Source organism: Cupriavidus sp. YAF13, from assembly GCF_052113425.1.
In the GTDB taxonomy this organism is placed as follows: Bacteria; Pseudomonadota; Gammaproteobacteria; order Burkholderiales; family Burkholderiaceae; genus Cupriavidus.
Genome location: NZ_JBFRDD010000001.1, coordinates 1 through 53,588 on the forward strand (window position 1 = coordinate 1; position 53,588 = coordinate 53,588).

Annotated in this window: 69 protein-coding genes, 1 rRNA gene and 1 pseudogene (1 of these 71 running past the window's edge); 49 read left to right on the forward strand and 22 right to left on the reverse strand. The window is 63.3% G+C overall.

From position 1 onward, the window contains the following. The 3 genes from rrf to AB4061_RS00015 all read left to right on the forward strand — a co-directional run. A 5S ribosomal RNA gene (gene rrf / locus AB4061_RS00005) occupies nt 1-87 on the forward strand; the annotation flags it as partial. Nucleotides 88-549: 462 nt separating this feature from the next. Further along, on the forward strand, nt 550-1,155 hold the full coding sequence (locus AB4061_RS00010; protein WP_441630432.1) for a class I SAM-dependent methyltransferase: 606 nt from the start codon (nt 550-552) through the stop codon (nt 1,153-1,155). A gap of 68 nt (nt 1,156-1,223) precedes the next feature. Beyond that, the gene (locus tag AB4061_RS00015; RefSeq protein ID WP_441629768.1) at nt 1,224-1,502 is read left to right on the forward strand and encodes a hypothetical protein; all 279 of its coding nucleotides are present in this window, start codon (nt 1,224-1,226) and stop codon (nt 1,500-1,502) included. Between the two features lie 618 nt (nt 1,503-2,120). Here the strand turns inward: AB4061_RS00015 and AB4061_RS00020 are convergent. The 3 genes from AB4061_RS00020 to AB4061_RS00030 all read right to left on the reverse strand — a co-directional run bounded on the left by AB4061_RS00020 (nt 2,121) and on the right by AB4061_RS00030 (nt 4,009). Then, nucleotides 2,121-3,167 (reverse strand): tyrosine-type recombinase/integrase, encoded by a 1,047-nt coding sequence (locus tag AB4061_RS00020; RefSeq protein ID WP_441629770.1) that lies wholly within the window; start codon nt 3,165-3,167, stop codon nt 2,121-2,123. After that, nucleotides 3,164-3,409, reverse strand: coding sequence for a DUF4224 domain-containing protein (locus tag AB4061_RS00025; RefSeq protein WP_441629772.1), 246 nt, complete (start codon nt 3,407-3,409; stop codon nt 3,164-3,166). The genes AB4061_RS00020 and AB4061_RS00025 overlap by 4 nt, the downstream gene beginning before the upstream one ends. A 75-nt stretch (nt 3,410-3,484) precedes the next feature. Then, complete coding sequence (locus AB4061_RS00030) at nt 3,485-4,009, reverse strand: DUF1643 domain-containing protein (RefSeq protein ID WP_441629774.1); 525 nt, start codon at nt 4,007-4,009, stop codon at nt 3,485-3,487. A gap of 176 nt (nt 4,010-4,185) precedes the next feature. On the opposite strand from AB4061_RS00030, the gene AB4061_RS00035 reads away from it, so the two are divergent. The 5 genes from AB4061_RS00035 to AB4061_RS00055 all read left to right on the forward strand — a co-directional run bounded on the left by AB4061_RS00035 (nt 4,186) and on the right by AB4061_RS00055 (nt 5,699). Continuing rightward, nucleotides 4,186-4,455 (forward strand): hypothetical protein, encoded by a 270-nt coding sequence (locus AB4061_RS00035; RefSeq protein WP_441629776.1) that lies wholly within the window; start codon nt 4,186-4,188, stop codon nt 4,453-4,455. A gap of 45 nt (nt 4,456-4,500) precedes the next feature. After that, a complete protein-coding gene (locus tag AB4061_RS00040; protein ID WP_441629778.1) occupies nt 4,501-4,725 on the forward strand; it encodes a hypothetical protein in 225 nt (74 codons plus the stop codon). Nucleotides 4,726-4,752: 27 nt separating this feature from the next. Beyond that, nucleotides 4,753-5,001, forward strand: coding sequence for a hypothetical protein (locus tag AB4061_RS00045; RefSeq protein WP_441629780.1), 249 nt, complete (start codon nt 4,753-4,755; stop codon nt 4,999-5,001). Nucleotides 5,002-5,022: 21 nt separating this feature from the next. After that, nucleotides 5,023-5,271 carry a hypothetical protein gene (locus tag AB4061_RS00050; RefSeq protein WP_441629782.1) on the forward strand — a complete coding sequence of 83 codons (249 nt, stop codon included), beginning with the start codon at nt 5,023-5,025 and terminating at the stop codon, nt 5,269-5,271. Between the two features lie 215 nt (nt 5,272-5,486). Continuing rightward, the gene (locus AB4061_RS00055; protein ID WP_441629784.1) at nt 5,487-5,699 is read left to right on the forward strand and encodes a hypothetical protein; all 213 of its coding nucleotides are present in this window, start codon (nt 5,487-5,489) and stop codon (nt 5,697-5,699) included. Between the two features lie 56 nt (nt 5,700-5,755). Here the strand turns inward: AB4061_RS00055 and AB4061_RS00060 are convergent, their stop codons facing one another. The 14 genes and pseudogenes from AB4061_RS00060 to AB4061_RS00125 form a co-directional block, all read right to left on the reverse strand. Further along, nucleotides 5,756-6,004 (reverse strand): hypothetical protein, encoded by a 249-nt coding sequence (locus AB4061_RS00060; protein ID WP_441629786.1) that lies wholly within the window; start codon nt 6,002-6,004, stop codon nt 5,756-5,758. Nucleotides 6,005-6,007: 3 nt separating this feature from the next. After that, nucleotides 6,008-7,348, reverse strand: a complete 1,341-nt coding sequence (locus tag AB4061_RS00065) for a hypothetical protein (RefSeq protein WP_441629788.1) — start codon at nt 7,346-7,348, stop codon at nt 6,008-6,010. After that, nucleotides 7,345-7,470, reverse strand: a complete 126-nt coding sequence (locus AB4061_RS00070; protein ID WP_441629789.1) for a hypothetical protein — start codon at nt 7,468-7,470, stop codon at nt 7,345-7,347. The genes AB4061_RS00065 and AB4061_RS00070 overlap by 4 nt, the downstream gene beginning before the upstream one ends. Continuing rightward, nucleotides 7,467-8,045, reverse strand: coding sequence for a hypothetical protein (locus AB4061_RS00075; protein WP_441629791.1), 579 nt, complete (start codon nt 8,043-8,045; stop codon nt 7,467-7,469). The genes AB4061_RS00070 and AB4061_RS00075 overlap by 4 nt, the downstream gene beginning before the upstream one ends. Beyond that, nucleotides 8,042-8,317, reverse strand: coding sequence for a DNA translocase FtsK (locus AB4061_RS00080; protein WP_441630434.1), 276 nt, complete (start codon nt 8,315-8,317; stop codon nt 8,042-8,044). The genes AB4061_RS00075 and AB4061_RS00080 overlap by 4 nt, the downstream gene beginning before the upstream one ends. Continuing rightward, nucleotides 8,303-9,187 (reverse strand): annotated as a pseudogene (locus tag AB4061_RS00085) (recombination-associated protein RdgC); the annotation flags it as partial. The pseudogene AB4061_RS00085 and the gene AB4061_RS00080, both read right to left, overlap by 15 nt. 12 nt (nt 9,188-9,199) lie before the next feature. After that, entirely contained in the window at nt 9,200-9,832 is a 633-nt protein-coding gene (locus AB4061_RS00090) for a lambda exonuclease family protein (protein ID WP_441629793.1), read from the reverse strand. Next, nucleotides 9,829-10,437, reverse strand: coding sequence for an ERF family protein (locus AB4061_RS00095; RefSeq protein WP_441629795.1), 609 nt, complete (start codon nt 10,435-10,437; stop codon nt 9,829-9,831). The genes AB4061_RS00090 and AB4061_RS00095 overlap by 4 nt, the downstream gene beginning before the upstream one ends. After that, on the reverse strand, nt 10,434-11,717 hold the full coding sequence (locus AB4061_RS00100) for a hypothetical protein (protein ID WP_441629796.1): 1,284 nt from the start codon (nt 11,715-11,717) through the stop codon (nt 10,434-10,436). Before AB4061_RS00100 ends, AB4061_RS00095 begins: the two co-directional genes overlap by 4 nt. 25 nt (nt 11,718-11,742) lie before the next feature. Then, nucleotides 11,743-11,970, reverse strand: coding sequence for a hypothetical protein (locus AB4061_RS00105; protein WP_441629798.1), 228 nt, complete (start codon nt 11,968-11,970; stop codon nt 11,743-11,745). Between the two features lie 118 nt (nt 11,971-12,088). Then, nucleotides 12,089-12,325, reverse strand: coding sequence for a hypothetical protein (locus tag AB4061_RS00110; RefSeq protein ID WP_441629800.1), 237 nt, complete (start codon nt 12,323-12,325; stop codon nt 12,089-12,091). Further along, complete coding sequence (locus AB4061_RS00115) at nt 12,322-12,678, reverse strand: hypothetical protein (RefSeq protein ID WP_441629802.1); 357 nt, start codon at nt 12,676-12,678, stop codon at nt 12,322-12,324. Before AB4061_RS00115 ends, AB4061_RS00110 begins: the two co-directional genes overlap by 4 nt. Then, entirely contained in the window at nt 12,675-12,953 is a 279-nt protein-coding gene (locus tag AB4061_RS00120) for a hypothetical protein (protein ID WP_441629803.1), read from the reverse strand. Before AB4061_RS00120 ends, AB4061_RS00115 begins: the two co-directional genes overlap by 4 nt. A gap of 10 nt (nt 12,954-12,963) precedes the next feature. Further along, a complete protein-coding gene (locus AB4061_RS00125; RefSeq protein WP_441629805.1) occupies nt 12,964-13,650 on the reverse strand; it encodes a hypothetical protein in 687 nt (228 codons plus the stop codon). Between the two features lie 143 nt (nt 13,651-13,793). Here AB4061_RS00125 and AB4061_RS00130 point away from each other — a divergent pair, with 143 nt between their 5' ends. Continuing rightward, a complete protein-coding gene (locus tag AB4061_RS00130) occupies nt 13,794-13,997 on the forward strand; it encodes a hypothetical protein (protein WP_441629807.1) in 204 nt (67 codons plus the stop codon). A 55-nt stretch (nt 13,998-14,052) separates the two neighbouring features. Here the strand turns inward: AB4061_RS00130 and AB4061_RS00135 are convergent, their stop codons facing one another. From AB4061_RS00135 to AB4061_RS00145, 3 genes are all read right to left on the reverse strand, one after another. Further along, entirely contained in the window at nt 14,053-14,637 is a 585-nt protein-coding gene (locus tag AB4061_RS00135; protein ID WP_441629809.1) for a hypothetical protein, read from the reverse strand. Between the two features lie 251 nt (nt 14,638-14,888). After that, complete coding sequence (locus AB4061_RS00140; RefSeq protein ID WP_441629811.1) at nt 14,889-15,617, reverse strand: hypothetical protein; 729 nt, start codon at nt 15,615-15,617, stop codon at nt 14,889-14,891. A 9-nt stretch (nt 15,618-15,626) separates the two neighbouring features. Next, complete coding sequence (locus tag AB4061_RS00145; RefSeq protein WP_441630436.1) at nt 15,627-16,526, reverse strand: LexA family transcriptional regulator; 900 nt, start codon at nt 16,524-16,526, stop codon at nt 15,627-15,629. Here AB4061_RS00145 and AB4061_RS00150 point away from each other — a divergent pair. From AB4061_RS00150 to AB4061_RS00235, 18 genes are all read left to right on the forward strand, one after another. Further along, a complete protein-coding gene (locus AB4061_RS00150) occupies nt 16,525-16,785 on the forward strand; it encodes a hypothetical protein (protein WP_441629812.1) in 261 nt (86 codons plus the stop codon). The genes AB4061_RS00145 and AB4061_RS00150 overlap by 2 nt on opposite strands. 109 nt (nt 16,786-16,894) lie before the next feature. Further along, on the forward strand, nt 16,895-17,263 hold the full coding sequence (locus tag AB4061_RS00155; RefSeq protein ID WP_441629814.1) for a hypothetical protein: 369 nt from the start codon (nt 16,895-16,897) through the stop codon (nt 17,261-17,263). 244 nt (nt 17,264-17,507) lie between these two features. Then, nucleotides 17,508-17,894 (forward strand): hypothetical protein, encoded by a 387-nt coding sequence (locus tag AB4061_RS00160; protein WP_441629816.1) that lies wholly within the window; start codon nt 17,508-17,510, stop codon nt 17,892-17,894. A gap of 2 nt (nt 17,895-17,896) precedes the next feature. Then, nucleotides 17,897-18,658: a hypothetical protein gene (locus AB4061_RS00165; RefSeq protein ID WP_441629818.1), complete on the forward strand. Its 762-nt coding sequence runs from the start codon at nt 17,897-17,899 to the stop codon at nt 18,656-18,658. A gap of 103 nt (nt 18,659-18,761) precedes the next feature. Beyond that, complete coding sequence (locus AB4061_RS00170; protein WP_441629820.1) at nt 18,762-20,411, forward strand: DNA cytosine methyltransferase; 1,650 nt, start codon at nt 18,762-18,764, stop codon at nt 20,409-20,411. Next, nucleotides 20,405-20,857, forward strand: coding sequence for a Ref family recombination enhancement nuclease (locus tag AB4061_RS00175; RefSeq protein ID WP_441629822.1), 453 nt, complete (start codon nt 20,405-20,407; stop codon nt 20,855-20,857). The genes AB4061_RS00170 and AB4061_RS00175 overlap by 7 nt, the downstream gene beginning before the upstream one ends. Next, a complete protein-coding gene (locus AB4061_RS00180; protein ID WP_441629824.1) occupies nt 20,854-21,717 on the forward strand; it encodes a hypothetical protein in 864 nt (287 codons plus the stop codon). The genes AB4061_RS00175 and AB4061_RS00180 overlap by 4 nt, the downstream gene beginning before the upstream one ends. Continuing rightward, nucleotides 21,714-22,376 carry a DUF6475 domain-containing protein gene (locus AB4061_RS00185; RefSeq protein ID WP_441629826.1) on the forward strand — a complete coding sequence of 221 codons (663 nt, stop codon included), beginning with the start codon at nt 21,714-21,716 and terminating at the stop codon, nt 22,374-22,376. Before AB4061_RS00180 ends, AB4061_RS00185 begins: the two co-directional genes overlap by 4 nt. A 232-nt stretch (nt 22,377-22,608) precedes the next feature. Next, nucleotides 22,609-23,508: a hypothetical protein gene (locus AB4061_RS00190; protein ID WP_441629827.1), complete on the forward strand. Its 900-nt coding sequence runs from the start codon at nt 22,609-22,611 to the stop codon at nt 23,506-23,508. Beyond that, nucleotides 23,505-23,951: a hypothetical protein gene (locus AB4061_RS00195; protein ID WP_441629829.1), complete on the forward strand. Its 447-nt coding sequence runs from the start codon at nt 23,505-23,507 to the stop codon at nt 23,949-23,951. The genes AB4061_RS00190 and AB4061_RS00195 overlap by 4 nt, the downstream gene beginning before the upstream one ends. Further along, nucleotides 23,951-24,466: a hypothetical protein gene (locus AB4061_RS00200; protein WP_441629831.1), complete on the forward strand. Its 516-nt coding sequence runs from the start codon at nt 23,951-23,953 to the stop codon at nt 24,464-24,466. The genes AB4061_RS00195 and AB4061_RS00200 overlap by 1 nt, the downstream gene beginning before the upstream one ends. A 126-nt stretch (nt 24,467-24,592) precedes the next feature. Further along, the gene (locus AB4061_RS00205) at nt 24,593-24,937 is read left to right on the forward strand and encodes a hypothetical protein (RefSeq protein WP_441629833.1); all 345 of its coding nucleotides are present in this window, start codon (nt 24,593-24,595) and stop codon (nt 24,935-24,937) included. Beyond that, nucleotides 24,934-25,302 (forward strand): phage protein NinX family protein, encoded by a 369-nt coding sequence (locus tag AB4061_RS00210; RefSeq protein WP_441629835.1) that lies wholly within the window; start codon nt 24,934-24,936, stop codon nt 25,300-25,302. The genes AB4061_RS00205 and AB4061_RS00210 overlap by 4 nt, the downstream gene beginning before the upstream one ends. Beyond that, nucleotides 25,299-25,715, forward strand: a complete 417-nt coding sequence (locus tag AB4061_RS00215; RefSeq protein ID WP_441629836.1) for a recombination protein NinB — start codon at nt 25,299-25,301, stop codon at nt 25,713-25,715. The genes AB4061_RS00210 and AB4061_RS00215 overlap by 4 nt, the downstream gene beginning before the upstream one ends. A 27-nt stretch (nt 25,716-25,742) precedes the next feature. Further along, complete coding sequence (locus AB4061_RS00220) at nt 25,743-26,072, forward strand: hypothetical protein (RefSeq protein WP_441629838.1); 330 nt, start codon at nt 25,743-25,745, stop codon at nt 26,070-26,072. 85 nt (nt 26,073-26,157) lie between these two features. Next, the gene (locus tag AB4061_RS00225; RefSeq protein ID WP_441629840.1) at nt 26,158-26,394 is read left to right on the forward strand and encodes a hypothetical protein; all 237 of its coding nucleotides are present in this window, start codon (nt 26,158-26,160) and stop codon (nt 26,392-26,394) included. Nucleotides 26,395-26,634: 240 nt separating this feature from the next. Further along, entirely contained in the window at nt 26,635-27,105 is a 471-nt protein-coding gene (locus AB4061_RS00230) for a hypothetical protein (protein WP_441629842.1), read from the forward strand. A gap of 19 nt (nt 27,106-27,124) precedes the next feature. Beyond that, on the forward strand, nt 27,125-27,403 hold the full coding sequence (locus AB4061_RS00235; protein WP_441629844.1) for a hypothetical protein: 279 nt from the start codon (nt 27,125-27,127) through the stop codon (nt 27,401-27,403). Nucleotides 27,404-27,425: 22 nt separating this feature from the next. On the opposite strand, the gene AB4061_RS00240 is transcribed toward AB4061_RS00235, so the two are convergent. Then, on the reverse strand, nt 27,426-27,716 hold the full coding sequence (locus tag AB4061_RS00240; RefSeq protein ID WP_441629846.1) for a BrnA antitoxin family protein: 291 nt from the start codon (nt 27,714-27,716) through the stop codon (nt 27,426-27,428). Next, nucleotides 27,700-27,969 (reverse strand): BrnT family toxin, encoded by a 270-nt coding sequence (locus tag AB4061_RS00245; RefSeq protein ID WP_441629848.1) that lies wholly within the window; start codon nt 27,967-27,969, stop codon nt 27,700-27,702. Before AB4061_RS00245 ends, AB4061_RS00240 begins: the two co-directional genes overlap by 17 nt. A gap of 449 nt (nt 27,970-28,418) precedes the next feature. On the opposite strand from AB4061_RS00245, the gene AB4061_RS00250 reads away from it, so the two are divergent. The 22 genes from AB4061_RS00250 to AB4061_RS00355 all read left to right on the forward strand — a co-directional run. Continuing rightward, on the forward strand, nt 28,419-28,682 hold the full coding sequence (locus AB4061_RS00250) for a helix-turn-helix transcriptional regulator (RefSeq protein ID WP_441629850.1): 264 nt from the start codon (nt 28,419-28,421) through the stop codon (nt 28,680-28,682). After that, nucleotides 28,679-29,065, forward strand: a complete 387-nt coding sequence (locus tag AB4061_RS00255; protein ID WP_441629852.1) for a DUF1441 family protein — start codon at nt 28,679-28,681, stop codon at nt 29,063-29,065. Before AB4061_RS00250 ends, AB4061_RS00255 begins: the two co-directional genes overlap by 4 nt. Beyond that, the gene (locus tag AB4061_RS00260; RefSeq protein ID WP_441629854.1) at nt 29,058-31,199 is read left to right on the forward strand and encodes a phage terminase large subunit family protein; all 2,142 of its coding nucleotides are present in this window, start codon (nt 29,058-29,060) and stop codon (nt 31,197-31,199) included. Before AB4061_RS00255 ends, AB4061_RS00260 begins: the two co-directional genes overlap by 8 nt. 77 nt (nt 31,200-31,276) lie before the next feature. Next, nucleotides 31,277-31,498, forward strand: coding sequence for a phage head-tail joining protein (locus AB4061_RS00265; RefSeq protein ID WP_441629856.1), 222 nt, complete (start codon nt 31,277-31,279; stop codon nt 31,496-31,498). Further along, a complete protein-coding gene (locus AB4061_RS00270; protein ID WP_441629858.1) occupies nt 31,498-33,006 on the forward strand; it encodes a phage portal protein in 1,509 nt (502 codons plus the stop codon). Before AB4061_RS00265 ends, AB4061_RS00270 begins: the two co-directional genes overlap by 1 nt. 5 nt (nt 33,007-33,011) lie before the next feature. Further along, nucleotides 33,012-33,191 (forward strand): hypothetical protein, encoded by a 180-nt coding sequence (locus AB4061_RS00275; RefSeq protein WP_441629860.1) that lies wholly within the window; start codon nt 33,012-33,014, stop codon nt 33,189-33,191. 67 nt (nt 33,192-33,258) lie between these two features. Next, nucleotides 33,259-34,326, forward strand: a complete 1,068-nt coding sequence (locus AB4061_RS00280; protein ID WP_441629862.1) for a head maturation protease, ClpP-related — start codon at nt 33,259-33,261, stop codon at nt 34,324-34,326. Nucleotides 34,327-34,337: 11 nt separating this feature from the next. Then, the gene (locus tag AB4061_RS00285) at nt 34,338-34,685 is read left to right on the forward strand and encodes a head decoration protein (RefSeq protein ID WP_441629864.1); all 348 of its coding nucleotides are present in this window, start codon (nt 34,338-34,340) and stop codon (nt 34,683-34,685) included. A gap of 39 nt (nt 34,686-34,724) precedes the next feature. Beyond that, complete coding sequence (locus tag AB4061_RS00290; RefSeq protein ID WP_441629866.1) at nt 34,725-35,720, forward strand: major capsid protein; 996 nt, start codon at nt 34,725-34,727, stop codon at nt 35,718-35,720. A gap of 4 nt (nt 35,721-35,724) precedes the next feature. Continuing rightward, entirely contained in the window at nt 35,725-36,036 is a 312-nt protein-coding gene (locus tag AB4061_RS00295; RefSeq protein ID WP_441629868.1) for a hypothetical protein, read from the forward strand. Next, the gene (locus AB4061_RS00300; protein ID WP_441629870.1) at nt 36,036-36,737 is read left to right on the forward strand and encodes a phage tail protein; all 702 of its coding nucleotides are present in this window, start codon (nt 36,036-36,038) and stop codon (nt 36,735-36,737) included. The genes AB4061_RS00295 and AB4061_RS00300 overlap by 1 nt, the downstream gene beginning before the upstream one ends. Beyond that, nucleotides 36,734-37,192, forward strand: coding sequence for a hypothetical protein (locus AB4061_RS00305; RefSeq protein WP_441629872.1), 459 nt, complete (start codon nt 36,734-36,736; stop codon nt 37,190-37,192). The genes AB4061_RS00300 and AB4061_RS00305 overlap by 4 nt, the downstream gene beginning before the upstream one ends. 81 nt (nt 37,193-37,273) lie before the next feature. After that, on the forward strand, nt 37,274-38,038 hold the full coding sequence (locus AB4061_RS00310) for a hypothetical protein (RefSeq protein ID WP_441629874.1): 765 nt from the start codon (nt 37,274-37,276) through the stop codon (nt 38,036-38,038). An 89-nt stretch (nt 38,039-38,127) separates the two neighbouring features. Next, nucleotides 38,128-41,937 (forward strand): tape measure protein, encoded by a 3,810-nt coding sequence (locus AB4061_RS00315; protein ID WP_441629876.1) that lies wholly within the window; start codon nt 38,128-38,130, stop codon nt 41,935-41,937. Further along, complete coding sequence (locus AB4061_RS00320) at nt 41,934-42,332, forward strand: hypothetical protein (RefSeq protein WP_441629878.1); 399 nt, start codon at nt 41,934-41,936, stop codon at nt 42,330-42,332. The genes AB4061_RS00315 and AB4061_RS00320 overlap by 4 nt, the downstream gene beginning before the upstream one ends. Before the next feature lie 3 nt (nt 42,333-42,335). Then, nucleotides 42,336-46,016: a hypothetical protein gene (locus AB4061_RS00325; RefSeq protein WP_441629880.1), complete on the forward strand. Its 3,681-nt coding sequence runs from the start codon at nt 42,336-42,338 to the stop codon at nt 46,014-46,016. An 8-nt stretch (nt 46,017-46,024) separates the two neighbouring features. Then, entirely contained in the window at nt 46,025-47,230 is a 1,206-nt protein-coding gene (locus AB4061_RS00330) for a hypothetical protein (protein ID WP_441629882.1), read from the forward strand. An 11-nt stretch (nt 47,231-47,241) separates the two neighbouring features. Continuing rightward, nucleotides 47,242-48,414: a hypothetical protein gene (locus tag AB4061_RS00335; protein ID WP_441629884.1), complete on the forward strand. Its 1,173-nt coding sequence runs from the start codon at nt 47,242-47,244 to the stop codon at nt 48,412-48,414. 9 nt (nt 48,415-48,423) lie between these two features. Beyond that, the gene (locus tag AB4061_RS00340; RefSeq protein ID WP_441629886.1) at nt 48,424-51,147 is read left to right on the forward strand and encodes a DUF2341 domain-containing protein; all 2,724 of its coding nucleotides are present in this window, start codon (nt 48,424-48,426) and stop codon (nt 51,145-51,147) included. After that, a complete protein-coding gene (locus AB4061_RS00345) occupies nt 51,144-51,563 on the forward strand; it encodes a hypothetical protein (protein ID WP_441629888.1) in 420 nt (139 codons plus the stop codon). Before AB4061_RS00340 ends, AB4061_RS00345 begins: the two co-directional genes overlap by 4 nt. A gap of 8 nt (nt 51,564-51,571) precedes the next feature. Further along, nucleotides 51,572-53,479: a hypothetical protein gene (locus AB4061_RS00350; RefSeq protein ID WP_441629890.1), complete on the forward strand. Its 1,908-nt coding sequence runs from the start codon at nt 51,572-51,574 to the stop codon at nt 53,477-53,479. Further along, nucleotides 53,469-53,588 carry the 5' portion of a hypothetical protein gene (locus AB4061_RS00355; protein ID WP_441629892.1) on the forward strand. 105 nt of this gene lie beyond the right edge of the window, so only the first 120 of its 225 coding nucleotides appear in the window; the start codon lies at nt 53,469-53,471; its stop codon lies beyond the right edge, outside the window. The genes AB4061_RS00350 and AB4061_RS00355 overlap by 11 nt, the downstream gene beginning before the upstream one ends.

Sequence of the window (53,588 nt, forward strand, 5' to 3'; positions counted from 1 at the left end):
ACCCCTTCCCATCCCGAACAGGACCGTGAAACGACTCCACGCCGATGATAGTGCGGATACCCGTGTGAAAGTAGGTAATCGCCAGGCTCTCCCTTGAAACCCCCCAGTACGAAAGTACTGGGGGGTTTTGCTTTTGTGGCTGCGGTTTTAGAACGGCTTCAGAAGACAAGCGTGGATCTATTCCGTCGACGGCCGCAGGGCCCGCGTTCCAAGTTTTGCAACGGCGACCACAGCCGTGACATCAGCAGAAGCAGGYTGGTGCGGGCCATATCCACAACTCCGCAGGTTAAAACGCGTGTCTCTTCACGTCGAGGGGGCACGCACAATACTGTGCCACATGCGTCGCCTTCGATGCAGGCCATCATCAATCCGGCTGTTCCGGATGAAAATCAAGGCAACTGCGGCGTCCGGCAAAAAAGAAGACCGCCGGCGCGATGCCAAGGGGGTCTACGGGAAGTCTCGTCGGGGTCAGTCAACGAGCAATTGCAATATGCCAAAGGGCGCGGAAGCTTCCTATACGCCGTTGGTAGGGTGAAAACAGGGATCCACATGCGTAGAACAGTGGCGGGTACCGCAGGCTATAGCGCCAACGCAATCGCGTTGGCGCAACAATACGAGCACATTCTATTCGAGGATGTCCATCGCGACGTTCTGCACCTGTTTCCACATACGCCCAGCGGCATTCTGGACATCGGCGCTGGGTCGGGCCGCGATGCAGCCGCGCTTGCTCGGTTGGGACATCGCATTGTGGCTCTAGAACCCACCCTTGAATTGCGTCAAGAGGGGCAGCGTATTCACGCGGCTTTGCCCATTGAATGGGTGGATGACGCGCTGCCATGCCTATCGGCGATGCGAGCCAGGCGTGAGCAATTTGATCTCATATTGCTAACTGCCGTATGGATGCATCTTGACGCTGCTGAGCGAGCGATTGCAATGCGTGCCATCGCGGAACTGCTGGCGCCGGGCGCTAGTGTCATCATGTCGCTCAGACATGGGCCTGTTCCCCATGGTCGAAGGATGTTTGACGTGTCTGCCGATGAGACGCTGGAACTTGGCCGAGCGATTGGCTTGGCTGAACGCTATATCGGGCAGCGCAAGGATACGCAGGGCCGCGACTCGGTCTCCTGGAGCGTGATTGCATTGCAGATGGGGTAGCCGACAAACTGCTCAGGGATGCGCGGATTGGCCATGTTAGGATCTCAGCGAGGCTCTGGGAGATGGCCATGGTTCAAAAGTTATTCTACGAACTACCCGCGGACGAGCGTGAGAATTTCGAGTCCGCTTGCGCGCGGCACGGATTTGTACCAGAGGATTTCGATGTCGCAGCAGAGGAGGGCACTCCGCTGGCCGACAGCCCGAATCACACGCTGCGGGAAATCACCGTCACCCGAGTAATCGGAAGCGAAGTTCGGCGCTATCCAGACAGGGCGGGGTCTTCGTGGATAGCGGCGTTCGAGCAAGATCTGCTGCGGGATGTCTTTGGCTTCCCTCTTGCCGATTAGTTGGTTTTTCCCTTTGAGACAATGAAGGCCTTATAGGCAGAATTAAAATATCTTTATCCAAATTCGATGCCAATATTCGTTGCTGGACACGCCGGTGCACCCAAGAGTCAGTGCATCACTCACGTCTCTAGGCAACGAGTATCGGGCGGAGGCATTGCAGTGCACAGCTACTGTGCGGATTCGTAGTGAATCCGAATGCGTGCGTCCCGAAAGCAGAGCGCCGAATTGTCAACGGATGGTTTCGCCGGGCAAGAACGTGTGACGGGATTGCGGGGGGGGGGGATAGGAGTGCGCGGCGCACATGGGCGGCCCGGCATAGCGATACCTCTACGTGCGTTGCGAGCTTGAGTCGCAAGGCCCTTGATCCGAATTACCGCTGTGGGCGCTTTCAGCGTGCGCTGAGTCCACAAACAAAAACAGCGACTTGGCTAAGTCGCTGTTTTGTAAAGCAAATTCTGGGGTGGCTGATGGGACTCGAACCCACGACGACAGGAATCACAATCTGAGGCATCAAGCCAATATCTATAAGGCTTTGCGGGTAGTTGGTGGGAATACTATCTGCTAAAACTGCACGGCAGCATAAGGCTTTGCGGCGGGATGTTCCCATCACAATTCACCTCAAAGCGCTTTACGCTTCACCACCTTATTGCGGTCGTAGACGCGCGCCGTGATCGCCGGATTGGCATGCAGGTCGGGGAGGGTGCCGTGTTCTGCTTTGTGCGTTGTGGCGTAATAGGCGCGTAGATCATGGAATGTAAAGCGCTCTGCGATCACCTTTTCCTTGAGCGCTTGGTTCATCAGCTTGCCCCACATTGCCTTGAATCCGGCCGCGGTGTAAGCGTTGCCGTGCTTGTTCGGGAACAGATATAGGCACTCGCGTTCTTGCTCGCGGTGCGCCGCGTCAATCCGGTCCAGCAGGTCAAGCAGCTTGGGCGTGATCTCGACTTCCTCGATGATCTCGCCGCGCTTGATGCCGCGCTGCTTAGCGCGCTTGGTGCGGATGACTAGCGAGGCGCGGTCGACCTGGGGGCGCACGATGTCGAGGAATTCCACCTTCCGGCTGCCGGCCACGGCGGCATATTCGGCTGCCAGGCCTATGATCTTGCGCTGTGCCGTCTGCCTCGCAAGCCATTTCAGGAAGGCAAGTAGGGCATCAGCTTTGGGGGCCTCCGTGCGCGGCTGCTCGGTATTGCGGCGCACCTGGCGGCACGGGTTGACCTCTGCCTCGCCGCGCTCGATTGCCAGATTGAACAGGTTTGACAGCAGCGCCGCCTCCCGGTTGGCACGTACCGGGGCTTCCTTGCGCTCGATGCGCAGATACCGGGCGACGTCGGTCGCGCGAATCTCATTCGCCTTGACGTTCGCGAATACCTTCAGCAGAGGTTCGCTGCACTGCGTGTAATCGGTGCGCGTGCCTTCGGCCAAATTCCTCCAGTCCGCCGTTTCCTGGTACTGCTCCCACAGTCGCCCGATCATGCCGATGTTGTCGCCAGCGCCGAGCAGATCCAATACCTTCTTGATTGCCTTGAGGCGGTCGGTGCCGAGATTGATCGGTTTACCACCGACCGGCCGGTAGCGGTAGGTCACCAAGCCATCCTTGCGCGGTCGTGCCTCCATCCGCTCCAGCAGTCCGTTGGCGGCCCGCACAGTACGAGGCCGGTTCATGCTGCGACGCTCCAGCGCGGCCCGCCGCTGCGCTTCTCGGTGGCCGTCGGCCCACGGTTGACCTGCTCCCACGTGATCATGGGGTGGCCGTCGATTTTCACCGGCGGCGCAAAGCCCAACTGCTTGGCGATCCATCGGCGCTGTGCCGCACCCTGGACCAATCCGCCAGTGAGCTTTACCAATTCATCGTTACTGAGGATCCCCATTGCCTTCTCCCAATGCTTCCGGGTTGTTTCAATCATATGTTGTGCTGCTGAGTCCACTGCTTTCCTATCTCTACTCACCACATTGGTAAATGCTGTTTACGCATGTGGTTGCTAATCAAGGGTGAATGGCTGTGGCCGGACCTTGGCCGCGATGTACAGTGGGTGCTTCGGACTGCCGTCTTGGTTCAGCCCGAGGTGATGGAGCAGGGCGCCGCGACCGCACATCCGGACGATGCGCAGCACCTCCGCCGCGCGCGCCGGCGCCGCCTTGTGCGCGCCCCAGGCGCAAATCACCAGCGAGCAGCGATCGAGCGCGTCCATGATTGAGCCGTTGGCAGTGTCCTCGCGCCCGAGCGGCGCCGGGTGAGCCAGCAGCCCGTCAGGATCGGTTGATCGCAGCGGGAACAGGTTCACCACCTCCAGGCGTCCATAGCGACCGGTCAGCGCGCGCTGCAGGCAGCGGGTGATCGTCGGGTCGTTGACCTGGTAGTCAGCGGTCGACGGGTTGAGCATGATGAAGCCGAGGCCCGGCTGGCTGCGGTCCCACTCGCGCCAGAGGCGGTAGCGGTACTGCTCGCAGTCGGAAAGGATCGCGCCGGCCTCGCCGTCGATCGTGTTGCTGGTCAGGTGCCTCACTTCGTGATCCTCCATGCCTTGCGGGTCAGTTCAATGATTCGTTGTGCTGCTACGTGCACTTATGTCCTGTTCTAAGCATCACATTGGTAAATGGCATTGACGCATGTGGTTGGTGGATATTCGAATTGGGTATTTCGGGGCCATGCTACGATCTCGGCCAAAAACCGATGCCCCACATGCCTGCCAGATTTTTCGACTATCGCGACTTCGAAGTGACTGCCTTCGCGGAGCAAAGCTTCACGGGCCTTTGGGTCGCCACGTATCACGCGTTTCCCTTCGCTGAGAGCGCGTCGGAGAGCCCCGAGGAGGTCCTCTCCTTCCGATTCCTCTGCGACGGCCGAAAACACAGGCTGGTCTGGAATGCTGAGGAAGCCGCTGCCGAAGCGGCGGCGTTGGCACGGGCCGCCATCGACACCAAGCTGTTGATGGCTTCGCTGCGCAACTAGGAGCTTGGTCCAAGCGTTGCTATCCGCCGCCCCGAAATGACGCAAATGGACAAGTTTTTCAGCAAGGAAGTCGCCGACGCCATCGGGATTGGCGCAGCTCTCCAGGTCGCTGATCTGGCCAGGCTGATGCGCGAGACTATGGACCGGGCCAACCTCAAACTGATCACTGCCGGGCGGCCCCCTCTTCAAGAGCAATGGGTCAAAGTTGAACAGAGGATCGCGTCCAGCAGAGCGGAGCGCGAGAGACTGCTGCACGGGCCACCATGCTAGGATTCCCGAAGCGCTGGGAGGGCACCGATGGAAGAACAACGGAAAGGTGAATATCGTGGCTTTGAAATATATGCGACCGCCGGTTGGGATCCGACTGCCGGCTTTCACGTCATTGCCCAGCGGGTCCAGCTCACAGTCCAAGGTGCGCTCGTCTACGTACCGCTCAACGCGGTGACGTCCAGGCGATTCGTGGACCTCGACAGCGCATTCATAGCTTCCTTCACCTGCATTCAAGAGGCGATTGATAAACATATCGAGGGGATGGGTGCTCGCTAAACGGTAGCCTAGAATCTCCTCATGAATGCGCACTACGAGATCTGCCGGGGTTTTGATCTGAAGGCCCATGCCCGGCATGGCTTGACCGGCTGCTGGGTGGGGGTGTATGAGGCGTACAACACCGCCCCGGACGGCGCTAAGCCTCATATCGCGGGAAGGGTCGTGTGCGACGGAAATGTCCATCCGCTCGCGCGCTTCGCCACTGAGGCTGCCGACGAGGCCGCCGCGGTCGGGCGTCTGGAAATCGACAAAATGCTGACTTCCGATTGAGGGTCGACCGCCTTGGATGGCGCGCACCATGGCGCCACTGAAGAGGATAGGGCGTTCTTTCATGCTGCGGTCCTCCCAATTGCTGTCCCACTTACGAGGGGAATGCAGAGTCGGTGTCCAGGCCGCACGGCGTGGCGTTGCATGCTAGGCTTTATTAGGTATCCATTGAAATTGCGACGTGGCGTCCTAAAGCGCCGACAGGAGAAACGGTCCCCATGTCCATCGAAAAATACCGAGGTTACGTAGTTGAGGGTTTTGCAAAGCCATCGGGAAGCGGAAAGTTTGCAGCCCTGGGGCGCGTGAGTATGGATCGCCGCGCGATTGAAGAGTCCGATGCGCTTGGGCTCTACACGACGCGCGAGGAAGCCCAGCGCCACGGGATCCTGTGGGCTCAGAAGTACGTTGATCGCCTGGATGGCTCGCATTGAGCGTATATCGGCGCTGGTGCGCACCATGGCGTCGCCGAAAAAAATCGGTCTTTCCTTCATGCTGAAGGCTCCAAGAGTTCGACAGCTGCAGCCATGATCTGGCCGATCTCCATCCCGGTCATGCCAGGGTCGGAGCAGATTTCCTTTGCGGTCATGAGAACGTCCTTGCCCTTGCGCGCCGCGATCTTCTGGAGCGCGCCGCCGAGTTCGGTCATGCGCTCTTTGTAGTGCTCGCCGAGCAGGTGCCTTACGGTGTCGCGCGTCTCGTAGAGCTTCGCGGCGGTCTGGATGGCTTGCTGGGTCATGTTTCAGCCCTCCTGATTGGGAGATGCGGGAGCGGCCTTCCAGTTGCCACAGCCCTGACGCACTCGTGGTGTATCGCCGCCACACACGCAACCGTTGCCCGCAGTGCAATACCCAGATGCGGGGGCGGCGGCGAGCAGGGCGCGGATAGCGTCACGCGACTTCTTCAACCGCTCGCGCAGGCCCATATCAGCCAGTTCATCGCCGTAGTCGCCGCCAGCGATCAGCACCGCATGCATTGCTTCTGCGGCATCCGTCAGCGCCTTGGCGCTCGGTTGCGGGGCGGCGCAACGGCTGCGGGCATAGTTGACCAGCCGACGCAAAACCGTACTTGCGACAACCGGGTGGTCGTCTTCTGCTTCGCATTTTTCGGCCAGCTTCACCAAAGCGTCCAGTTCGCTGGCTTCGAACGCCACTCCCTCGCCCTTGCCACCCTCATTGATCGCCACCGGCTGCGGGGCGCTCGCTTGCTCGGGAGCGGATAGGTTGTACGCCTCAAAGTGCGGTAGGTCTTTCCATCCCGCAGGACGCTCGGTGCGGTAGGTCCAGTCCCCCCACGATGTTTTCCAGCGAAACAGTGTCGGCGCTACCGGCTGCATGGCGGCGTTCTTCGGGTTTCCCGCAAATAGCTGGGCCTTTTCGTCCTTGCAGCGCTCGCACAAGCCGCAGCCAGAACCAAGAGCCACGGACCCTTTGCACAGCGATCCTGGCGCACGGAACGGCCAAGCCACCGACTCGCTGCCACCCTCATTGGGAGCAGATTGGGCGATCGGACTATCCGCACTGCCCTTCGTCTTGACGGCAGCCACGCCATTCGTCGGCACGTCAGCTGGACGCCAGATGTGGGCACAGTTGTGGCACAGGTGGGAGCGGTGCGGAGGGTTGTCCCATTCCTTCGACGTGCCTGGCATGTAGTGCAAGTGGTCCGGCGCGTCGATGTGCTGCATTCCGCAAGCCGGACAATGCAGCACCATGTCAATCGGCACCACCGGCTCGCTGCCGCCCTCATTGAGGGAAGCGGACTGGGAGAGTCGCACATGCACCTTGCGACCGTCATCAAGCCGAACCTCTACGCCATCGTTGTCGATCAGGGTCACGCCCTTGGCGCACACGTATTGACGCTCGCTGTGCATTGCGTGGGCCACGTAGACCAGTGCCCGCCGCAGCCCGTCTACTTCCTTCGCCCGGCTGACAGGTGCCGGGGGAGCGGCGTGAACCGCATCAGCGAAGCGGCCAAGCGCCGCATCCCAAGCGTTCGTGCGAGGTGTCGCGCTCTGCAGCCCGCAGTCGCGCGCCAGATTCCAGTCTTCATCCCGGCACCGCGCCGGCTTGGTCGTTTCGCTCACGATTTTTCCTCTTCCAGTTCATCGGCCATCTTCTTCATGAGCCGATAATTCACGTAGGAGCCGACCGCCACGCACGCCATTAGGCTGGCGGCGGTCACCATCAATGCAATGTGGTAGGTCACGCTGTGGCTCCCGGCAGCGGCGTGCCGATCCACGAGGCGGCTGGATCGCGGCGGATCAACTTGCCAGTCTTCTCCGCATAGCGCAGCCGGGCGCGCAGGTTCTGCCGGGCGCAGTACTCGGGATCCTTTCGCATCCGCCGCGAGAACGCGCGGTTGATCTCCTTCCGGCTCTTGCGCTTCGGAGCGGGCGCATCCGGCCCAGTGCCGAGCGTCCAGCGGATGACGTGCGGAGCGTGGGCGCGCACATCGAAGCCACCGATGCGCACCTCGGTACCATGGCGCAGCCGCATCTGCTTCTGGACCGCATGCGGTGTCACCTTCAGCAGCGCGGCCAGCTCGTTGGACGTCATCTTCTTGCCGCCGGCCAGCGCATGCTTGGCGCCTTCCCATACTGGCGAGAAGCACGGGCGGCCACACTCGCGCGGACCAAGGCCCATGTCGTACCCATGCTTCAGGACTGCGGCGGCGGAGCGGGCCGGGAAGAGGGTGGCGATCGTCTTGGTCGGCTCACCGTTTCCCCAGTGCTTGCTCAGCAGCGCTTCCTCTTCGGGGCTCCAGGGCTTCCAGGTCGTCATGCTGGCGCCCCCGCAAGAACCCGCCGGCTGCCGTCCGACATCATGGGCGACACGACGCTGGCGCCCTCCATCTGCTCGAGCAAGCTCGCGGCGCGGTTGTACCCGATGCGCAAGTGCCGCTGCACCAGCGAGATGCTGGCCCGCTTGTTCTTCTGCACGATCTCCACCGCCTGAGGGTAGAGCGGGTCAGCTTCGCCTTGATTTGGCGATTCGGCATCCTCGGCCGCAGATACCAGGTCATCCGGTGCTTCGGGCACTTGCTCGCCACCCATGGCATGCACGAGATCCGACAGCATGCCCGCCAGTTCGCCGGCCATCATCAGGAAGTCGCCATCGAAGGCCTCGTCGGCGCCTTTCTCGCCGGATGCCGCGGTTTCCTTGATCACATCCAGCGGCATTACGCGTTTGATGGTGAGGGCGTCAGTCAGCACGAACGAGATGCGATCGTTCCACGTCATGGCCAGGTGGCTGCAGCGCTTGCCGGCGGCGATGTGGCGATTTACGTCCGCCGGTTCCAGCACGTGGTGCGCAAAGCGGACGCTGGCCTTGCCCTCGCCGGTGGCGCGCAGTTCGGTGTCCTGGTCGATGGTGAATCCGGCGGGCGCGCTGTCGGTGGCCAGCCACTCTGTCATGGCTGCCGTGGGCGACGTCACGACACGCAGCGAGACGAGTTCCAGACCGTCGACGGACTTGAACAGGGCGCCAAGCAGGGCTTCGGCCTTGGCGGCACTGGCGGTGTCGATCGCCAGCCAGCCGTTCACTGGGTCGATCCATGCGGCGGTGCGCGCGCGAATGCTGAATGCCTTGGGCAGCAGTTCGTCCGTGACGGCCTCCTTGATCTCGCGCAGTTGCTTGCGGCCGGGCTTGAAGCCTTGCTGCTCTTCGAGTTCGGCGGCGCGCTCGGCGGCGGCTTCCTTCACCACGGCGGCCGGCAACAGCTTTTTCTCGGTGCAGAGGGTAAGCAGGAATTGCCCGCTGACGGCATGCACCAGCGCGTCGCCGCGCGGCGGGGCCCAGCCCTGCGTGGACATTTCCAGTTCGGTGCACTGCGCGAAGGCATGCTGCGCCAGCGCGTCGTTCAGTTCTGCCGCGGTCAGCCCAAACGAGGGCAGGCGGTATAGGGTCAGGTTACGGAACCACATGGTCTTCCTCGGTTAGGCGGCCAGCTTGCGCAGTTCAGCCAGGTTGCGTTGGATCAGCTTCTCGAACTCCCACAGGTCTTCCACCATCGCGTTGATGTAGTCGTCGTCGCGCTCAATGCGCCAGCGGAAGAATTCCTTGACTGACTTGAGGGCGGGGCAGTAGACGCAGAAGTCCCACCACTTCCGGCCCGAGAGCCAGAGATTTCCTTGCACCTGGTCCGTGTACTTGGCCAGGTCGTGTTCGATCAGGGTCGTGCGCAGTTCGTCGGGCGAGATCAGGCACTTGTATTCCGCGCCGCCGTCCCCGCCGATCCAACCGTCGGCACTCGCGCCGAAGAGGCGGTCGTCGGTGAGTACCATGCCAACCGGCTGCACGTAGACGCCGATATCGGCCTGGTGGGCGATGCGCGCGTCTGGCTCCAGCTCGTGGCCGCGGCGCATCTGCCACGTCTCGTGGCCCTCGTTTAGGGGTTCGCCGCTGATCCGCTCGATGGCCGTGCCGAATGCCAGATTGAGAGCGGTATCGGACCAGTCACCGCCGGCGCGCTTGCGCGAGCGCGCTATGCGGAAGTTGCTGGCGGTCGTCACGCCTACGCGGGCCGCCAGCCAGGTATCGCTACCCTGGGCACAGTTGACGACTATCACGCTGCCTCCCGCAGTTCTTGGGTGCGCTGGTTGTAGTAGTCGGAGTACTTCGCCCGCGACTCGCGATCCAGGCCGGTCATGATCTTGCTGAGCTCGCCAATTGTCTTGGCGTCGCGCATGCCGGTGTGCACCTCGGCCGGTACCGGCGATTGGCCTTCGCCGCGGTCATCACCGTTTTCATCCAGATCATCGTCAGCAGCCACGCCCAGCATGGCGCTCACGATGTAGCGGCGCAGGTAGGTGATCGCGGCGCCGAAGTCCTTGATGTCGCCATCGCCGCGCGGCACGCGCATTAGGCCTTCAATCTGCGCGCCGCTGGTGTGGCCCAGCACCGTGCGGATTATGGTTGCGTTATCCGCCTCGGTAACCAGTTGGAACAGGCAAATCCCGTTCTCGGACAGGGCCGGCGTGGTCTTCTCGCGGATCTCCTGCAGGTCGGCATAGTTGAAGGAGTAGGCAGCCTCCTTCTTCGGGCGAATCGTGACGGCGCGATTCTTCACGATTGGCTTGAACGCGCCTTGCGCCTTGGCCAGGGCGGCGTACATCGGGCCCATGCCGCCCTCGGCGGCCGGGATGAGGTTCGTTTCCAGGTCGGGGCGGCTCACGCTGCTTCTCCGGTGGTGGCGGCAATCGCGGCGTCGATGCGCGCGGCCAGATCGGTATCGCCGACGTGCTGGCGGGCTTCAATCAGGAGGGCCAGCAGGGTGCCAGCCTGCTCACGCACGCGCTGCGCGGCGGCTTCTGCGGCTTGCTGTTCGCGCTGGCGGGCGGCGGCGGCTTCGCGCTCGCGCTGCTCTTCGGCGGCGCGGGCAACCGCCTGGCGCTTCGCTTCCGCGGCGCGCTCGTCGGCCTGGCGCTTTTCCTCGGCCGCGCGCTCGTCGTCGATGCGGCGCTGCTCGGCTTCGGCCGCTTCGCGCTTGCGCTTGGCCTCCGCGTCGCGCAGGGCCTGCAGTTCGGCCTGGTCGGCGGCGCGCTGGCGCACCTGTTCTTCCTTCTCGCGGGCGGCGTCCAGCATGGTGTTCAGGTTGCCAAGCGCTGATTGGATCGCGGCGCCGGCCTCGGCCTGGAACTCGGCAAAGTCGTCGGCGGCTTCGGCGGCCAGCCCATCGATGCGCTGCTGGATCTGCTTCACACCCAGACCGATGCAGGTAGAGGCGGCCATCTCGATCGCGTGGACGCGGTCCTTGATGCGGGCCACGCGCTTGCGCTCGGCCTCGGCCTTGGCTTCCTCGGCGCGGCGAGCGGCGGCTTCGGCTTCCTGCTGTGCCTTCATGGCGGCCAGTTCCTCGCGAGCCTTGGCGTTCTCCAGGTGCACGCGCAGCGTGGCGAGGGCGGTGGCGACTGCTTCCTTGGCTTGGTCGGCGTATTCCTCCCACTCGCGCTGGCCCAGGTACTCCGGAGATTCCAGGTCGCTGATCGCCGCAGTCACGTCCGCGACAGAGGCAGAGAGATAGTCGCGGGGTAGCATGGCGATCGCGTTCAGACAGGCCTGGTGCGCACTGATGCGCGCACTCTCGACGCGAGCCTTTTCGATCCGCTCTTCGTCCTTGCGTTTCTGCTCAGCGTCGACCAGTTCCTTCACCGGCTGCTCGATCGCTTTGACTGCCGCCACGATCTCGTCGCGCTTGTCGCGGTTGCGCTTCTGCCAGGCCAGGAGCGGGCGATTCCAGTTGGTGTACGCCTCTTCAGTGGCGGTGCGCGTGCCAACACAGCGCTGAACGAACTCGCGTGCCGCCTTGTTGCCAGCCGTCGTCTTCACATCGAAGGCCTCGGCGCCGGCTTCGCGCAACTCGGCAAGGCCCGCCTCGATGGGGTCATACAAGGCGAGGGCGGTCGCCGGCTCTGCCTGGACCGGGTCCAGGACTTCGATTTCAGGTGCTGCCATGGATTCCTCTTTGAATGGCGGGCCGTCAGGCCACCTTGATGTAGGCGAAGGCGCGGGCCACTGCGGCAGGCACGTGCGCGCTTCCGATTGCGACGCGCAGGCCGATGCCGCGGCGATTGTTGTCGGCACGCTTCTGTGCCAGTTGAGAGTCATTCATCGCGGCCAGGTGGCGCATCGCGGCTGCCATGCGCTCGGCGCGCGACAACTTCACGCCGGTATGGATCTTGGTCAGATCAAAGTTCTTGGGGATCACGCTCAGCCTCCGAGGTGCAGGGCGATCTCATGCACTGCCGCGATTACCGCGAACAGGCCGAGGACGTAGTAGGTGATGGCGCGGTTGCGAGCCTGTATCTCGCGCAGATTGTGTTGGCTCACGTTGCGTTCCCGATTGCCTTGGCGATGACCGCCTCGCGCTCATGGAAGCGGGTAATGCCGTCACTGTCATTGCCGCTCAGGATGTTCCTGGAGGCCCACTCCGATTTCTGCTCGGGGGTCATGATTGCGAGCGCATTGAGGATGAACCAGTGCGCCAGTTGGAGCTCGCGCAACAGTTCGCGCTGCAGGTTTTCATGCGCGGCCTGGCGCATTGCCGCTTGTTCGGCGGTCATTGCTGCTCTCCGGTGGCTTTTGCGATAGCTGCGCGCGCAGCAGCGAGCAGCTGGCTCTCAGGGTCCGGCCCGTCGACAAGCCACTTCTGTTTGGTCAGCAGGCTATCTACTTCAACGGCGACAGTCAGCAGGTCAGGAGCTGCAGCCATAGCGCGAGCGTTTGCCGTTGCCTGCGCCTCGCTCTCGACGTAGCAGATCAGGTGCGCAGGCTTGCTCGCGTAGGAGACGTGAGCAAGCAGAAGGCCCTTGCTGTTGTCCGGCGTCGCCGGGCAGCGCACTTCCATGTGGCAGCAGACCCCGTCATAGACGAAGGGCGTGGCTCGCCACGGCCCCTTTGTGAATGCTGGCTTCATACCGTTGCTCCGCAGAAGAAACGGCGTTCGTCGCGCTGGCGATCAGCTGCCTCGCTCGCTTCGTAGGCCTCGTTGTCCAGATGGGCTTCCAGCGCCAGCCCGGCGATTTCCTCGAGGTCGTGGAGATGAGTGACATCCACACCCGAGTCGGTGATGGTGTCCACGTAGAAGGCCTCCGGCTCGCCGGGCTGCTCGAGCGTGGCGTCATAGCCGCTGCAGTAGCTGCCGGCCACCCGCAAGGTGGTGCCGTTGTGGTTGATGGATAGGGTGGTCATGGTGAGCGCCTCAGTCCAGGCCGTAGAAGCGAACGCTGACGATGTGCTCGCCTGTGGCTTCATCCCGACGAGGGAGGCTCATAGACGGACTGCAGTAGGAGCTGATTGCCTGGAGGGATGCACGAGCACGTTCCACCACGGCCGCCTGATCGCGGCCGCGGAAGGTGTGCATGCCGCCGCTGCCGATTGAGCGATATGAAATCTTCACGGCCGCGGCGCGCGCGGCTGAGTTCACCGCCTCTTGCGCTTGATCGCGCTCGACGCTCCCGCGCGCCGCATCCATCAATTGGTAATGCAGAGCGGAGTACGCGGCGAGCTGCACGCTGTCGCGGTCAAGGCGGGCCATGCCGGCGTAGTCCTGCAATTCAATAGCGAGGAAGCCGAGGATTGCTTGGTTGCGCTCGGCGGGTGACATGTGGGCGAGGACCTGATGCGGAGTCATGGGGCAGACAACGTGGACGCCAGGCGCCATCACGTGCGCCGGCCCGCCGCCTTTCCCAGCTGTACCCGTCAGCACGTCAAAAATGCTGGCTGGGCTAGCGGCCCGTGCCTTGGCGCCCTCGGCGATCCAACCCCAGAAGCCGGATTCCTCGGCCACGGACTCAATCTGCGCATCGCACGCTGCAGCGGTATCGGCTTGAGCGATGAATGTCGTTCTGCTGCCATCCGTCTTCGTGACGCGGTACGTGACTTGCATCTCGCCCTCCATCTGTTGTGCACCGGGGGTCGGTGCCGATGGATTGCATTAAACAACATGTTTATGTTTTAGTCAAACACTACGTTTAGTTTTTTGCGGTGCAACTCGCCTAGACTGAACCGATACAACGGCAGGAGTTCGCTATGGACCCAAAAGACGTGATCGCCGCCTTCGAGCGCATGGCGCTGGGCGATGAGGATTTATCGGTGGATGGAGCGGTGGCCGGCTTGGCGGGCTTGATGGCGGACGAGCGGATGCCGGAAGAGCTGTGGCTGGCACTGCTGACTGTGGGTGCTACGCTCTACCGGGTAGGGCTAGAGCGGCGGATGAGGGCGGTAGGGGCGTAAAAAAGCCCACCTCAAGGGGTGGGCTAGCTGTTCCGCCTCTAATCGGGTCAGGACTTCAGGCGAACTCTATTACCCTTGTCGCCCCTGCCTGAGCGGTAGCAACCGGGAAAAAGCGCATGTCATAGCTATCGGCCTCTTGCTCGATCTCCCTGAGATTCCGGCGCATTGCATCAATCTGGCGCGTGGATAGGGTGGGATCATCCTCGCTCGGCGCGCCAAAGATCAGGCCGGCGAGATTGATCCCCGAGATTTCCTTGGCTCGATGAAGTTCCCAGAGACGAGCCCGGGCATCGCGAAGCCCGGACGGTTGGCGTACGGGAGACAGGACACCAAAGTGCAGAATGGCCTTGGGGTTCACGAACCCAAATCGCGTATGCTCGCCGCCTTCGATCAGAACAGCCGTGCGTCCAAAGTACTGGGCAAGGTCTGGGCGTTGGCTGATTACGCGATCGCGCACATCCGTTGTAAAGCGCCGATTTCCTTCCTCCTGGGTAGGGGCATCGACTTCCTCCATGTCGTCCAGCTTGTCCAGATTGCTAAGACTGGAATAAAGGAGGGCAGCTGTTTTCAACGCGTCTGCCAGATTTTTCGCGGGGGTATGCCGAAGAGGGCCAGCTTCGAGTCCGTAGAGAGCGGGCATGGACTCTTGCTTGAGCGCCCCGTGTGTTCCAATAGAGCGAAGAGCCTCCAAGCCCGATTCAATCAGCGTCCTGACGCCCTTGGACGCCTTCCCATAGAGGCAGTCCAGGACATCGTCCCGAATGAGTCTATGCCAGCTGACCCGCCCATCCCATTCGACCAAGGCTCCGACCATCAATCGCTCTCCCGTGCCTGAAACCGGCTCCCAGAAAACTGGGCGCCAGTATGTGTTCGGAAGGAGAGTATTTGCGGTCATGACGAAGGCTCGAGTCCAGTCAGCAGATCCTTTGATTTGGGAAACCGTGCCAAAACGCGGTTTGCCAGCCCTTGAAGTTGTTGTTCAACATACTCAACCAAGGGGGCGAAATCAATGTTATCAAGGGCTTGTACCCGTGAGGGAGCGCCCGTGTCAAGCACTAGCGCAGCGGCAACGCTGGAGCGCTCAATCTCTTCCGCTTTGCCGGCGATCTGGGCCAGCAGTGCGATGATATTGCGCTCATGCGTGACAAGTCCGAGTGTCCGCTCGTGATCAATGTACGCATGGTCGATGCCATCCCAGAGGAAGTTGCCAAGATTGCGGTCAGCATTTGCAATTGCTTCATCGGCTGCCAGAGCCTTGGGCGTATCCTCCCAACTACAAACAATGCTCGCAGCTAGAACCTGCAACTGCATCTTCTGCGCATCAGGAAGTGTGTCTGCAAAACCCAAATGCTTCTTCAAGTTGGGATAGTGCGCGTCCAGACTGGCAAACAGTAGATCGACTCCGTCGTGAATCAGGATGGGCTCTGGTGTGGGAAGGTCCCATGCTCGGAACAGCATTCCGCAGAAGCACTCCGCCAAGACCGCTTGTAGCGGAATGCGCTTCACAATAGCCGCATGCAAGACGTCATCTACTTTGATGACGGCCCTGACCGCGCCATTAATCCCATCCCCGACGGGCGTCTCGGTGTTTGCTACCAAAATCCCTGTTCGTAGCTTCATGTGACCTGCTCAGAAATCGCCCATCCCGGAACGGTACTTGACGCGGCCGATCACCGAAATGTGCTCGATCTGATCAGGCTGAAGGAGGATTGGCTCATACCGTTCGTGGTTGTCGCTAACAATCTTCAGGATGCCACCCGGGAGCTGGAAAAGGCGCTTCACTAACATCTCGCCAGCATAGACAAGGGCAAATACGCCGCCATTGGCGGGCACGCGTGTGTCCGCGCGATCCACTATCACGGAGTCATCGTCGAACAGCCGCGGCTCCATGCTATCCCCAGTAACTTTGACCGCGACCAGATTCTTCGGCTTGGCATCGAGGCGTCGGATGTAGTCCGCCTGAAACGGCAGCGGCTCCTTCTCCTCGATGTGCCAAGTCTCCCTCCCATTTCCCGCCGACAATTCCACATCAATCCTCGTTACGAGAACCGTCGACTCCTTTGGGAGTTCTTCCAGGCTCTCGTAGGTAACAATCGGCCGCACGTAGACGCCGTGAAGCGTTGCCGTTGGCGGTGGATTGTAAGCGCCTGTTTCAGACTTCTCGTTAAGTCTTGCTTCTATCTGATCTGCACCAGATTTGGGATTGACGGGACTCCCAAGCTCTGCAGCCGATGCCGCCATCGGAAGCTGCCCCGTCAGCAACCAGGTAGCGCTGCAGCCAATTGCTGCCTGGGCCTTAAGCATCCCGCCTTGCGACATGCCCCTCCGCTCCCAGTTGTTGACGGTTTGTTGGGATTGATTCAGAGCCTTCGCCACATCCGTTGGCGAGTCTAGCCCTTTGAGTGCTTTTGCGGCCTCGTAGAGGCGAACCATGGTTTCGTGCATGGCGCCAATTTTCTCACGTGTAAAYGCTTTGTTGATAAACGTGGTGTTTGACTGTTTAATAAACATGGTGTTTAATACGGCCATGACCACGAAAAAACCCGCCGCTCACGACGATTGGCAACTCATCGAAAGCCTTGGTGGCCCCACCCAGGTGGCGAAGCTCCTCGGCTACGACTTGCATCGGGGCGGTGTTCAGCGAGTCCACAACTGGAAGGAAAGGGGCATCCCTCCATCCGTAAAGATCGCACATCCCGGCTTGTTCCTGAAAGAAATCATGCACAGCCAGGACGCCAGCGACGACGTGCAGCCACCTGTAGGTGCGTCGGTGCGGAAGAAGCGATAAGCAGCGATCCGTTTTCAAAGGGCGCCCTGTGTTGGCGCCCTTATTTGGCGCCAGTGGCTACGTGGAACGCTACTGAGAACACCTAGAACAAGTGTTGGGGAGCGAACAGATGCAACGCGAGATGCCGTTTTTCGACGTAGTAGGAGAGCCGCAAATGGTTTCGGAACAGTTGATTGCTCGCCTGCGCCACGAGGCCGACGCCACGGTGCTGTGCTGGGCCAAACGCCGCGTGCGCTACAGCCTGAGCGATGCCGCTGCGATCCTGGGCATGCCCAAGTCGCACCTCTCCAACATCTTGAGCGGCAAGAAATACCTGCCGTTCGACTTCCGTATCAAGTTCCAGGCGCTCTGTGGCAACTGGGCAATTCGCCAGTACGAGGACGCTGTGTGTGGCTTTCGCTCGGTGGCCGAGACGCAAGAGCAGCGCCGTATCCGCGAACTCGAATCTCAAATTGAAGCAATGAGGGCAGCGGCCTGACTGCAGAGCGCCAATTCTGGCGCCTTAGAAGCAAGTTTTTAGTCGGAAATACCGGGGGAATCATGGAGCAGATCAGGTCGCGTCAAGCGATTCGAGAAGAGGGCGCGCAGGCTGCGCGCGACGGTAAGCAAGGCAGTAGTAATCCGCATGCAGAAGGCACTGAGGCGCGCGAGGAATGGGGTCGCGGCTTCATTCTTGCCCACCGCGCGGTCCATTCTCGTGCGGTGATGGCGAGGGCGGCAGCATGAACATCTACCGCCACCAGTTCATCTGCGTTTGCCCAGCCAACGGCAAGTCCATCGTCTTCGACCTGGAAATCAAGTCGACGAAGATGATCCACGTTGAGCACATCACGACGGCTGCTGCGGTCCATGGCGCCGCGTATCACGAAGAGCTCGCCGATTTCCTGCAAGAGAGCCTGGGTGGGCACCAAGAACTGAAGGCCCACCACCACGGCGTCGACATCGTGACCTACCGCGGTTCGGTCGAACCCTCCAGCCGTTCTGCGGCTAAGCCGGCGGTAGCGCATATCAGCGCGGCCCATCTGCGCATTCTGCAGTCCGGCGTCGCCGTGGTTACGCATGTCAGTCCCACGCCGAGAGATGGCGACGTTGCCCTGACGGTGGTTTAGCCATGATCCACTATCACGGCACACCCATCACGCCGACCACGGCCGCCACGAAGGCGGTCTTCGCTGGTCACGCGTTCGTCTCGTTTCGCTACCCTGAGCAATTGGGCATCGTGCTGGACGTCGCGCAGTCGTTCGCCGTGGACAACGGCGCATTCTCGGCCTGGCGCTCGGGCGCACCGATCACTGACTGGGAGCCGTATTACGAGTGGGTGGCAGAACTACACCGCTATCCATCGTTCGACTTCGCTGTGATCCCGGACGTCATCGACGGCGACGAGGCCGCAAACGATGAGCTGCTGGCCGAGTGGCCGTGGCGCGAGCGCGCGCCCGGCGTCGGAGCGCCGGTCTGGCACCTGCATGAAAGCCTCGATCGCCTGGAGCGCATGGCGTTGGCCTGGCCGCGTGTCTGCCTTGGCAGCTCGGGTGAGTTCGCGCGGGTTGGTGCGCCGGCATGGTGGACCCGCATGGCCGAAGCCATGGACGTGGTCTGCGACAAGAGCGGCCGGCCAGTGTGCAAGTTGCACGGGCTGCGCATGCTCGATCCCGAAGTCTTCAGCCGCTTCCCGTTTGCCAGCGCCGATAGCACGAACATCGCTCAGAACGTGGGCATCGACAGCGCCTGGCGCGGCACCTACACGCCGGCCAGCAAGGAATCGCGCGCGCAGGTGATGCGCGAGCGCATTGAGTCGCGGCAGTCGCTGGTTTTCTGGGATCGCCGCGCGCACCCAATCCAGGCGGGCCTGTTCATGGGGGCTGCGGCATGAATCCCCTGCAAATCTGGCTCTTCGCCTCCTACTGCTTCTGGCGTGAATGTATGGCTGGCGGCTGGCTCGCCGCGCCGCGTGCCAAGAAGGGGAAGAACGCAACATGACCGCGATCCGCTTTGGCTCCGTCTGCAGTGGGATTGAGGCAGCCAGCGTTGCTTGGCGCCCGCTGGGCTGGCGCGCCGCATGGCTAGCCGAGATTGAGCCGTTCCCGTCCGCCGTGTTGGCGCACCACTATCCAAACGTGCGCAACTTGGGCGACATGACCAAGCTGGCGCGCATGGTGCTGGCCGGCGAAATCGAGGCTCCGGATGTCCTTGTGGGCGGCACGCCGTGCCAGGCCTACAGCGTGGCCGGTATGCGTGCCGGCCTGAACGACGCGCGTGGCCAACTGACCCTTCGTTACATGGAACTTGCTGATGCAATCGACTTTGTTCGGACTCGAGACGGAAAGCCCCCCTGTGTCATCGTCTGGGAGAACGTCCCCGGCGTCCTCAGTGACAAAACGAACGCCTTCGGGTGCTTTCTGGCTGGCCTTGCCGGGGAAGATGTCGAACTCCGACCGGCAGGGAAGCGATGGACGAACGCTGGTTGTGTGTTTGGACCCCAGCGAGCAATCGCCTGGCGGACCCTGGACGCCCAATATTTCGGACTGGCCCAACGCCGCCGCCGTGTGTTCGTTATCGCAAGTGCTCGAAACGGATTCGATCCCTCCCAGGTACTTTTTGAGTGGGACGGCCTGCGCCGGGATTCTGCGCCGAGCCGAGTCGCGGGGGAAGACACTGCCGCCGGCACTCTTCGCAGCACTGACGGCGGTAGCGACGTTGACCACGCCAGCGCCAGCCACCTGATCGCGGGCACGCTGCAGGCAGCGGGGAAGGCCGCCTGCAGCGCCACGCAGCCGGACGCCGAGGCGCGGCTGCTAGTCGCGGCATATGGCGGCAACAACACCTCCGGCCCAATTGACGTAGCAACCGCCCGCAACGCATGCGCGAGCGCGAGCGGTAGGCTGGACTTCGAGACGGAAACGTTCATTACCCAGTGCGTGACCAGCGACATCACACACGCCTTGAAGGCCGAGGGCGCGGACGCCAGCGAAGACGGCATGGGGAGCGGAAATCCGATCATCCCGGTGGCGATCCAGGCGGGCGCGCTCCGCGTGAATCCTGCCAGTGGTCCCGACGGTGTCGGCGTACAAGAGCATATCGCCTACACGTTGGAAGCGCGCGCAGAGGTCCAGGCCGTAGCGTTCGATACCACGCAGATCACCAGCCGGGTAAATCGAAGCAACCCGAAACCGGGCGACGCGTGCCATCCGCTGGCCGCCGGCGCGCACGCTCCCGCCATTGCGTTCGACTGCAAGGCATCCGGGCAGAGCGGTTTTGGCGTCGGGGAGATTGCCGCCACCCTTCGCAGCATGGGCCATGCCGACAGCCATCAGAACGGCGGCGGCCACGCCTCCGTGCTTCACGCCATGAGGGTGCGCCGCTTGACGCCGCGCGAGTGCGAGCGGCTCCAGGGTTTCCCGGACGATTACACGCTGATCCCATTCGGTCGCGCGGTGAGGCCTGAAAAGCTGGATGAGGACTGGATTAAGTATCTCCTCCGTGGCGGCGTCATGACGCGAGAGCAGGTCGCCCAGGCCGCCGCCGACGGCCCACGCTACAAGGCGCTCGGCAACAGCATGGCCGAGACGGTGATGACCTGGATCGGTCGCCGCATCGATGATGCCATCAGGAGATCGGCATGCTGACTCGCAGCACGAAACCCATGCAGCGCGGCGCACCGCTCCAGCGCCGAACGCCGCTCAAGTCCAGCTGGTTGAAGCAAACAGCCGGGCTGATTCCCAGCCCCTTCAAGAAGAAGCGCTCACGCAAGAGGGCGCCGACCGCGGCCGAACGGGCCTACATGGGCCACGTCGCTGCGCTCGGCTRCGCCGTCTGCCGGCGGCTCGGCCACGGCGCCACGCCCGCGATCGTGCATCACCAGCGCACTGGCCAGGGAAAGATGCGCGCCAGCCATTACCGTACCGCGCCTCTGTGCCCGCGCCACCACCAGGATAGCGGCGTAGGCGTGCACGACATGGGTCGGCCGCAGTTCGCCGAGATGTATGGCTTCAGCGAAGTGGAACTGATCGAAGAGACGCGCGCGCTGCTGGTCGCCTACCTGCCGGTATCTGAGCAAGGGGACATGAGTTGAGCAACGTGCGCCCTGCGCCTTATCCGGCTGATACCCGCGCGAAGGGGTGGCGGTTTGAGCTGGATCTCGAGCAGATCGACCAGTCCGACACCTGGGCGCTGACATCGCCTGACCTGCGCCCGTGGCTGCTCATGCTGTGGGCTTCGGCGTGGCGGCAGACGCCGTGCGGCTCCCTCCCAGACGACGATGCCCTGATTGCCGTACGCATCGGCATGAAGCCGGCCACCTTCACCAAACACCGGGCCACCCTGATGCGCGGCTGGTGGAAGGCCGACGATGGCCGCCTGTACCACGACACCGTATTCAAGCGCGTCACGGAGATGCTGGCCGCCCGCGACAAGGAACGCAACCGGAAGGCCGAGTACCGGAAGAAGAAGGAGGCGGAAGAGGCGGAGAGAGCCAGGGTAATCGCTGGGTTGTCCCAAGGGACAGAACCGGGACAAGCGCGGGACTCAGGCGAGACGGACAACACTAGAACAAGTACCAGCACCAGTACCAGTACCAACACTTCCGTTCCTGACGGAACGGGCGGCGCGCCGCCTGCCGTGAGTCAGGCGCAGCTGACCAAGATGGAAATCTGGCACGCCGGCAAGGCGATGCTGGAGGCGCAGAAAATGCCCAAGGCCCAGTGCGGCAGCTTCATCGGCAAGCTGTGCAAGGACTACGGCGACGCCATCGTGCTTGAGGCGGTGCGCGCTGCCGCCGTGACGCAGCCCGCGGATGTTGCCGAGTATCTCAAGGCCACGTGTCAGCGCCTGAAGGGCGAGCGCAAGGCACCGAACAAGCAAGAGGCCCTTGAGGCCAACAATCGCGCGGTGGCCGACCGGCTGGCCGTGGAACTCGCAGGAGCAGAGCAATGACCCCGCAAGACGCAGGCCGCTTCACGACCCTGGTATCCAACGTCTACGCCTTCTACCGCCAGGACTTCTCCGAGTTTGCCGGCAAGGTCTGGTGGAGCGCGATGCTGCCGTTCGACATCGACGCGGTGCAGGAGGCCTTCAATCGGCATTGCGTCAACCCAGACGCCGGCCAGTACCTGCCCAAGCCGGCGGACGTGGTGCGCATGCTGCAGGGCTCGACGCAGGACTCTGCGCTGCTGGCTTGGGCCAAGGTGGACCGCGCGATCCGCACCGTGGGCACCTACCGCTCGGTGGTCTTCGACGACGCGCTGATCCATCGCGTGATCACGGAGATGGGTGGCTGGATCGAGTTGGGCCGGAAGACCGAGAAGGAATGGCCGTTCCAGGGCAACGAGTTCGTGAACCGCTACCGCGGCTACCGCATGCGCAGCGAGTGCCCGGAATACCCACCGCATTTGATCGGCATGACGGAGGCGCAGAACGCGAAAGCTGGCTTTGCCTTCGAGGTGCCTGTGCTGCTCGGCAGGCCCGCGATCGCGATCCAGATCGCGCGCGGCGGCAGTGATGTGCCCCTGCTGGAGGTTACACACGTTTCGCTCCCGACTCAGAATGAGCCCCGCCGGCTGGAAGGCAAGGGCAAGCGGGCGAGGGCGGCATGACGGTCCGCTGCATCACCTGCCAGCACTTCACGCTAAAGCCTCGCCCCGGGGATGACGAGTTCCTTCGCCAATCGGACCGCGACCATGCCCGCGTAGGGATGGGTCGCTGCCAGAAGGATGAATTGACCCGCCGGTGGCATCCGGCAGAGAGTGAGCGGCAGTGCGGCAAGCACGTGCCGATCAGCGAAGAACAGGCGGCAGCGCGCCGCGCTTGGATCAGGAGCCAGAAACCATGAATTGGACGCACGATGCCCTGGGAGACGACCTGGCGGCGCACCTTCGCGGGATGACGGACCGGCGGGTCTGGGTGAATATGCAACTGGGCCCATCCGGTAGCACCCGGCCCGACGTCTACACGATCCCGTGCAGCTTTACCCGCTTCACCCCACTGGCTTACGAGTGCAAGGTCTCAGTCTCGGATTTCCGCGCTGACGTGACCAAGGGCAAATACACCGACTATCTCGCCTACGCAAGCGGCGTGATGTTCGCCTGCCCGGCCGGGCTTCTAAAAAAGGAAGACATGCCGAAGGGAGCGGGCCTGATGGTGCGCGGCGAAGAAGGCTGGCGCACGCTGAAGGCGCCGACGCTGGCGCAGTGCCCCGAGTTGCCGCGAAAGTTCTGGCTGAAGCTGCTCATGGACGGCGAGCGCCGCGACCACGAGCGCGAGGCGTATCTCCGCGACTATGCGGTGCGTGGACTGAACGAGCGGGAGGTGTCCGCCAAGATCCGCGCGAAATTTGGCGAAGCCGTGGCCGCCGCCATAGACGACCACCACAACCAGACCACCCGCCGACTGGATTCTCTGAAGTACCAGATCACCACGCAGATGGCGGTACTGGAAGGGGAGTTGAAGCGGATCGACGAGCGCCGCCGCGAGGCAAGGAAGTCTGCGGACGACCAGTGCTCGAAGCTGCTCACTGAACTGGCGGCTTTGGTTGGGATGGATCCAGACCCGGACAAGGTCTACGTGATGGCGAACCGCCTGCGCGACATGATCGCGCTCGCCCAAGAGGGATCCACGGTGAAGCGTATGCGCGAACTGGTGCGCAATATGAGCTACTCGTTCAAGGAATTCGGCGAGATGGAGTCGACGATTCAAGACGCAGCGCAGCCTTCGCGAGTGGCAGCGTGAGTAACGCCATCCGCTGGACGCCGGAGCAACTGGCGGCGCACCGGGCGCGCCAGCCCAAGCCGGTCGCCTCGAAAGCCGATCGCGCGGCGGCGGCGCTGAAGCGCATGCAGGCGAAGGGTCGACTGCCGCGCGGCACGATGAACAAGACCGAGGCACGGTATTCCGTCTACCTGGACCAGCAGAAGCTGACCGGCGCGGTTCTGTGGTGCCATTTCGAGGGCATCAAGCTGATGCTCGCCAAGAACACTTCGATCACGGTCGACTTCGCAGTGATGCCGGACAACGGGATTCTGGAGATGCGGGACGTGAAGGCCACAAAAGAGGCGATCACGGACGATGCGCGCGCAAAGATGAAAGTGGCGGCCGCCATGTACCCGTTTGTTTTCAAGTTCGTCTACCCGGTGGGGAAGGGTGCGGCGGGCTGGATTGAGGAAGAGATCTGATGGCCATCAACAAGAAGCGCCAGGGCAAGAAGTACCACCCGCGCGAGGTCCGCCGCGACATCACCGAGCTGCTGTTCGACGGCGACCAGCCGCTGGCCGACCACAAGCGCGCCAGCCTGCTGCTCGCCGTGCATGCCAGCGCCGCTTCCCTCATGAAGGGAGATGCGCCGCGCATCGTCTGGCACGACATCACCAACGCCCTGAACATCGCGCAGATCCTTTGCGAGAAAGCCAGCAACTCGGAAGTGGGGTTGGAAGTCATCTTTGCCGCCCAGAACGCCATGATTGCTGTCGGCGAGCGCTGTCATGCCGTTGGCCGGCTCGGCGTCTCGGGTGATGAGATCCGCGCGATCAATGATGGCATTGCCCTCTACGAGCAGCTTCTGGAGACGGTCACCAAGCGCCAATACACCCGAGCAATCGAAGAAGGCATTCGCCGGCTTGAGGCTGGAGACGTGGTGAAGCTGCAGCGCGCGGGCACGCCGCGCATGACAACAACTCATCTAGCCGCTTGATGGAGGCTCCATGCGTATCAAGTTTCGCGGGTTGAACCCGCTTCGCTGGGGGTTTGGCTACTGGCGCGCGCCGCGCGGCGCTGCTGTGCTCGAGCTTGGCCCGGTCGACCTTTGCCTGAATGTGAGATGACAGACCTGAATCTGATTGAGGCAGCCGCCCGCGCCGCGGGCTACGAGGTGCGCCGGTACCGCGTGCGCGAGCAGGAGGTGGTGCAGGTGACGGTGGGCGACGACCTGTGGGCGCAATACGACCCGCTGCACTGGCACGGCGACGCCTTCCGCCTGCAGATCGCCTGCGGGCTGACGGTGAAGACCGGCCCGCGGTATGCCACGGCCATCGCCTGGCCGGGCGGCGGGGCGCTGATCATTATCGAGCCGGTTGGAGACGACCCGGAGGCAGCGACTAGGCTGGCAATCACTTGCGCCGCCGAGGCGCTGTATCTACACAGGCAAGCAAAGGAGCCGGCATGACGGTATCGGAACTGGAAGGGGCGAAGCTGGATTTGTGGGTGGCTCGCGCTGAGGGCAAGTGCCACACGCAGAATCCTGGCGAGTGGGGGATGGCCGGCATCAATGAGCTTGGCCGGCTGTCCATCGCAAAAGTGTCGTGGGATTGCGCTCGCTACTTTGAGCCGTCAAAAAACTGGGCGCACGCTGGCCCGATCATCGAGCGGGAGCGCCCCGAGCTGATTCCGTGCTGGCCGGTTGGGGGCTGGTACGCACGATCCCGGCACCGCCCTTGCGATGGGGATCAGTACTACGGCGAGACGGCGCTGATCGCAGCCATGCGCGCCTACGTGGCCAGCAAGTACGGCGACGAGGTGCCGGCGGAATGACAGAGATCTACCGGGAATTCACCCTGTGCGGCCGCGCGGACTGGCAAGAGGTGGTGGCCGCGGTCAAGGCCGCTGCCCCGACCAAGGCCAGAGACGGCCGGCCGCTACGGTTGATCCTGGTGGGCGAGGGCGAAGACCGCCTGGAAGAGCAGGTGAAGTTCTACTGGTCGGCGGTGATCGAGCCCATTGCCGAGCAGGTATGGCTGGATGGCCGGCGCTTTAGCGAGAAGGCCTGGCACGAGCAGCTCAAGGGCATGTTCCTGCCGCCGCGCGAGATGCGCATGCCCGACGGGACGGTGCAGATGGTGCCGCCCTCGATCGCCCGGGGTGAGATCACGGTCGGCGCAATGGGGGAATTCATTATGGAGGTCGAGGCGCACGCCGCCACGACCTACGGAGTGGTATTCGATTGATGTGGTGCTCAATTCGGGGGAATTGGGATGGGAACATATGCAAGGCGGTATGCCGCCGCGGTCGCGGCTGGGCAATTGGGGTTTGCATTCCACTTCGAGGTGGAACGCGCAAAGACGCATCGGGGCAAAGTACTCGAGGTGCTGGCCCGGGCCGATGGCCTTCTGACTGGCCAGGAAGTCGCCCTGCGCACGGGCCTCTCATACAAGCAGGCCTTGAACGCCCTCATGGTGCTGCATGAAGAGCGCCGCATCTCGCGCGCCGGGCGCAAGTTCACTGCCCGCTGGGGGCGGGTGAAAACGAACGCCGGACACGACGGGCTGGAATCGTTCTTTCGCGGCCTCGTACCACATACCTAGAATTGCTGTCCAGCCCATAGGATTGCCGCATCCGCCAAGTAGCGCATCCGCGCCGGCCGGATGTCGGCATTCCCCTGGAGCAATCATGACCGTACGTGCAAAACTGCAACTGCAAAGCGTTACCAGCCACGCCTGGAGTGGCGACGCCAAGACCCTGAAATTCGGCGTGCAATACGACTCGACCATCCCGGAAGACCAGAAGTTCAGCAAGGCCACGCCGAGCGGCTCGATCGAGATCCAGGTCGACAACCCGGTGGCTGTCGCGCAGTTCGAGCTCGGCAAGTCCTACTACGTCGACTTCACGCCGGTTCCGGCAGTCTGAAGCCGGCTCACGCGCCCGGATTCACCTAAGCCAAAGATCATCTGCTAAGGGCAGACCATGAGCACTTGCGCATCCCATACCCGACGGAAAGCTCCCCCGGTATCCTTTCGGGTAGGGATGCGCGGCTGCACCTTCGCCGCCCTTGCCATCATCCTGAGCCTGTGGACCCTGGCGCTGTCAGCCATGGTGCAGGCTTCGGCGCCAGCAGCGCGCCCCAGCCAGACACAGGGATAGCGCCAGATGGAGCGGGCGAACGGCACTCTCGAGGACGTGGCAGCCGAGATCGGCTACACGGCCACCTCGCGTCTGGTCGCCTGGTTCGGCGGCGCCAACCTCTATGTGCCTGCTACCGCTACAGAAGACCATGCGGTAGCCCGACTGATCGGCCTGCCCGCATTCCGCCGCCTGGTGACTGAGTACGGCGGCACCACGCTGTCGGTCCCCGGTGGACATCTGGAAGAGATGGACCGCCGAGACCGCCTGATTGCCGAACGGTTGGGTTGCGGCGCCGGCCCGCGCGAAATCGCTGCTGAATTCGGCATCACTGAACGCCGAGTGCAGCAACTGCGCACCAGGATAGAGCAGACGGGTCTGATCCTGCTGCTCGTGCGTACGCGAGTTCGCAGTCCACGGGGCACGGCCAAGGCCGCCCACCCCAAGCAGGCCAGCCACCCGGCGCAGCTGCTGCTGCCTCTTCCTGATCCACAGTAATGGCCGGCGGGGTGATCCAATGAGCGTGACAGCCGAGGAACTGGAAGCGGTGCGTGGCCGCCTCATCGCGCAGCATGGGCTCGACATGATGGGTCTTGTAAGCCTCGCTGACTTCGTTGTGGTCGCGGCAGGTCCGGCCGACCCCGCAGTTTCTGATGGGCTCCATGCGACGGTTCGCGTGTGCATCGGGGCAAGGTTAGCTGAGATCGGCAAGACCTGGAGCCACTACACTGCCGCGTGCCACGCAATGTACGCCGCGCGCCATACCGTCGCTGAACTCAACGCGATTCCAGATTGATCGAGATTACTGGAATTTGATCCTATTGGGGCAGCAGGTCGTGCTCTCTCGCGTATTCCCGCAGTGCATCGTTCATCTTCGTCTGCCAGCCTTCTCCCTGGGTGCGGAACGCCTCAACAACGTCCACGTCATAACGCACTGAGACGAGCACTTTGCGCGTTTCACTGCGCGGGCGGCCCCGCTTCCCTAGCGCCTTCATCTTCTTGAAGTCCTCGGCCGGCACCTCGTAGGTGTCCGGGTCGGCGGCGATCCCGCGGTTGATTGCCGCGTCCTCTTCATCCGTCGGCATGATGATCCTAGGCTTGCTCGACATACGCCTTTACCTCTCGTCTGTTGGCGCGGCGCAGGCTGATAACGTGCATCGCATCACCCCGCTGCGTGAACACTACGCAATACAGCCGCTGGTCAATAACACCGAACCCGATCTCACGAAGTTCACGATAATCGTGGCGCGCGTCCGGATAGGCCATCACTGCCGACCAGTCCAATTCACGGGCCAATTCTAACGAGACGCCGTGTTTGGCGCGGTTGGATTCGCTCTTGGCCGGGTCGTATGTGATGTCCATATGAATTAGTGTAGCTACACAAAATAGATAGTGCAAGGATTATTTGTAGCTACAGATAAGCATAACTATATTCGATGTCGTTCCGCAGCTGCGTGAGGGGCCCCATGCAAGGTCGCCATGGCAAGACAGCCATCGGCAGCCGCACCAGCCAACTGGCACATGTCTGCCTACGGATGAGCGTTCACGCCATGCCGGGTGGAACCAGTCGCGCGCTTGGCTCGGCATGCGGGGGACCCTGACGGGCTCGGGCAACGTGCGGGGCCGAAGAGGCGCGGTCTTCGAGAGTTTTTCGTATTTCCAATCTTGATTCGGTGGGGATGGCCAGCCCCTATCGGCCCCGGCAGGCCGCCATTGGCCCTCAATCCACCGGCATAACCCCGAAACCCATTCCTTAACTCCGAAATCCGCCCGCAGGCACCGAGACACCCCATAACCGCAGCATTGGCGGCATGGACCGAAATCAAGTTGGCGCATCGGCGCCGCCCGGGCTCTACAGGATCGCCGCGGCGGCTGCTTTGGTTGGCATTTCTGCTGACCTGCTGGAGTCAGCCATCAAGCGTGGCGAGGCGCCGCTCACACTGTTGCGGCTGGGAAGTCGCGGCATGCTGTTCGTGCGGGCAGCTGAACTCCATGCCTGGCTTCAAGGGGTGGCGGCCGTCAATTCCAATGCGCCGGCCGCAGATCAACCTGCCCATGAGGGCGGCCCGGCATGAGCGAGTCCATCGATACATCCAGGGGCGGGAACGGGCACGGAGGGGCCCGGCCCGGCGCCGGCCGGAAGCCCAAGGACTACGTGAAGCCTGAGGCGATCGAGGCCTTCGACGAGGCGCGGGCGCGCAACGAGTCAGCAAAGGCTGACCTGAACGAGCTGGAGTTCAAGATCAAGAGCGGCGAGTACGTCGCGCGCGCCGCAGTCATCCAGGCTACCGCGACGGCTTACGCCGCCATCGCGCAGACGCTGCGCTCCCTGCCCGATCACCTTGAGCGCCGCCTTGCCCTGGCTCCCGAGGTAGCGGAAGAGGTCGGTCGCCAGATCGATGAGGCGCTTGGCGAATTGGCAACCGTCTTTGAGCGGATGGAGGTCAACGATGCTTGAGGATTCTGAGCATTACGACATGGCGCTGGCGGATGTCATCAGTCCATATGCCGCCTTTCGTCCGCCGAAGCGGATGACGGTCGCCGAGGGAGCAGCTCAGAACCTGATCATCAAGCAGACCGGCGGGCCGGCCATGTCATGGTCGCCCGACGAGACGCCCTACATGGTTGAGCCGATGAATATGCTCGCCAGCCGGCGCCACGAGGCGGTGGCGTTCGTCGGCCCGGCGCGAACCGGCAAGACCGCCGCGATGCTGCTGGGCTGGATGGCGCACGCCGTCGTCAACGACCCGGGCGACATGCTGTTCGTGCAGATGTCGCAGGACAAGGCCCGTGAGTTCAGCAAGACGGACATCGACCGCGCACTCCGGCACTCCCCAAACCTGGAGAAGATGAAGAGCAGGTCGAGCCAGGACGACACCGTGCATGACAAGCAGTTCAAGCATGGCATGTGGCTGAAGATCGGCTGGCCGACTGTCTCCAACCTATCGAGCTCGACCTATCGCTACGTCGCCTTCACCGACTTGGACCGGATGCCGGACGACATTGGAGGCGAGGGTGCACCGTTCCCACTCGGGCTCAAGCGCACGACCACATTCATGTCGCGCGGCATGGCTCTGGCCGAGTCGTCCCCGGGGCGCGACCTGACCGATCCCAACTGGCGGCCGGTCACACCGCACGAGGCGCCCCCAACGAACGGCATTCTCGGCCTGTACAACGGCAGTGACCGGCGGCGCTGGTACTGGAAGTGCCTCGACTGCCGCAACTGGTTTGAGGCGGAACCCGGGCTCGGCCTGTTCAACCTCCCGCCCGAGGATCAACTGGGTCAGGCGGCCCGCGAGGGCGACATCAATGCGCTCGCCGACACCTACAACTTCATCGTTTGCCCGCACTGCGGCTCGATGCACCTGCCGAAGCGGAAGCCCGAGCTCAATCGCAATGGTATCTGGCTCCCCGATGGCGCGCAGATCACCGCAGACGATGAGATCATCGGCGAAGCGGTTACTTCACCCGTCGCCGGCTATTGGCTCGGCGGCGTGGCCGCAGCGTTCCAGTCGTGGAAGTCCCTGCTGTTGCGCTATCTGCAGGCGCTCCGGCAGTACGAGCTCAGCGGGGACGAGGAACCGCTAAAGAACACGACCAACGTCGACCAGGGCATGCCGTACATGAGCCGGCACCTGGCGAACGCGGCGGCCGACACGAACGACCCGGAGAGCCGGAAGGATGGGGCGCTTGAACGGTATGTCGTCCCCGACGAGACGCGCTGCCTAATCGCCGCCGTGGACGTGCAGGGCGGCACCAACGCGCGCTTCGTGGTGCAGGTGCACGCGATCGGGCCGCACCTCGAGCAGTGGCCCGTGGACCGCTACAACATCACCGAGTCGGCGCGCGAGGGGATGGGCGGCATGGCCCCGATCGACCCGGCGTCCTACGCTGAGGACTGGGATATGCTCACCGAGCACATCGTGCGCGCGACGTACCGCACCAGCATCGAGGGGAAGGAACTGCGGGTCAAGCTGACCGTGGTGGACTCGGGCGGCGAGGATGGCGTAACCGACAAGGCATACGATTGGTTCCGTCGCATGCGGCAGCAGGGGTACGCGCAGCGGATCATGCTAGTGAAAGGCGCCTCGTTGCGCACAGCGCCGATGATCCGTGAGTCGATGGTTGGCGGCAAGAACGGGAAAGAGGGCGACGTGCCGCTCTATAACCTCAACCCGAACCTGCTGAAAGATGCGGTGTGGACTGGGCTCAAGCGTCAGTCGGCCGGGCCCGGCTACATCCACCTGCCGAAGTGGCCGGCGCAAGCGTTCTTCGACGAGCTGCTCCGGTCGGAGGTGCGCATGCCGAACGGTACCTGGTCGCAGGTGCGCAAGCGCAATGAAGCGCTGGACCTAGCGGCGTACATCCGCGCTGGCTGCCTGCGCCTCGGACTCGACAAGTTGAAATGGGGCGAGATGCACCTTACACCCACCTGGGCGCGCCCCCTAGCCGAGAACAGCGAACTCATCACGACCGAGGATCGGCGCGAGATGAAGGCGAACGAACCCGTGCCTCCTGCGCCGGCCAGCACGTCACAGGCGGCCCCGCAGCTCGCCCGGCGCCGCGTTGCTCGGTCCCCGTACCTAGGCTGAAGGCGAAATCTGGCCGCAGGCGGGGCTGCGGACCCCACAGCACAATCGGCGTGCTTCTATCCACAGGTGCACGCCGCATGCCAGTCACTCAAACGGACATCGATGCGCTGAACACCGCCATCGCCTCGGGCGAGCGGCGGGTCACGCTCGGCAGCCAGAGCATCACCTACTACAGCATCGCCGAGATGATCCAGGCACGCAACGACCTGATGCAACAGAAGGCGATTGCCGACGCCGAGGCGAGCGGCACGCCGCAGCGTCGCCGCACCTTGCTCTACCAGAGCGGGCGGGGGTACTGATGATCGGCCGCATCAAAACTGCCATCGCACGCCAGGTCGCGCAGATCGTCGCGCGCTACGACGCGGGCGGAAACGGCCGGCGCATGCGCGGCTGGAATGCCCCCAACGCCGGCCCGAATCGGGTGCTGCTGTCGGCCACAAAGGTACGCGACCGGGCGCGCGACGCCGGCCGGAACGACTGGACCGCCTCGGCTGGTGCTCAGCGGTGGGTGACAAACCTTATCGGCACCGGCATCGTGCCGCGCGCCAAGAAGATCGCCGACAAGGAACTGAAAAAGGTCGTCACCGAACTGTGGGACCGATGGGTCAAGCAGTCCGACGCCGATGGCGTGCTCAATTTCTATGCCCAACAGGCTATGGGGACTCGCGCCTGGATCGAGTCTGGTGAGGTATTCGCGCGCATGCGCTACCGCCGCAAGGGTTCGATGGAGGTGCCGCTCCAGGTTCAATTGATCGAATCCGACTTCGTGCCTCAGTTCGATTCCGACTATTGGCCTGGCATGCCGACCGGAAACCGCATCCGCCAGGGAATTGAGCTTGATCGCATCGGTGCTCGCACCGCTTACTGGGTCTACCGCGCGCACCCCACCGATTTCACCACCGAGACGATCGACAAGTCGCACCTGGTCCGCGTGCCGGCGGCCGAGATGCTGCATATCTTCGAGCCGAAGCGTCCGGGGCAGCTTCGCGGAGTGCCTGAGTTCGCCTCGGTGCTGGCGCGCCTGCGCAACGTGGCCGACTTCGACGATGCGGTATTGGAGCGCCAGAAGCTCGCCAACCTGTTCGCGATGTTCGTCGAGAAGGCGATGCCGACAGTCGGCGCTGACGGTGTTGATCCGCTCAGCGGGCAACTCATCGGGTATGGCGCGGACGGCATGCCGCTCGCTGGCCTGCAGCCGGGCATTTCGCAGGAGCTGGCGCCAGGTGAAAAGGTCGTGTTCTCAAGCCCGCCCGACGCTGGCACGACGTACAGCGAGTACATGCGCACGCAGAATCTCGCCACATCGGCAGGCCAGGGCGTGCCATACGAGGTGCTTTCCGGGGACATCATCAACGTGTCAGACCGGACCTTGCGCGTCATCATCCAAGAGTTCCGACGCTTCGCTGAGCAACGCCAGTGGCACGTCCTCATTCCTATGTTCTGCCAGCGCGTGCGCGACGCATGGGTCGATCAGGCCGCCCTGGTCGGGGCGATTCCGCGGTCGGCCATTGCCGACGCCACCGCTGTCGAATGGGCACCGCATGGCTGGCAGTACATCCACCCGGTTCAGGACGTTCAGGGCAAACAGATGGAGGTCGATAGCGGCTTCCGGTCCCGGTCCAGCGTCATCGCCGAGCGCGGGGATGACCCCGAGACGGTGGACGCCGAGCGCGCGGCAGATCTTAAGCGAGCCGAAGAGCTTGGGCTGCCAACCACTGCTCCGCAGGCCGGCGCAGCAGCTCCAGCCGGAGATAGCGGGGGTGCGGTGCCGCCCGGCCACAACCCGAACACCAAAAGAGGGAAATAGCCGTGATGAGTTTTCGAGACTTGATCACAGAGTTGGGTAAGGCGGCGCCGGCAGCAGTCATCGGGTTCTTGCAATGGCTGACCAACGCCATCCCGACCCTGCTGCTCTGGATGACGTTCGTCTACACGGGCCTTCAGATGTACGTTTTCATCCGGGACAAGGTGCGGCGCCGCCAAACGGACTGACACGAAATCCGCCCGCAGGCGGTTCGCCTTGCGGAAAACCACAATCCGCATCATTCAGAGGACTGCCATGAAGACCTGGTACACGATCACCGCAAAGGCTGACGCGCCCGCCGAAATCTCCGTCTACGACGAGATCGGCGCGTGGGGCGTTACCGCAAAGAGCTTCATCGCTGACCTTAAGGCGCTCGGCGATGTGAAGCAACTCACGCTCTCGATCAACTCGCCGGGCGGTTCGGTATTCGACGCCCTGGCGATGTTCAATGCGCTGCGCGGCACCGGCGCGGAGATCACCACGAAGGTGATGGGCATTGCCGCCAGCGCGGCGAGCCTGCTGGCGATGGCCGGCGACAAGCGGGTCATGCCGGCGAACGCTTTCATGATGGTGCACAACCCCATGAATGGCGTGTTTGGCAATGCCGCCGATATGCGCGGCATGGCCGACGTGCTCGACAAGATCAACGCATCGCTGATCGCCACCTACGTCGCGCGCACTGGGCGCTCGGAGGCCGAGGTGAAGGCGCTGCTGGATGCCGAGACATGGCTGAGCGCCGAAGATGCGCTTGCGCAGGGCTTTGCCGATGAGGTCGAGGCTGCGCTGACGGTCACCGCCAGCTACGACATCGACCGCCTGCCGGCGAACATCCAGGCGGTATTCAAGGCGGTCGCGGACCCCGCTGCCGCCGAAGCTGCTGCCGCAGAAGCCGCCGCAGAAGCCGCCGCGGCCGCAGAAGCAGCTGCCGCCGCTCAAGCCGCAGCTGCTGCCGCCGTTGCTGCTACGCCGTTCGCTGATCAGGTGCTCAACCTGGCAACGGCAGCCGGCGTGCAGGGATTTGCCGCGCACTGGGCTCTCGCCACCGGCGACATCGGCGAAGTGAAGGCGCGCATCGAGGAAGCCCGCGAGATCCAGGCGCTGTGCGCACTTGCAAAGCGGCCCGACGACGCGGCGGCATTCATCCATGCGCGCACGTCGGTCGAGAAGGTGCGCGAGAACCTGGTCAACCGGCGTGCGACGCAGGACGAACAGGTTCAGATCGACACGGCCGCACGTTCCAAGAATTCGTCCGCCAAGGCTGCGCAGCCCGAGGCGGTGAGCGCTTCTGGCATCTGGGCTGCGCGCCACAAGGCATATCAATAAGGAGTTGAGTCATGACGATGTACACCGAAGGCTTGCACACGGCTGAGTTCCTGCTGGACGATGAGGATACCTACAGCCGCGAGCAAGTGACCATTGACGCTTCCGCACCCGAGATGTCGGCCGGCACGGTGCTCGGCAAGCTCACCGCGAGCGGCAAGTACGTACCGTACAACAACGCGAACACGGACGGCTCGCAGACCGCAGTGGCGATCTTGTATGCCCATGCACCCGACCTGACCGTCGATCAGAAGGCCACCATCGTCGCCCGCCAGGCAGAAGTTGCATCCTATGCGCTGGTCGGCCTGGATGCGCCCGCACGCGTCGAACTCGCCGCTGTCGGCATCATCGTCCGCGACTAAGCCGCGGTAACGACAACCCAATTTCAGGAGAACCGCAACATGCCGGCACTCGATATTTTCCAGAACGACGCCTTCGGCGTCGTGTCGCTCACCAAGGCGATCAATGACATCCCGTATCAGCCGAAGCGCCTGGCGCAACTCGGCTGGTTCTCGGAAGAGGGTGTCACCACCACCGCGCTGATGCTGGAGCGCGAGGGCACCACTATCAGCCTGATCCCGTCTGGCTCCCGCGGTGCTCCTGGGCGCCCGGAAAAGGCGGACAAGCGCAAGCTGGTGTCCTTGCCGTCCGTCCACCTGCCGCAGCGGGCGACCATCAACGCTGACGAGGTGCAGAACGTGCGCGCATTCGGCAGCGAGAGCGACGAAATGACTGTCCAGACCCTGGTGAACAAGCGCCTGGTGAAATTGCGTCGCAATATTGACACCACGATCGAGTGGCAGCGCATGGGCGCCGTCAAGGGTCAGGTGCTCGATTCGGACGGCTCGGTGCTGCTGGACTTGTTTCAGACGTTCGGCCTCACCAAGACGACCAAGGCGCTGAACCTCAACGTCGATGCGACCAAGGTCCGCTCGGTGGTCGTCGGTGCGAAACGCACGATGGAGCAGAAGCTCGGCGGCATGGAGTATTCTGGCATCCGCGTTCTGTGCTCGGCGTCGTTCTTCGACGCCTTCGTTGATCACCCGGCCGTGCAGCGCGCATGGGACAACTTCCAGGATCGCGCCCAACTCCAGGAAGACCTGCGTGGTGGCTTCAAGTTCGCGGGGGCGTACTGGGAAGAGTACCGTGGCAACATCAGCGGACAGTCGTTCATTGCAGACGGCAAGGCGCACATGGTTCCCGAGGGCGTGCCTGACCTGTTCAGCACTACCTACGCGCCGGCCGACTACATGGAGACGGTGAACACCATCGGCCTGCCGTACTACGCCAAGCAGGAACTGATGGAGTTCAACAAGGGCGTGGAGATCGAGGCGCAGTCGAACCCGATCACCTTCTGCACCCGCCCCGACGCGCTGATCGAGCTCTCGATCTCGTAATCGCGTGGCACTGAGCGCGTTCAACCGCCTCGCTGACCGCATCCTCGCTCGATTGGGTGAGGATGCGGTTTTGCGTACTGCGGAAGGGTGCCGAGTCAATATCGAGCACAACGTCGAGGTTGCCGGAAACGACGGGCAGATGGTCTATTCGCGCTCGGTGGCCACGATGCTGAAGTCCCTCAAGCCGCGCATCGGCGACCCCTTGGTGTTCGTCGATGCCGCCGGTATCCCGATCCCCGGGCAGGCATACGCGATTGACTCGCCATCCTTCGAAGAGAACGGGTACACCGCGCGGTACATCCTCCGGAGTGTGTAATGGCACGTCTCAGCAGTTTCTCGGTCACAGTGGATACCGTCGCGCTCGAAGAGGTCGCGCAGTCGCTTAGTCGTATTGACGGTGCCGCGCTCGGCCGCGCCGCGATGACGGCGGTGAATACCGTTGCCGAGCAAGCCTTCAACGACGCCCGCAAAAAGATGAACGAGGGCATCAACCTGACAGACGCCTATCTGCAGGCGAACATGACGTTCACGCCGGCCACGGACACGGTGAAGCCGACTGCAGTGGTTACCGCGCGCCGCGAGCACTCGACGCTGACACGCTACGGCGCACAGCAGTTGACGAAGCCCGTGCGGTTCCCGAACGGCTCGTTCACACCAGGCAAGATGGGCAAGAATCCGCGCAAGGCCGGCGCGATGCTCCCCTGGAAGCTCCGCACGGGCGACGAGAGCCGTGGCATCCCGGTCAATATGAAGCAAGCGGGCCTCTCCGTCGAGGTGACGCGCGGCAGCCGCAAGCCGATCAGTTATGCGTTCGTTATCCACGGGCGCAACGGCAATCTCCTGACCGCCAAGCGCGTGCCAGGCACTCGCCGCAAGATCGAGGTGCTATATGGCCCCTCGGTCTACCAGTTGTTCCGGGCCGCCCTGGACACGACGTTCCTGACAAACGTGTCGGACCGCCTGAGCAAGACTGTTGTGACGCTCACGACCGACGAACTGAAGAAGGCACTGGCATGAGCAAAGCAAGCGACATCGCGGCAGAACTGACCACGCGTATCGCCAAGATCACCAAGGTGAACGGCTATGCCACCGACATCGGCAGGCATGTGTTCCGCGGCAAGCGCCGCCTGGACGAAGAAACGCATCTTCCGTGCACGATTCTGGTTGAGGGCAACGACTCGCCGAAGACCGACGACAGTCTCACCGCAGTAGGCATCGAGCAGGCCTACGTGTTCGAATCGCATGATGCCTGCGATCCGGATAACCCGAACGACAAGGCCCACCTGATGATCGCAGACCTGAAGCGCGCGATCTTCTCCGGCGAGCCGAAGCACGGCATGCGCCTGAATGGCAAGGTGAAGGCGCTCAACTACAAGGGGCGCGTCATGGGTGCGCGCGAGGACGGTGCCAGCATGGTGTTCGCCGGCATCCATATCACGGTTTTCTATACCGAAGACCTGACCAACCCCTGACGAAATTCCCCCGCAGGCGGGTAGACCCCCGGATCGCCACACTTCCACCGTGCCAGTGTGGCGATTATCGGAGATACCCCTATGTCTGCTCGTGGATTTCTTGGCGCTGGCGATCTTTACATCGCCCGCTACAACCCCGTCACGGCTGCATACGACGCCTTCCAAGGTCCGTATGAAGCCAAAAAGTTCGAAATCAAGCCGTCCGTGGACATCAAGGACTTGGCTTCGCGAGGCCGCAGCACCTACGGCCAGGTGATCGAGACGGTCACGCTGCCGAAGCCGACCGAGTTCACCGTCGAACTCCCGGAAGTCAACAAAGAGTCGCTGGCGATCGCGTTGCTGGGCACCACAGTGGACATCAACACTGCGGCGGGCACCATGACCGACCAGCCGGTGACCGCCAAGTTGGGCTCGTGGTCCGAACTGCCCAACACCAACTTCTCGCAGACCGGGTTCGCTGTCAAGAACACGGGCGCAACGGTCACCTACGTGCTCGGCACCGATTACGAAGTCAACTGGCGTATGGGCTGGATTCGACCCCTGATCGGCGGCGCGATCGCCGATGGCGCAGCGCTCAAGGTCAGTGGCGCGTACAACGCGGTCACTGGCACGCAAATCAACGGCTCGACCAACAGCCAAATCCGCGCCAAGTTCCGACTGGATGGCATCAACTTTGCCGACCAACTGCCCGTGATCGTCGACATCTACGAAGGTGTCGTCGCCTCGAACAGCGCATTTGACTTTCTCCAGAACGACTTCGCTACGGTCACGCTACCGGGTCGCCTGAAGACGCCGGCCGGCCGCACCGAGCCGTACAACGTCAAGCTGCTCAGCACCGCGACCTAAAGCGGTAGGCGCACGCCCGGGGCACTCGCCCTTGGGCGCGCGGTGAGGGCGCTGACGCTCACCCACCTCATCACTCTCCGCAGGCCGCTATGGCAGACAATAACACCGACGTATCCCTACGGGTTACTGCTTCGACTGACGGCGCCGAGAGCATTCGGAAGCTCGCTGACGACGTTCGCAATCTCGCGAAGCAGGGCGGCGACGCCGCGCCGGAGTTTCAGCGCCTGGCAGCCGAACTTGATCGCCTTTCCGGCCAAGCCACAGCAGTCCAGAATTTCTCCGATCTCCGACACGAGATCGAGCAACTGGCTGTCGAGCAGAAGAAATCGGCCGATAGTGCCGGCGAGCTGAATGGCAAGCTGCGCGAGCTCTCCGTGACGACTGGTGAATTCCAGGTGGCCGAGGCGCAGGCGAAACAGGAAGTGCGGGACGCACAGCGTGGCATCGCCGAAAAGCGGGACGCCCTGGCGCGGCTGAAACTCGAGTACGACGATACGGGGAAGCAGAGCGCTGATTACAAGCAGCAGGTGCAGGCGCTCAACCTGTCAATCCTCGACGCGAAGGCCGCGCTACGCGACAAGAGGGATGCCCTGGTAGCGGCGCAGCAGGCCACGAAGGGCGCTGCTGATGCCGAGCAGCAGTTGTCGGCGCAGAGCAAACTCGCGAATGCCGAGGTCAAGGCGACCACACGGGAGCTGACGCAGCGTAATGCGGCGTTGAACGAGGCGCAGGCCGCGCTGAAGGCGACGGGTGTCGCGTCTGAGGACGTGGCTACGGCGCAGGCGGATGTGCGCAAGGCGTTCGCGGACACGGCGGCGGCCGTCGAGCAGCAGCAGGCCGCCCTGGTCGAGCGCCGGCAGGCGGAATCCGCTGCGGCGGAACTCGCCAAGCAGGCCGCCGCGGAGGAAGATCGCCTCGCCACCATCCAGCAGAACAATCGGTACCGGCTCGCCGCTGCGGCGCGCGAGCAATTGGATGCCGAGCGCACGCAGTACGCAGAATCCGCCCGCCTGGCGAGGAACGCGACCGACGCCAAGATCGCCGCAGAGCGGCAATACAGCGATTTCGTCAAGGGTTCGGCGCAGGCGCGCAAGGCGCTCGACGATGCCTTTGCGCAGACCGGCGTGCGCTCGGCGCGGTCGGTGGAATTGGAGATCAGCAAGGTCAACGCGGCACTGCATGTTCTGGCGAACGATGCGTCGGTGAGCGGGGCTGAGTTCGATCGTGCCTTTGCCGGCGCGCAGAGGCGCATCGAGGCGCTGAAGAATTCGCTGAACGATGTGCCCGAGGCGATGAATAAGACCTCGACAGCCTCGCGCCTGGTGACCAACGCGTTTGGGCAGTTGGCAGCGGCGTACGGCGGGATCGAACTTGCGACGAAGTTCATCAATGCCAACGTGCAGTTGGAATCGCTGCGCCGGTCGCTCGCCATCACCTCGGGCAGCACGCAAGATGCCGCGCGGCAGATCGAGTTCCTGCGCACCACTGCGAACAGTTCGGGTATCGCTATTGGGTCCATCTCCGACTCGTACCTGCGATTCTCGGTGTCGGCTCGCCAGGCGGGGATCTCCGCAAAGGTCGTCGAGGACGTGTTCGCTGCGGTCACGCGCATGTCGGGTCAGATGGGGCTCAGCAGCGAACGCGCCGCCCTGGCGCTTGAAGCTCTGTCGCAGATGGCCAGCAAGGGCACCGTGTCGATGGAAGAGCTGCGGCAGCAGTTGGGCGATTCGCTCCCCGGTGCACTGAAGCTCGCGGCAGACGGGCTCGGCCTGACGGTCAAGCAGATGACGTCAATGGTGGAGAACGGACAGGTGATGGCGGCGGACATGCTGCCGGCACTCGCTTCCGCCCTCACGAAGACCATCGCGAAGGGTACGGACGATGTGCAGGGGTTTCAGGCAACGTGGGCTCGCCTGAAGAACACGATGACCCTGGCGGCTCAGACCATCGGCGACACGGGCGCCATGGATGCGCTTGGCGTGTCCCTGCGCACAGTCGGCGTGATTGCCGGCTCCGTGGCGATGGGTGTATCGACGACCCTAGACATCGTGTTCACGGGTGTGAAGCAACTCGCCACGCTGACGGCGGGTGTCGTGCATGGCGACCTCAAGGGCGCGCTTGAAGAGTCGGGGCGCTTGGGTGACCAGTTCATCGAGCGGCAGGCGAAGTTCGGCCGAGCGCTGCAAGACCTCGCGGGAGTCGGCGAGAAGACCACTGCCGCGCAGTCGAAGGCCGGCGCCGCAGCAGTGCAGACCGGCACGCAGGCCGCATCCGCAGTGGTGGGGGTGAATGCCAATGCGCAGGCGCAGCGCGCCGCCACGGCAGCCGCAACGGAGCACGCACAGGCGCAGGGCCAGTCGGGCGCCGCAGCCGTGCAGGCCGGCGCGCAGGCGGCTGGCTCCGCAGCAGGCTGGTACACGATTCAGGCCGCATACAAGGAAGTCAACAAGCAGGCCGAGGCGAACACCGTCATTGCCGAGAAGCTGGCAGCAGCCAAGAAGGCCGAGGGTGCTGCGGCGGTACAACTGGCGACGATGGCCGGTAACGAAATCGAGCTTAGGCGCACCGCCGCCCAGGCCGCCGACGCAGATCACACGGCACTGCAGCGCCTCTCCGATGCGCGGCAGCAGGAGGTGAACAACCTGAAGGCGCAGGTGGAGTCGCTGAACGCTGCGGCTGCGGCGTCGGGTGGTCTGCGCGATGACCAGAAGGAGCAGATCAAGACGCTCACGGACCTGGTCGACAAGAAGCAGGCTGAGGCCGAGCACGCCAAGCAATCTGCCGATGCCGCGGCGATCGAGGCGCAGTCGCGCCACCTTGTCTCTGAGACGTATAAGGACAACGCGGCCAACCTCGACACGTTGCGTGCGGCGGCTGCGGAGGCTGCGAACGAACTCACACGGATGCGGGCGCAGGAGACCGACACGGCGAGCTCGCATGCCCTTGTCGCGGAAGCGGCACGCAACGCAGCGTTCGCCGAGGGCCTGTATCGCGACGCTCTGGCTGACACCGCAAACGCCGCCGCGCGCAAAGTAGCGATTCTGCGCCAGGATGAAGTCGAGACGAGCATCGCCCTCCGCGGACGCCTGGCATGGGCGAAAACGCAGGAGCAGGAAGCGCAGCTCTACGGGCAGGTGGGGCAGGCCGCCGAAATGCGCATCCGGCAGAAGCAGATCGAGATCGAGCAGGTGCGCAGTCACATGGCAGCGGTTGATGCGGAGACGAAGGCGACCCTGGCCGAGATCGAGGCGAAGCGCGCCGAGCTCGCCGTGAGTGGGCAACTCACCCCGGAGAAGCAGGCAGAGATCGATCTGCGTATCCGCAATGCGCAGGCCAAACAGCTTGAGGCGCAGCAGGGCGAGCAGGCGATCCGCCAACTGCAAAACGAAATCATCGCGATCCGCAACCGCAATATCGAAGCCGAGAACTCGCAGCGGATCGATGGAGCGGCACAGGAATCCCGCATCAAGAGCCACACGAACGGGTCGGTCACCGCGTCGCAGAACGACGGCTTGATGTCTCTGGCCGCGAAACAGAAGGCGGGAACGCTCGGCGCCGATGACCTGAAGACCGCGCAGGCGGCTTTCCAGGCGGCTGACTTCAATTTCAAGGTGATGCAGCAGTACCGCTCCCAGTTCACGCTCGACAGCCAAACGAGCGTGACGGCGGCATATACCCAGTCGAAATCGATCCTGGATGCAGTGCAGGCCGCCGCGGCGAAGGGGGGTGCAGGGACCTCCGGCTCAAAGACCGCGCAGCCCGGCACAGGGACGCGCACCGTCAACATCAATATCGGAGGCAAGAGCACGGCGGTCAACGTCGCGAGTGAGGCAGATGCAAACAACCTCACGGGCGTGATGCGCCAGCTTGAGAGCCTGTCCGGGAGGTCCAACGCATGAGCATCACCCTGGCGGTAGGCACCACATCCATCGATCTGCATCCGGACCTGTACTGGTCCGACGAGAACAACTGGCACCCAGTCGAGCAGACCGTGCAGCGGACCCTTACGGGCGCGCTCATCGTCAGCAGCGCCACGCGGCTCGCCGGCCGCCCCATCACGCTTGAGCCCGAAGACGATCGGAGTGCCTGGATGAATGGGGCTGTGAAGGATCAATTGCGAAATTGGGCCGCAGTCGCAGGGCAGCAGATGACTCTTACACTGCGCGGGCAGGCTCGCACCGTGATTTTCCGACACCAGGATGGCCCCGGGGTCGAAGCCAAGCCCGTCGTGCATTACAGCGACGTGGTTGATGGCGACTGGTTCCTTGTCACGCTGCGGCTAATGGAGATTTGACGCATGACCATCCTCTCGGGTGACATCAAACTAATGCAGTCGGAGGTCTTGCTGGACACCGACAACGGTGGCGGCAAGATCACGGCGAACGAGGTGGTGGACGGGGTATCGAACAACCTGTTCCCCGACGTGTCGGAATTGGATCGAGTCTACGGACGCATTGGGCTGCGCAAGGCATACCCCTCCGTGCAGGTGACCGGCACGGACAGTTACCTCGGCTCGCATGCCATTGTGCTCAAGGAGCCGACTGACCCGGCTGTGTCGGTGACGATGTTCACTACCAAGTCGTGGTACGACCATCGCAGCGATGCCGCCAATAACGTGCAGTCGTACCTCGCCAAGAGCGTGAAATGGCCGGGCCAGGTGCTGGGCACCCAGCTCGCCGGCCAGCGCTCGATTCAGTTGCTGCTGCGCGTGGGCGACGCCCTGCCCAAGGTGGGCCAGAGCCTGGTGCTGATCCAGAATGAGGGGCTGGGCACCGAGTTCTCGCAGTTCGTGCGCGTGCAGACCGTGACGACCCTGACGCGCCAGTTCACGGTGGTGGTCGGCGGTGCGCAGGTAACGTTCACCGGCGTGATGGTGACCTGCACGATCAGCTCGCAGCTGCTGTACACGTTCACCGGCCCCGACCCCTCGCCGCTGGACCTGGGCTCGTCGGCGGGCTGCATCTGCCGCGACACGCAGGTCGCCAACGCCGCCAACTACTACGGCATCTCCCCGGTGACCGCGCAGGGCAACCCGGGCGACGTGTCGGTACAGGCCGCTTCGATCTTCTCGCAGTTGGTACCCAGCTCGCAGCAGCAGACGCCGCTGACGAATCTGAGCGCGGCCGGCACTACCAACCCGACCATCCAGTCCGGTACCAGCAACCAGTCGCAGGTGGTGACCATTCCCGGCACCTACCCGCAGACCATCTACGTACCGACCGCCATCAAGCCCGGCACGCTGACGCTGGGCCCGGTGTCGGACGATGGGGCCGGCAATCTCGTCATCACCGCTTCCGGGGTGGTCGTCGGCACGGTGACCTACGCCACCAACCTGTTGACGCTCACGCAGTCGATTGGCACCACCGGCAACGTCACGCTGTCGTGGATGCCGGCCGGCGTGCCGATCCTGGCGCAGAACACCGCCACCATCGACATCGACCAGACCAACCGGGTCAACGTGTTCGTGATGACCCTGGTACCGTCGCCGGCCCCGCGCCGGCTGTCGGTGTCGTACATGTCGCAAGGCAACTGGTACACGCTGACCGACGTGGGTGGCGGCGCCACGGGCTCGATCAAGGGCAGTGACCCATCGCTGGGCGCTGGCACCATCGTGTACTCGACCGGCACGGTGACGCTCACCACCGGCGCGCTGCCGGACGACGCCAGCTCGATCCTGTTCTCCTGGGCCTCGCCGGCCAACACGTTCAACCGCTCGAACACCACGCCGTACACGCCGTACGTGGGCTTCTTCATCACGCCGGCCGCTGGTCAGCAACTGGTGCAGAGCACGGTCAGCATCACCTGGCCGAACCCGAGCGGCGGCAGCTTCACCGCCACGTTGAATCAGGCCACGCAGACGTTCTCCGGCGATGGCACGGGCTTCTCGCGCTGGATCAACGGGCAGTACGAGCTGCGTTTGCGTCCGAACACGATCCCGGCAGGCGGCACGGTGTTCACCCTGCACTACAACCTGGGCACCAAGAAGACCCAGCACTTCGCCTCGCCGGCGCGTGACGGCACCGGCAAGCTGTCGCTGGCGCTGCCCGACACGAACATCGTAGCCGGCTCGGTCAAGGTGACCTGGAACGTGCTGATCAACGACTACTCGACGATCAGCAACGTCCCGGCGCAGATGCAGTACTTCAAGACCGACCCGTACGTCACCGCCCAGGACGACGCCTCGGGGGTGCTGAAGCGCTACAACGCGGACGGCACGACCACGGCGGTGACCAACGGCGCGGTGAACTACTCGGCCGGCACGGTGACATTCACCCCGGACATCACGGTCAAGATCGCGCAGCCGCTGTTCGCCTCGCGCCTGATCGGCTACATGAAGGCGGCCTCGGCCAACGGCGCCTTCGGCTTCCTGCAGGCAACCGGCGAGCCGGTGTACCAGAACACGCTGCAGGGCATCCAGTATTACGATGCGGCCGCGACCTACCCGAACGACACCACCGGCACGGTCGATGTCGAGTACCTGACCGACGCGGGCAGCGCGCAGACGCAGACGGTGACCATGGCTTCGTGGAACCTGAAGCTGATGTACCTGTATGCCGAGGCCATCGTGCCGGGCTCGGTGCTGTTCTCCTGGGGCGGCAAGACCTACTACGACCAGAACGGTACGCTGTACTGCGATTTCAACTCGACCACCAACGCAGGCACGGCGGCGGGCACGATCAACTACAGCACCGGCGACGCGACCATCACCACGTTCAACTCTGGTGGCGCCAACTCGATCTCGCTGCTGTCAATGCTGACCACCCAGGGCGGCCAGCCGGTGGACTTCGCCACCTTCCGCATCCCGGCCGCCCCTGTGGTGCCGAGCAGTCTGCAGATCCAGTTCAGCCCGGTCACGGGCGGCACGGTGACGGTGACCGCTGACTCGTCGGGCTGGATCTCTGGCACCAACGTGTTTGGTACGGTCAACTACCAGACCGGCGTGGTGAACTTGCGCTTCGGGACGATGGTGACGGCGGCGGGCAATGAGTCGGCCATCTGGTATAACGCCAGCGCGGTGAACGCGCAGGGCAAGATCATGAAGCCGTACCCGGTGTTTGCCAGCACCATCGTCTTCAACGCGGTCGCGTACTCGTACCTGCCGCTGGACAGCTCGATCCTCGGCCTGGACCCGGTACGCTTGCCGACCGATGGCCGGGTGCCGATCTTCCAGAAGGGCTACGTCGCCGTGGTGCACCACACCGCCAAGCAAGCGACGACGCCGAGCAACACCCTGGTGGTGAACGTCGGCCGCGTGCGCGTGGCAGCGATGCGGGTAATCGACAGCAGTACGCCCAATCCGGTCGTGATGGACCCGACGATGTACGCCACGGACCTTGATGCCGGCACTCTGACCTTCGGGCCCACCGTCAGCACGGCCGGCATGACCGCGCCGATCTATGTAGAGAACCGCGTGGAGGACATGGGCCTGCTGACCGATGTGCAGATCACGGGCAAGCTGACTCTATCGCGGCAGTTGACGCATGCGTATCCCGCCAACGAAACCCGAGTTTCGTCTGCGCTCATCATGGGCGATCTGCAGGCGCGGCTGTCGCTGTCATTTACGCAAACCACTTGGGCGAATGTCTTTGCAGATTCGGCGTCAGGCGGTTCACCGTCCTCGACCTACAACTTCGCGAGCTACCCGCTGGTGCTGACGGACAAGTCGTGCATCCAGGAGCGCTGGGCGCTGGTCTTCACAGACACGATCAACTTCCGTGTGATCGGCGAGTCTGTGGGCCAGGTGGCGATCGGCAATATCAACACCGACTGCGCGCCGACCAATCCGGCGACCGGTCAGCCCTACTTCACGATCAAGGCGCTGGGTTGGGGTGGCGGTTGGGCGGCCGGCAACGTGCTGCGCTACAACACCGCCGGCGCCAACTACCCGCTGTGGCTGGCGCGCACGGTGTTGCAATCAAGTGCAAGCGGGGCCAGTGACGCCTTCCGTTTGCAAATCCGTGGCGACGTGAACGCATAAGGAACGACATGGGCACGCCAACTTCGGTCAAGAATTTCAATAGCGCATCGGCCTCGGCACCGGTCCTGTACGGCAACCCTGGCTCGATGATCACCCTGCTGGATGCGGTGCTGGTCAACGGCTACGGTCAGAAGACGCTCGACCAACTGGTGGTAGCGACCAACGTCGCCACCTGCACGGTGTCAGCCGGCCACGGCTACTTCACCAATCAGGTGGTGACCGTGGCCGGCGCCACGCCGGCCGGGTTGAATGGGGACGTGCGCATCACCGTGCTGTCGGCCACGGCCTTCAAGTTCACCACGACCGGCATCTCGGATCAGACAGCCACCGGCACGATCACGGCCAAAGTGACCCCCCTTGGGTGGACCAAGCCGTTCTCGGCCACCAACATGGGGGCCTACAAGCCCAGCGACCCCCTCTCCACCGGCATGCTGATGCGCGTGGACGATACTGGGGTCTTGACCGCCCGCCATGCGCGTGTAGTCGGCTGCGAGGCGATGACCGACATCAATACCTACACGGGAGTGTTTCCCACCAACGCCCAGCTGAGTGGCGGCTTGTATTGGGGGAAGTCCACGGGGCTGGATACCGTATCGCGTAACTGGTTTCTGATTGGCGACGAGCGCTGTTTCTACCTGGCGGTGGCCCCTAACACCTCTAACCCAATCAATGGCAGCATCATCTACTTCTTCGGAGATATCCTGCCGCAAGGCAGTGTGGACCAGTACAACTGCCTTGCAGTTGGCCCCCTCTCGGACTACACCAGCTACGGTTCTGGGGTCATCTTCTACTGCATGGGCAGCGCCGGGCCGGGAGCCGGCAGTGGGTACCTTCCGAGGCTGAACTCGCAGCTGGGGGGCGCTATTCAGACGTTCCGTACTGGGGCTATGAACTGGGGTAATGACTATTCCGGCAGCACCTCCTATGCCAGCGGTACGCTGCCCAATTTTCCTAACCCCATCGACGGCGCGGTGCTTGTCACTCCCGTCTATGTGCTTGAGCAGACGGGCGCGGTCAAGGGCCTGCGGGGCACCTGCCCAGGCCTGTACCACCTGCCGATTGCCGGCTCCAACCTCRCCTATAACCACCTCGACCTGGTGACCGGGGTGGATACCTTGCCAGGCAAGACGTTGCTGGCGGTGCGCAGTGGCAATCCCGGACAAACCGCCTACGCCGGCTGCTCGCTGTTCGACCTGTTCGGCCCGTGGCGCTAAGGAGAACCTAAATGGCAGTGAAACTGTATAGCAGCTACGCCGCTGGCGGCGGCCACCCGGTGATGTCCGGCTTGGCAGGGGCGCTGATCGGCGTGTTGGATGGCTGCCTGCTCAATGGCTGGGGGCTGAAGTCCGTCGATTCACTGGTAGTGGCCAGCAACGTGGCAACCGTGACCATCAACGCCGGCCATAGCTTCGAAGTCGGCAGCATGGCGCTGATCGCCGGCGCGACCCCGAGTGGGCTGAATGGCGACAAGAAGGTGCTGACGGTCAGCACCACTCAGGTGACCTTCGCCACCACCGGTATCTCGGACCAAACCGCCACCGGCAGCATCACTGCCAAGGTCAGCCCGTTGGGCTGGGCCAAGCCGTTTTCCGGCACCAACCTGGCCGCCTACACCTCGACCGATGCTGGCTCATACGGCATGCTGCTGCGGGTCGATGACACCGGCACCACCGATGCGCGGGTAGTCGGCTACGAGAGCATGACCGACATCAATACCGGGAGCGGAGCGTTCCCGACTGCCGCGCAGCTGAGCGGAGGCCAGTACGCCGGCAAGTCCTTCCAGACCACTAGCACGGCCCGCAACTGGATTCTGGTCGGGGATGAGCGCCTGTTCTACCTGTGGGTGGAGACCGACATCACGTTCGCCGGGCTGATGTGGGCCTTTGGCGACATGCTGAGCTACAACTCGGCCGATCTGTGGTGTGCGACGCTGAGCGCGCAGAACTCCAGCCAGGTGGCCTACGGAGGGGCATCCAGTGACCAGTGCCTGTCTTATAGCAGCGTCACGGCTCAGCCTTATATGCCGAGGCCCTCCTACGGACAACCGGGGGCGATCAAAACACAGCGCGTGGGCGGCATGGTGTGGGTCGTTGGCTCTGGCGCCGCATCTGGAACTGCGAGTTATTCCTCGTCGATGCTGAAGTTCCCCAATAGTGCCGACAATGCGCTGTTGCTGACCCACGCGCACATGGTGGTTTCGGGACAAGGCCTGCGCRGACGCTACCCCGGCTATTATCACTGCCCGCAAGACCTGACCCTTTCCGGCATCAACCACCGAGACCGTTACGCCAGCATGCCAGACGTACCGGGGCGCACGGGCATGGTGCTGCGCCATGGTGGGCCTGGTTTTTCCCCTTCGGGCTATTCGGTGCTCGACATTACCGGCCCATGGCGCTAAGGAGCACACATGTCTGATCAATACGCCGCCAATTTGTCGGCACTGCTACATTGTGATGGGGCCAACGCCGCCACCTCGTCCCCCGATAGCTCGCGCTGGCAGAGCGCCCTAGCCTGCAAGGGCACAGCGGTGATCAGTACGACCCAAAAGCAGTTCGGCTCGGCCTCGCTGAAGACTGGCAATACCAATGGCAACTATGGACTGCTGGGCAACGCGCCGCAGTTCAACTTTGGCAGTGGGGATCTCACCGTTGAGGCCTTCGTTTGGCCGGTGTCGCAGGGCGCCGATGGCGGCGCGATCATCGGGCGCTGGGACAGTAGTGGCGCCAACACCGACTGGCTGATCTGGCGCGGCGCCAACGGCGAGGTGAACGTGTCACTCAATGGCACGCAGGTGATCACGGGTGCCTCGGGCGACCTGCCGACTGGCGCCTTCGCCCATGTGGCATTGACCCGTCAAGGCACCGCCTTGCAGGTGTGGGTCGGCGGCGTGGCCAAGGGCAGTGCCACGTTCTCCGGTGCAATCAATTGCACGCTCGGGTTGCCGGTGGTGCTGGGTCAGTCCAACCTAGCGGCAGCCGCTACTTGGCTGGAGGCGTACTACGACGAGGTGAGGGTCACCAAGGGGGTGGCGCGCTACACGGCCGCATTCACCCCGGCTGCCACCGCCTTCGACCCTTATCCGGTTGACGCCTATGCGGCCAATGTGGTGCTCGACCTGCGCATGGATGGCGACAACGCCTCGACCACCATCACCGACCAGGCCGGCCACACGGTGACGCTCAATGGCGCGCCCAAGCTGAGCACGGTGCAGGCCGTGTTGGGAGGTTCGTCGCTGCTGCTGAATGGCAGCACGGACTACCTGAGCCTCGCCAGCAGCTCAGACTTCGACGTGGGCACCGGGGATTACACGGTAGAGGCCTGGATCTGGATGAGCAGCACCCTCACCGGTGAAAGCGACATCATCTCCAAGAACAGCAGCGGAACGGCGGGCTGGCTGACGATGTACCGCTCCAACGGCACACAGGTGATTATCTTTGCCCATTCGTACAACAGTGCGGGTAGTCAGGTCACGGTACAGAGCCCAACGCTGAATGTGCAGCAGTGGCACCACATTGCCGTGTGCAAGATCGGGCTGACGCTGACGATGTACGTCAATGGCGCCCCGGTAGCCACCGCTGCGCTGTCCAACACTGCGGTTACTCTGAACACGAATCCAGTACGGGTTGGCGCCAACGGCGGGGCCGCCAGCATGTGGAACGGATACCTGGATGGTATTCGTGTGACCAAGGGCGTAGGTAGGTACACCGCCCTGTTCGACCCGCTAGCCCTGACGACGGTGCCCTCGGCTGCCTTGGGCGTGCTGCGCGGCAGCCGTACGGTGATGGCACAGGGGCTGGTGACCCCTGTCGTCAGCCGCAAAGGGCCGGCCATCCCCTATGGCAGCAGCCGGCTGCTGGATTACACCTGGGGTGGCACCGCCAGCGTGTCCGGCAAGGTCACGATCAACACCGTGGCGGCGGTGCGCCGGGTCTTTCTGATTGATCTGAAGTCCATGCTGGTGATCCGCTCCGCTTGGAGCGACGCCAGTGGCAACTACAGCTTCGCCAACATCGATGGCAACCGCAACTACATGGTGATCGGCCGCGATTATCAGCAGATCTACAACGCTGTGGTGCAGGACCTGATCACGCCGGCGACCACCGCACCCGCTGCCTTCCGCCCGGCCCGGCGCAAGCTGCGTTTCAAGGCCGGCGGCACCGGGCTGAGCACCAATTACCCGGCGCTGATTCGCGTGGGGGAGAGCACGCCCAACGGCGTAGCCACGGCCCAGGCGGTGACGAACGCCGACGTGATCTGCCCGGTCCGCTACATGCCGCGCACGCGCGACGATGTGACGGACATCGTGTTCACCGACACCTCTGGCAACCAGCTGGACTTCTGGATGGAGGGGGTGTACGGCACGGCCCCGGACCGCGTGGCCTATTACTGGGTCAAGCTTCCTGGCGACCTCGACGCCGGACCGGTGGATATCTACGTGCAGTACAACCGGGGACTAACGCAGACCAAGACCAGCAGCGGCGCAGGGCTTCCGTGGACACTGTTCGACGACTTCGCCGCCTACGACAGCTCCAAATGGCAGGTGGACTCCGGCATCAGCACCAGCACGGGCGTGTTCACCAACAGCGCCTGGTCGCTGCAGGCCAGCAGTACCGAGGGTGGAGTGCGCTCGGTCACCGCGTTCGCGGCCGGGCTTGAGGCGCTGGCGGTCTACACACAGTTTGGCTACAACTCCACGGCCGGCGCGGTGCAGAACCAGTTCGGTTTCGTCAGTGGCACTGGAGCGCTCAACACGGTGGCGACACTGGAGAACGTGGGAGACTATCAGACAGGCTCACGGCTGGCGATTGGCGGCGAGGCCACCACCAACACCAACGGGCGCTTTACCCCTACGGTCGGTGGTGGTTCAGCCACCAGCGGAGTTCCTACGCCCACTGCTCAAGCCGGGCGTATTGCCCTGGGTCGGGGGTCCGATGGATCGGTGGCTTTGCAGATCAACAACCAGACCGTGATGACCCATAGTGGCGCCGGCACCGGCAATGCCAACCTGGCGATATACCGAGGCAAGAGCAGTCAATCCGGCTACGTCTCGCTGATCGACTGGGTGGCGCTGCGCAAGTACATTCCCAGTGGGCCGCCCGCCATGCTGCAATTTGCCGAGGAGTTCCTATGACGCTCGCGTTCTCGACGACGGTCATTGCTGATCGTCTCAAGGCCCTGACCCGCGCCATTGACGGCGGCGGTGCGGCCGGCGTGTTGAACATCTATGACGGCACGCGCCCGGCCACCGGGGCCGCCATCACCTCGCAGAACAAGCTGGCGGCGCTGCCGTTTGCATACCCCTCGGCGGGCACGATCTCGGGCACCACCCTGCCGCTGTTACTTGGAGCTTCGCAGTTGGCGCTGAAGACCGGCACGGCGGCCTGGGGGCGCATCGTGGCCTCGGATGGCACGTTCGTCGCGGATCTGGATGTCACTGCCTCGGGAGGAACAGGGGAAGTACAATTGGCGGCGGCCGGTACCCCCACGGTCCAACTCTACGAGGGTGGCGATATCTCCGCGTCGGTGGCATCGCTGGTTGAGGCGTGAGCACAGGCATGAGCGCCAATGACCTGAATTTCCATAAGGCATACACCCCGCCTGCGGGGAACCATGTAGACCTTAACTTCACGCTGAACCCTGACGGGGTACCCACCACCGCCGTGGTTCGGCTCGTCAAGAGCGCGCCCACCCTCCACATCATCGGTGATGCCGAGAAGGCTCACCCAGTCACCGCCGCGCTGACGATGACGCTGCACACAGTGCAGACGCTACACGTTCAGGTCAACTACGCCAACAACGTCTTTCGGGGGCCATCGAATGCCACCTCGCCGGCCTACGAGATGGCGAAGCCTAACTCGCCCTCCAAGTCCTCGGCCTTCGAGCAGGCTGCCAACCTGAAGCCGGCCAGCGCCTTGCCGTGGTCGGTGCCGGTGCATGTGCGTAGCCGCTCGGCGATGGTCTACAAGCAAGCATCGAGGCGGCGGTCGGCCACGGGTCAGGTTTATGAGGCAGCCACCGCGCTGACCAATTGCCGGGCCTCGCTGTGGCAGTACCCTAGCCGGCTGCGCCGCGCGCCGAAGGTGGTCTACGAATATGCGACGCCAACGAGCCGGCTGACCGGCGACACGTTTGAGTACCCGCCGCACATCAAGGTCGCCAAGACGGCACGCTACGAGGAGGCCAAACCGCAGAGTCGGGTGCATGGACTGCCAGCCGGTCCGGCCGTGATCCGCCACCGCACGACCAAACTCCCCTGGGAGTCCGCAAAGTGGGCGCCGTTCGGCAAGGAAGTGCCCCCGATCACGCCGCCGGTCACCCCGCCATACACCGGCAGCGGAGCGCTGAACTTCATCTGCCCGTGGCTGGACTATGCAGGCAACGACATCCGCCTTAATTTTGCCAAGTATCCGTGCAAAGAGGCCGAGCCTGAGCAACCGGGCACCGTCATCGTTCCCGTAAAGAGGGTCTATATCGTGATAAACAATGTGCTGTTGCGCCGCGTAGACGGCAACGTCGAGTTGCCGACGTTCTCGCTGTCGCTGAGCATTGATGCCGACTCCTGGACGTGGGGCTTCAATGCGGCGCTGCCGGCCGCCGCGCAGGATGCAATTGAGCCCGGCTCGGACGGCACACCGGTCGAGCTTGAGGCGGTCATCAATGGCACTGCGTATCGCGTGCTCGCAGAGAATATCAGCCGCGATCGTTCCTTCGGACAGGCCGTGATCCGCGTGAGCGGGAAGGGCAAATCTGCGATGCTTGGCGCGCCCTATGCCCCTATCCTGAACTTCGGCAACGCGCAGGCGCGCACCGCGCAGCAACTGATGAACGATGCGCTCACCATCAATGGCGCGAGCATCGGCTGGGCCGTCAACTGGGGGCTGACCGACTGGCTAGTTCCGGCCGGCGCCTGGGCGCATCAGGGCACCTACATCACGGCGCTGAACACGATTGCCGGCGCCGCGGGCGGATACATCCAGCCGCACCCGACGCAGAAGCAGTTGAACGTGCTTGCGCGCTATCCGACCGCTCCCTGGAACTGGGACTCGCTGACGCCGGACTTCGAATTGCCGTCCGACGTGACGACGCGCGAGGGTATCGAGTGGCTGGAACGTCCGCGCTACAACCGCGTGTTCGCGACTGGTGAGGGGCAGGGCGTGCTGGGCCAGGTGACGCGCGCCGGCACCGATGGAAGCATCCTCGCCCCGATGATCACCGATGCGCTCATCACACATGCCGACGCCGCGCGCCAGCGGGGGCTCTCTGTTCTCGCCGACACCGGACGCCAGGCGCATCTGGCGCTGCGCTTGCCGGTGCTCGCTGAGACGGGCGTGATCCAGCCGGGCAAGTTCGTCCGGTATGTGGATGGCGGCACGACCCGCATCGGCATCGTGCGCAGCACCGCGATTGAAGCCGGCATGCCGGAAATGTGGCAAACCATTGGAGTCGAAACTCATGTTGCGTAACCCGTACAAGGTTCTGCTCGGGCTGCTGCCCGATCCACCGCTGCAGGTCGGTACCGTCGCGGCTGTGAGCAATGGGGTGGCGACGATCACCATGCCCGGCGGCGGAGTT

Bases quoted from the DNA above. Each gene is read 5' to 3' on its own strand.
- AB4061_RS00270 (WP_441629858.1), top strand. From the start codon at position 31,498: ATGATCGGCCGCATCAAAACTGCCATCGCACGCCAGGTCGCGCAGATC.
- AB4061_RS00110 (WP_441629800.1), bottom strand. From the start codon at position 12,325: ATGACCGCCGAACAAGCGGCAATGCGCCAGGCCGCGCATGAAAACCTG.
- AB4061_RS00275 (WP_441629860.1), top strand. From the start codon at position 33,012: ATGAGTTTTCGAGACTTGATCACAGAGTTGGGTAAGGCGGCGCCGGCA.
- AB4061_RS00045 (WP_441629780.1), top strand. From the start codon at position 4,753: ATGGAAGAACAACGGAAAGGTGAATATCGTGGCTTTGAAATATATGCG.
- AB4061_RS00315 (WP_441629876.1), top strand. From the start codon at position 38,128: ATGGCAGACAATAACACCGACGTATCCCTACGGGTTACTGCTTCGACT.
- AB4061_RS00140 (WP_441629811.1), bottom strand. From the start codon at position 15,617: ATGAAGCTACGAACAGGGATTTTGGTAGCAAACACCGAGACGCCCGTC.
- AB4061_RS00320 (WP_441629878.1), top strand. From the start codon at position 41,934: ATGAGCATCACCCTGGCGGTAGGCACCACATCCATCGATCTGCATCCG.
- AB4061_RS00185 (WP_441629826.1), top strand. From the start codon at position 21,714: ATGACCCCGCAAGACGCAGGCCGCTTCACGACCCTGGTATCCAACGTC.
- AB4061_RS00290 (WP_441629866.1), top strand. From the start codon at position 34,725: ATGCCGGCACTCGATATTTTCCAGAACGACGCCTTCGGCGTCGTGTCG.
- AB4061_RS00345 (WP_441629888.1), top strand. From the start codon at position 51,144: ATGACGCTCGCGTTCTCGACGACGGTCATTGCTGATCGTCTCAAGGCC.
- AB4061_RS00325 (WP_441629880.1), top strand. From the start codon at position 42,336: ATGACCATCCTCTCGGGTGACATCAAACTAATGCAGTCGGAGGTCTTG.
- AB4061_RS00200 (WP_441629831.1), top strand. From the start codon at position 23,951: ATGGCCATCAACAAGAAGCGCCAGGGCAAGAAGTACCACCCGCGCGAG.
- AB4061_RS00080 (WP_441630434.1), bottom strand. From the start codon at position 8,317: ATGGGTGGCGAGCAAGTGCCCGAAGCACCGGATGACCTGGTATCTGCG.
- AB4061_RS00235 (WP_441629844.1), top strand. From the start codon at position 27,125: ATGAGCGTGACAGCCGAGGAACTGGAAGCGGTGCGTGGCCGCCTCATC.
- AB4061_RS00015 (WP_441629768.1), top strand. From the start codon at position 1,224: ATGGTTCAAAAGTTATTCTACGAACTACCCGCGGACGAGCGTGAGAAT.
- AB4061_RS00130 (WP_441629807.1), top strand. From the start codon at position 13,794: ATGGACCCAAAAGACGTGATCGCCGCCTTCGAGCGCATGGCGCTGGGC.
- AB4061_RS00125 (WP_441629805.1), bottom strand. From the start codon at position 13,650: ATGCAAGTCACGTACCGCGTCACGAAGACGGATGGCAGCAGAACGACA.
- AB4061_RS00165 (WP_441629818.1), top strand. From the start codon at position 17,897: ATGATCCACTATCACGGCACACCCATCACGCCGACCACGGCCGCCACG.
- AB4061_RS00075 (WP_441629791.1), bottom strand. From the start codon at position 8,045: ATGACGACCTGGAAGCCCTGGAGCCCCGAAGAGGAAGCGCTGCTGAGC.
- AB4061_RS00055 (WP_441629784.1), top strand. From the start codon at position 5,487: ATGTCCATCGAAAAATACCGAGGTTACGTAGTTGAGGGTTTTGCAAAG.
- AB4061_RS00240 (WP_441629846.1), bottom strand. From the start codon at position 27,716: ATGTCGAGCAAGCCTAGGATCATCATGCCGACGGATGAAGAGGACGCG.
- AB4061_RS00250 (WP_441629850.1), top strand. From the start codon at position 28,419: ATGGACCGAAATCAAGTTGGCGCATCGGCGCCGCCCGGGCTCTACAGG.
- AB4061_RS00265 (WP_441629856.1), top strand. From the start codon at position 31,277: ATGCCAGTCACTCAAACGGACATCGATGCGCTGAACACCGCCATCGCC.
- AB4061_RS00220 (WP_441629838.1), top strand. From the start codon at position 25,743: ATGGGAACATATGCAAGGCGGTATGCCGCCGCGGTCGCGGCTGGGCAA.
- AB4061_RS00305 (WP_441629872.1), top strand. From the start codon at position 36,734: ATGAGCAAAGCAAGCGACATCGCGGCAGAACTGACCACGCGTATCGCC.
- AB4061_RS00225 (WP_441629840.1), top strand. From the start codon at position 26,158: ATGACCGTACGTGCAAAACTGCAACTGCAAAGCGTTACCAGCCACGCC.
- AB4061_RS00350 (WP_441629890.1), top strand. From the start codon at position 51,572: ATGAGCGCCAATGACCTGAATTTCCATAAGGCATACACCCCGCCTGCG.
- AB4061_RS00050 (WP_441629782.1), top strand. From the start codon at position 5,023: ATGAATGCGCACTACGAGATCTGCCGGGGTTTTGATCTGAAGGCCCAT.
- AB4061_RS00040 (WP_441629778.1), top strand. From the start codon at position 4,501: ATGGACAAGTTTTTCAGCAAGGAAGTCGCCGACGCCATCGGGATTGGC.
- AB4061_RS00245 (WP_441629848.1), bottom strand. From the start codon at position 27,969: ATGGACATCACATACGACCCGGCCAAGAGCGAATCCAACCGCGCCAAA.
- AB4061_RS00230 (WP_441629842.1), top strand. From the start codon at position 26,635: ATGGAGCGGGCGAACGGCACTCTCGAGGACGTGGCAGCCGAGATCGGC.
- AB4061_RS00260 (WP_441629854.1), top strand. From the start codon at position 29,058: ATGCTTGAGGATTCTGAGCATTACGACATGGCGCTGGCGGATGTCATC.
- AB4061_RS00150 (WP_441629812.1), top strand. From the start codon at position 16,525: ATGACCACGAAAAAACCCGCCGCTCACGACGATTGGCAACTCATCGAA.
- AB4061_RS00210 (WP_441629835.1), top strand. From the start codon at position 24,934: ATGACGGTATCGGAACTGGAAGGGGCGAAGCTGGATTTGTGGGTGGCT.
- AB4061_RS00215 (WP_441629836.1), top strand. From the start codon at position 25,299: ATGACAGAGATCTACCGGGAATTCACCCTGTGCGGCCGCGCGGACTGG.
- AB4061_RS00255 (WP_441629852.1), top strand. From the start codon at position 28,679: ATGAGCGAGTCCATCGATACATCCAGGGGCGGGAACGGGCACGGAGGG.
- AB4061_RS00135 (WP_441629809.1), bottom strand. From the start codon at position 14,637: ATGCCCGCTCTCTACGGACTCGAAGCTGGCCCTCTTCGGCATACCCCC.
- AB4061_RS00115 (WP_441629802.1), bottom strand. From the start codon at position 12,678: ATGAAGCCAGCATTCACAAAGGGGCCGTGGCGAGCCACGCCCTTCGTC.
- AB4061_RS00060 (WP_441629786.1), bottom strand. From the start codon at position 6,004: ATGACCCAGCAAGCCATCCAGACCGCCGCGAAGCTCTACGAGACGCGC.
- AB4061_RS00205 (WP_441629833.1), top strand. From the start codon at position 24,593: ATGACAGACCTGAATCTGATTGAGGCAGCCGCCCGCGCCGCGGGCTAC.
- AB4061_RS00120 (WP_441629803.1), bottom strand. From the start codon at position 12,953: ATGACCACCCTATCCATCAACCACAACGGCACCACCTTGCGGGTGGCC.
- AB4061_RS00010 (WP_441630432.1), top strand. From the start codon at position 550: ATGCGTAGAACAGTGGCGGGTACCGCAGGCTATAGCGCCAACGCAATC.
- AB4061_RS00340 (WP_441629886.1), top strand. From the start codon at position 48,424: ATGTCTGATCAATACGCCGCCAATTTGTCGGCACTGCTACATTGTGAT.
- AB4061_RS00170 (WP_441629820.1), top strand. From the start codon at position 18,762: ATGACCGCGATCCGCTTTGGCTCCGTCTGCAGTGGGATTGAGGCAGCC.
- AB4061_RS00280 (WP_441629862.1), top strand. From the start codon at position 33,259: ATGAAGACCTGGTACACGATCACCGCAAAGGCTGACGCGCCCGCCGAA.
- AB4061_RS00025 (WP_441629772.1), bottom strand. From the start codon at position 3,409: ATGATTGAAACAACCCGGAAGCATTGGGAGAAGGCAATGGGGATCCTC.
- AB4061_RS00310 (WP_441629874.1), top strand. From the start codon at position 37,274: ATGTCTGCTCGTGGATTTCTTGGCGCTGGCGATCTTTACATCGCCCGC.
- AB4061_RS00160 (WP_441629816.1), top strand. From the start codon at position 17,508: ATGAACATCTACCGCCACCAGTTCATCTGCGTTTGCCCAGCCAACGGC.
- AB4061_RS00190 (WP_441629827.1), top strand. From the start codon at position 22,609: ATGAATTGGACGCACGATGCCCTGGGAGACGACCTGGCGGCGCACCTT.
- AB4061_RS00285 (WP_441629864.1), top strand. From the start codon at position 34,338: ATGACGATGTACACCGAAGGCTTGCACACGGCTGAGTTCCTGCTGGAC.
- AB4061_RS00035 (WP_441629776.1), top strand. From the start codon at position 4,186: ATGCCTGCCAGATTTTTCGACTATCGCGACTTCGAAGTGACTGCCTTC.
- AB4061_RS00300 (WP_441629870.1), top strand. From the start codon at position 36,036: ATGGCACGTCTCAGCAGTTTCTCGGTCACAGTGGATACCGTCGCGCTC.
- AB4061_RS00155 (WP_441629814.1), top strand. From the start codon at position 16,895: ATGCAACGCGAGATGCCGTTTTTCGACGTAGTAGGAGAGCCGCAAATG.
- AB4061_RS00020 (WP_441629770.1), bottom strand. From the start codon at position 3,167: ATGAACCGGCCTCGTACTGTGCGGGCCGCCAACGGACTGCTGGAGCGG.
- AB4061_RS00100 (WP_441629796.1), bottom strand. From the start codon at position 11,717: ATGGCAGCACCTGAAATCGAAGTCCTGGACCCGGTCCAGGCAGAGCCG.